The organism is Proteus sp. fly-1089, assembly GCF_040138965.1.
Taxonomy (GTDB): Bacteria; Pseudomonadota; Gammaproteobacteria; order Enterobacterales; family Enterobacteriaceae; genus Proteus; species Proteus vulgaris_B.
On record NZ_JBEETS010000002.1, the window covers coordinates 483,392 to 539,569 of the forward strand.

General features: G+C 39.3%; 58 protein-coding genes (1 of these 58 running past the window's edge). 35 read left to right on the plus strand and 23 right to left on the minus strand.

The features are described from left to right. Both mlaE and mlaF read right to left on the minus strand, forming a co-directional pair. Positions 1 to 336: the 5' portion of a lipid asymmetry maintenance ABC transporter permease subunit MlaE gene (gene mlaE, locus ABN080_RS08610; RefSeq protein ID WP_072069768.1), read on the minus strand. It extends 444 nt beyond the left edge of the window; the window shows 336 of its 780 coding nt (coding positions 1-336); it begins with the start codon at positions 334 to 336; its stop codon lies off the left edge, out of view. A gap of 3 nt (positions 337 to 339) precedes the next feature. After that, entirely contained in the window at positions 340 to 1,152 is an 813-nt protein-coding gene (gene mlaF, locus ABN080_RS08615) for a phospholipid ABC transporter ATP-binding protein MlaF (RefSeq protein ID WP_072069769.1), read from the minus strand. A 242-nt stretch (positions 1,153 to 1,394) separates the two neighbouring features. Here mlaF and ABN080_RS08620 point away from each other — a divergent pair, with 242 nt between their 5' ends. The 12 genes from ABN080_RS08620 to rnk all read left to right on the plus strand — a co-directional run bounded on the left by ABN080_RS08620 (position 1,395) and on the right by rnk (position 10,052). Further along, positions 1,395 to 2,375, plus strand: a complete 981-nt coding sequence (locus ABN080_RS08620) for a calcium/sodium antiporter (protein WP_349440830.1) — start codon at positions 1,395 to 1,397, stop codon at positions 2,373 to 2,375. A gap of 18 nt (positions 2,376 to 2,393) precedes the next feature. Then, positions 2,394 to 3,368 carry an arabinose-5-phosphate isomerase KdsD gene (gene kdsD / locus ABN080_RS08625; RefSeq protein ID WP_109409260.1) on the plus strand — a complete coding sequence of 325 codons (975 nt, stop codon included), beginning with the start codon at positions 2,394 to 2,396 and terminating at the stop codon, positions 3,366 to 3,368. A 27-nt stretch (positions 3,369 to 3,395) separates the two neighbouring features. Next, on the plus strand, positions 3,396 to 3,953 hold the full coding sequence (kdsC, locus tag ABN080_RS08630) for a 3-deoxy-manno-octulosonate-8-phosphatase KdsC (RefSeq protein ID WP_349440831.1): 558 nt from the start codon (positions 3,396 to 3,398) through the stop codon (positions 3,951 to 3,953). Between the two features lie 16 nt (positions 3,954 to 3,969). Continuing rightward, positions 3,970 to 4,548 (plus strand): LPS export ABC transporter periplasmic protein LptC, encoded by a 579-nt coding sequence (gene lptC / locus ABN080_RS08635; protein WP_349440832.1) that lies wholly within the window; start codon positions 3,970 to 3,972, stop codon positions 4,546 to 4,548. Next, positions 4,529 to 5,062 carry a lipopolysaccharide ABC transporter substrate-binding protein LptA gene (gene lptA, locus ABN080_RS08640; RefSeq protein WP_109409258.1) on the plus strand — a complete coding sequence of 178 codons (534 nt, stop codon included), beginning with the start codon at positions 4,529 to 4,531 and terminating at the stop codon, positions 5,060 to 5,062. Before lptC ends, lptA begins: the two co-directional genes overlap by 20 nt. A gap of 6 nt (positions 5,063 to 5,068) precedes the next feature. Beyond that, positions 5,069 to 5,794 (plus strand): LPS export ABC transporter ATP-binding protein, encoded by a 726-nt coding sequence (gene lptB, locus ABN080_RS08645; protein ID WP_072069775.1) that lies wholly within the window; start codon positions 5,069 to 5,071, stop codon positions 5,792 to 5,794. A 59-nt stretch (positions 5,795 to 5,853) separates the two neighbouring features. After that, positions 5,854 to 7,335, plus strand: a complete 1,482-nt coding sequence (gene rpoN / locus ABN080_RS08650) for an RNA polymerase factor sigma-54 (protein ID WP_349440833.1) — start codon at positions 5,854 to 5,856, stop codon at positions 7,333 to 7,335. Positions 7,336 to 7,358: 23 nt separating this feature from the next. After that, positions 7,359 to 7,646, plus strand: coding sequence for a ribosome hibernation promoting factor (gene hpf / locus ABN080_RS08655; RefSeq protein WP_036913954.1), 288 nt, complete (start codon positions 7,359 to 7,361; stop codon positions 7,644 to 7,646). A 149-nt stretch (positions 7,647 to 7,795) separates the two neighbouring features. Then, positions 7,796 to 8,263 carry a PTS IIA-like nitrogen regulatory protein PtsN gene (gene ptsN, locus ABN080_RS08660; RefSeq protein WP_023582879.1) on the plus strand — a complete coding sequence of 156 codons (468 nt, stop codon included), beginning with the start codon at positions 7,796 to 7,798 and terminating at the stop codon, positions 8,261 to 8,263. Between the two features lie 79 nt (positions 8,264 to 8,342). Then, on the plus strand, positions 8,343 to 9,197 hold the full coding sequence (gene rapZ / locus ABN080_RS08665; protein WP_064718868.1) for an RNase adapter RapZ: 855 nt from the start codon (positions 8,343 to 8,345) through the stop codon (positions 9,195 to 9,197). After that, positions 9,194 to 9,466: a PTS phosphocarrier protein NPr gene (gene npr / locus ABN080_RS08670; protein ID WP_072069777.1), complete on the plus strand. Its 273-nt coding sequence runs from the start codon at positions 9,194 to 9,196 to the stop codon at positions 9,464 to 9,466. Before rapZ ends, npr begins: the two co-directional genes overlap by 4 nt. A gap of 175 nt (positions 9,467 to 9,641) precedes the next feature. Then, entirely contained in the window at positions 9,642 to 10,052 is a 411-nt protein-coding gene (rnk, locus tag ABN080_RS08675) for a nucleoside diphosphate kinase regulator (RefSeq protein ID WP_072069778.1), read from the plus strand. A gap of 117 nt (positions 10,053 to 10,169) precedes the next feature. Here the strand turns inward: rnk and pmbA are convergent, their stop codons facing one another. Then, the gene (gene pmbA, locus ABN080_RS08680) at positions 10,170 to 11,498 is read right to left on the minus strand and encodes a metalloprotease PmbA (RefSeq protein WP_349440835.1); all 1,329 of its coding nucleotides are present in this window, start codon (positions 11,496 to 11,498) and stop codon (positions 10,170 to 10,172) included. Positions 11,499 to 11,685: 187 nt separating this feature from the next. On the opposite strand from pmbA, the gene yjgA reads away from it, so the two are divergent. After that, a complete protein-coding gene (gene yjgA, locus ABN080_RS08685) occupies positions 11,686 to 12,246 on the plus strand; it encodes a ribosome biogenesis factor YjgA (protein WP_072069864.1) in 561 nt (186 codons plus the stop codon). A 76-nt stretch (positions 12,247 to 12,322) separates the two neighbouring features. Here the strand turns inward: yjgA and ABN080_RS08690 are convergent, their stop codons facing one another. The 10 genes from ABN080_RS08690 to mreB form a co-directional block, all read right to left on the minus strand. Continuing rightward, positions 12,323 to 12,604 carry a barstar family protein gene (locus tag ABN080_RS08690; protein WP_072069780.1) on the minus strand — a complete coding sequence of 94 codons (282 nt, stop codon included), beginning with the start codon at positions 12,602 to 12,604 and terminating at the stop codon, positions 12,323 to 12,325. Then, positions 12,604 to 13,104 carry a ribonuclease gene (locus ABN080_RS08695; RefSeq protein WP_349440836.1) on the minus strand — a complete coding sequence of 167 codons (501 nt, stop codon included), beginning with the start codon at positions 13,102 to 13,104 and terminating at the stop codon, positions 12,604 to 12,606. Before ABN080_RS08695 ends, ABN080_RS08690 begins: the two co-directional genes overlap by 1 nt. Positions 13,105 to 13,181: 77 nt before the next feature. Continuing rightward, complete coding sequence (gene tldD, locus ABN080_RS08700) at positions 13,182 to 14,627, minus strand: metalloprotease TldD (protein WP_072069782.1); 1,446 nt, start codon at positions 14,625 to 14,627, stop codon at positions 13,182 to 13,184. Next, positions 14,624 to 15,484, minus strand: a complete 861-nt coding sequence (gene nit1, locus ABN080_RS08705) for a deaminated glutathione amidase (protein ID WP_349440837.1) — start codon at positions 15,482 to 15,484, stop codon at positions 14,624 to 14,626. The genes tldD and nit1 overlap by 4 nt, the downstream gene beginning before the upstream one ends. Then, entirely contained in the window at positions 15,481 to 19,281 is a 3,801-nt protein-coding gene (gene yhdP, locus ABN080_RS08710; RefSeq protein WP_349440838.1) for an AsmA2 domain-containing protein YhdP, read from the minus strand. The genes nit1 and yhdP overlap by 4 nt, the downstream gene beginning before the upstream one ends. Positions 19,282 to 19,326: 45 nt before the next feature. After that, entirely contained in the window at positions 19,327 to 20,796 is a 1,470-nt protein-coding gene (rng, locus tag ABN080_RS08715) for a ribonuclease G (RefSeq protein WP_072069784.1), read from the minus strand. Beyond that, positions 20,793 to 21,380: a Maf family protein gene (locus tag ABN080_RS08720; protein WP_340894991.1), complete on the minus strand. Its 588-nt coding sequence runs from the start codon at positions 21,378 to 21,380 to the stop codon at positions 20,793 to 20,795. The genes rng and ABN080_RS08720 overlap by 4 nt, the downstream gene beginning before the upstream one ends. A gap of 53 nt (positions 21,381 to 21,433) precedes the next feature. Further along, positions 21,434 to 21,922, minus strand: a complete 489-nt coding sequence (gene mreD / locus ABN080_RS08725; RefSeq protein WP_109409251.1) for a rod shape-determining protein MreD — start codon at positions 21,920 to 21,922, stop codon at positions 21,434 to 21,436. Positions 21,923 to 21,927: 5 nt separating this feature from the next. Continuing rightward, positions 21,928 to 22,968: a rod shape-determining protein MreC gene (gene mreC, locus ABN080_RS08730; RefSeq protein WP_349440839.1), complete on the minus strand. Its 1,041-nt coding sequence runs from the start codon at positions 22,966 to 22,968 to the stop codon at positions 21,928 to 21,930. 92 nt (positions 22,969 to 23,060) lie between these two features. After that, a complete protein-coding gene (gene mreB / locus ABN080_RS08735; protein ID WP_023582893.1) occupies positions 23,061 to 24,104 on the minus strand; it encodes a rod shape-determining protein MreB in 1,044 nt (347 codons plus the stop codon). Positions 24,105 to 24,791: 687 nt separating this feature from the next. Here mreB and acuI point away from each other — a divergent pair. The 4 genes from acuI (at position 24,792) to accC (ending at position 28,507) form a co-directional block, all read left to right on the plus strand. Continuing rightward, a complete protein-coding gene (gene acuI / locus ABN080_RS08740; RefSeq protein ID WP_349440840.1) occupies positions 24,792 to 25,766 on the plus strand; it encodes an acrylyl-CoA reductase (NADPH) in 975 nt (324 codons plus the stop codon). Positions 25,767 to 26,196: 430 nt separating this feature from the next. Then, positions 26,197 to 26,640, plus strand: coding sequence for a type II 3-dehydroquinate dehydratase (gene aroQ, locus ABN080_RS08745; RefSeq protein WP_072069788.1), 444 nt, complete (start codon positions 26,197 to 26,199; stop codon positions 26,638 to 26,640). 34 nt (positions 26,641 to 26,674) lie between these two features. Then, positions 26,675 to 27,145: an acetyl-CoA carboxylase biotin carboxyl carrier protein gene (accB, locus tag ABN080_RS08750; RefSeq protein WP_072069789.1), complete on the plus strand. Its 471-nt coding sequence runs from the start codon at positions 26,675 to 26,677 to the stop codon at positions 27,143 to 27,145. Between the two features lie 12 nt (positions 27,146 to 27,157). Beyond that, complete coding sequence (gene accC, locus ABN080_RS08755; RefSeq protein WP_072069790.1) at positions 27,158 to 28,507, plus strand: acetyl-CoA carboxylase biotin carboxylase subunit; 1,350 nt, start codon at positions 27,158 to 27,160, stop codon at positions 28,505 to 28,507. A gap of 73 nt (positions 28,508 to 28,580) precedes the next feature. Here the strand turns inward: accC and ABN080_RS08760 are convergent, their stop codons facing one another. Further along, complete coding sequence (locus tag ABN080_RS08760; protein ID WP_072069791.1) at positions 28,581 to 29,039, minus strand: Lrp/AsnC family transcriptional regulator; 459 nt, start codon at positions 29,037 to 29,039, stop codon at positions 28,581 to 28,583. Positions 29,040 to 29,382: 343 nt separating this feature from the next. Here ABN080_RS08760 and ABN080_RS08765 point away from each other — a divergent pair, with 343 nt between their 5' ends. From ABN080_RS08765 to ABN080_RS08805, 9 genes are all read left to right on the plus strand, one after another. Beyond that, the gene (locus ABN080_RS08765) at positions 29,383 to 30,606 is read left to right on the plus strand and encodes an aromatic amino acid transport family protein (protein WP_371032673.1); all 1,224 of its coding nucleotides are present in this window, start codon (positions 29,383 to 29,385) and stop codon (positions 30,604 to 30,606) included. Between the two features lie 22 nt (positions 30,607 to 30,628). Further along, positions 30,629 to 31,831 carry a MalY/PatB family protein gene (locus ABN080_RS08770; protein ID WP_349440841.1) on the plus strand — a complete coding sequence of 401 codons (1,203 nt, stop codon included), beginning with the start codon at positions 30,629 to 30,631 and terminating at the stop codon, positions 31,829 to 31,831. 324 nt (positions 31,832 to 32,155) lie between these two features. Next, positions 32,156 to 32,404 carry a YhdT family protein gene (locus tag ABN080_RS08775; protein WP_115350545.1) on the plus strand — a complete coding sequence of 83 codons (249 nt, stop codon included), beginning with the start codon at positions 32,156 to 32,158 and terminating at the stop codon, positions 32,402 to 32,404. Beyond that, on the plus strand, positions 32,394 to 33,839 hold the full coding sequence (panF, locus tag ABN080_RS08780; RefSeq protein ID WP_196554816.1) for a sodium/pantothenate symporter: 1,446 nt from the start codon (positions 32,394 to 32,396) through the stop codon (positions 33,837 to 33,839). Before ABN080_RS08775 ends, panF begins: the two co-directional genes overlap by 11 nt. Positions 33,840 to 33,862: 23 nt before the next feature. Continuing rightward, positions 33,863 to 34,744, plus strand: a complete 882-nt coding sequence (gene prmA, locus ABN080_RS08785) for a 50S ribosomal protein L11 methyltransferase (protein WP_072069794.1) — start codon at positions 33,863 to 33,865, stop codon at positions 34,742 to 34,744. Between the two features lie 321 nt (positions 34,745 to 35,065). Continuing rightward, on the plus strand, positions 35,066 to 36,037 hold the full coding sequence (gene dusB / locus ABN080_RS08790; RefSeq protein WP_036938696.1) for a tRNA dihydrouridine synthase DusB: 972 nt from the start codon (positions 35,066 to 35,068) through the stop codon (positions 36,035 to 36,037). Between the two features lie 20 nt (positions 36,038 to 36,057). Continuing rightward, positions 36,058 to 36,354, plus strand: coding sequence for a DNA-binding transcriptional regulator Fis (fis, locus tag ABN080_RS08795; RefSeq protein WP_004245342.1), 297 nt, complete (start codon positions 36,058 to 36,060; stop codon positions 36,352 to 36,354). A 238-nt stretch (positions 36,355 to 36,592) separates the two neighbouring features. Beyond that, positions 36,593 to 37,225 (plus strand): hypothetical protein, encoded by a 633-nt coding sequence (locus ABN080_RS08800; RefSeq protein WP_196554798.1) that lies wholly within the window; start codon positions 36,593 to 36,595, stop codon positions 37,223 to 37,225. Position 37,226: 1 nt separating this feature from the next. After that, complete coding sequence (locus ABN080_RS08805) at positions 37,227 to 37,979, plus strand: DUF3307 domain-containing protein (protein ID WP_196554799.1); 753 nt, start codon at positions 37,227 to 37,229, stop codon at positions 37,977 to 37,979. 4 nt (positions 37,980 to 37,983) lie between these two features. Here ABN080_RS08805 and ABN080_RS08810 read toward each other — a convergent pair whose 3' ends face one another. Continuing rightward, positions 37,984 to 38,511 (minus strand): SMI1/KNR4 family protein, encoded by a 528-nt coding sequence (locus ABN080_RS08810; protein WP_231619334.1) that lies wholly within the window; start codon positions 38,509 to 38,511, stop codon positions 37,984 to 37,986. Between the two features lie 140 nt (positions 38,512 to 38,651). On the opposite strand from ABN080_RS08810, the gene ABN080_RS08815 reads away from it, so the two are divergent. Then, on the plus strand, positions 38,652 to 39,398 hold the full coding sequence (locus ABN080_RS08815; RefSeq protein WP_349440842.1) for a hypothetical protein: 747 nt from the start codon (positions 38,652 to 38,654) through the stop codon (positions 39,396 to 39,398). Between the two features lie 119 nt (positions 39,399 to 39,517). Next, complete coding sequence (locus ABN080_RS08820) at positions 39,518 to 40,708, plus strand: cyanate transporter (protein ID WP_349440843.1); 1,191 nt, start codon at positions 39,518 to 39,520, stop codon at positions 40,706 to 40,708. A gap of 95 nt (positions 40,709 to 40,803) precedes the next feature. Here the strand turns inward: ABN080_RS08820 and ABN080_RS08825 are convergent, their stop codons facing one another. Both ABN080_RS08825 and ABN080_RS08830 read right to left on the minus strand, forming a co-directional pair. Beyond that, on the minus strand, positions 40,804 to 41,751 hold the full coding sequence (locus ABN080_RS08825; protein WP_349440844.1) for a carbamate kinase family protein: 948 nt from the start codon (positions 41,749 to 41,751) through the stop codon (positions 40,804 to 40,806). Between the two features lie 323 nt (positions 41,752 to 42,074). Further along, a complete protein-coding gene (locus ABN080_RS08830; protein WP_196554803.1) occupies positions 42,075 to 42,809 on the minus strand; it encodes a glycerophosphoryl diester phosphodiesterase in 735 nt (244 codons plus the stop codon). A gap of 174 nt (positions 42,810 to 42,983) precedes the next feature. On the opposite strand from ABN080_RS08830, the gene ugpB reads away from it, so the two are divergent. From ugpB to loiP, 5 genes are all read left to right on the plus strand, one after another. Then, on the plus strand, positions 42,984 to 44,288 hold the full coding sequence (ugpB, locus tag ABN080_RS08835) for a sn-glycerol-3-phosphate ABC transporter substrate-binding protein UgpB (protein ID WP_349440845.1): 1,305 nt from the start codon (positions 42,984 to 42,986) through the stop codon (positions 44,286 to 44,288). 62 nt (positions 44,289 to 44,350) lie between these two features. Then, a complete protein-coding gene (ugpA, locus tag ABN080_RS08840; RefSeq protein ID WP_349440846.1) occupies positions 44,351 to 45,235 on the plus strand; it encodes a sn-glycerol-3-phosphate ABC transporter permease UgpA in 885 nt (294 codons plus the stop codon). After that, positions 45,235 to 46,083: a sn-glycerol-3-phosphate ABC transporter permease UgpE gene (gene ugpE / locus ABN080_RS08845; protein ID WP_340894969.1), complete on the plus strand. Its 849-nt coding sequence runs from the start codon at positions 45,235 to 45,237 to the stop codon at positions 46,081 to 46,083. Before ugpA ends, ugpE begins: the two co-directional genes overlap by 1 nt. Position 46,084: 1 nt before the next feature. Next, positions 46,085 to 47,185 carry a sn-glycerol-3-phosphate ABC transporter ATP-binding protein UgpC gene (gene ugpC / locus ABN080_RS08850; protein ID WP_349440847.1) on the plus strand — a complete coding sequence of 367 codons (1,101 nt, stop codon included), beginning with the start codon at positions 46,085 to 46,087 and terminating at the stop codon, positions 47,183 to 47,185. A 490-nt stretch (positions 47,186 to 47,675) separates the two neighbouring features. Then, positions 47,676 to 48,428: a metalloprotease LoiP gene (loiP, locus tag ABN080_RS08855; RefSeq protein WP_072069806.1), complete on the plus strand. Its 753-nt coding sequence runs from the start codon at positions 47,676 to 47,678 to the stop codon at positions 48,426 to 48,428. A gap of 53 nt (positions 48,429 to 48,481) precedes the next feature. On the opposite strand, the gene ABN080_RS08860 is transcribed toward loiP, so the two are convergent. Beyond that, positions 48,482 to 48,949 (minus strand): MarR family winged helix-turn-helix transcriptional regulator, encoded by a 468-nt coding sequence (locus tag ABN080_RS08860; protein WP_349440848.1) that lies wholly within the window; start codon positions 48,947 to 48,949, stop codon positions 48,482 to 48,484. Between the two features lie 118 nt (positions 48,950 to 49,067). Between ABN080_RS08860 and ABN080_RS08865 the strand changes: the two genes are divergently transcribed. Next, positions 49,068 to 50,255 (plus strand): MFS transporter, encoded by a 1,188-nt coding sequence (locus ABN080_RS08865; protein WP_349440849.1) that lies wholly within the window; start codon positions 49,068 to 49,070, stop codon positions 50,253 to 50,255. Between the two features lie 11 nt (positions 50,256 to 50,266). Next, complete coding sequence (gene panM / locus ABN080_RS08870) at positions 50,267 to 50,674, plus strand: aspartate 1-decarboxylase autocleavage activator PanM (RefSeq protein ID WP_349440850.1); 408 nt, start codon at positions 50,267 to 50,269, stop codon at positions 50,672 to 50,674. Positions 50,675 to 50,855: 181 nt separating this feature from the next. Here panM and ABN080_RS08875 read toward each other — a convergent pair whose 3' ends face one another. The 5 genes from ABN080_RS08875 to ftsY form a co-directional block, all read right to left on the minus strand. Next, positions 50,856 to 52,013 (minus strand): glycerate kinase, encoded by a 1,158-nt coding sequence (locus tag ABN080_RS08875; RefSeq protein ID WP_349440851.1) that lies wholly within the window; start codon positions 52,011 to 52,013, stop codon positions 50,856 to 50,858. A 94-nt stretch (positions 52,014 to 52,107) separates the two neighbouring features. Then, positions 52,108 to 52,962: an RNA polymerase sigma factor RpoH gene (rpoH, locus tag ABN080_RS08880; RefSeq protein ID WP_072069811.1), complete on the minus strand. Its 855-nt coding sequence runs from the start codon at positions 52,960 to 52,962 to the stop codon at positions 52,108 to 52,110. 362 nt (positions 52,963 to 53,324) lie between these two features. Beyond that, the gene (gene ftsX / locus ABN080_RS08885) at positions 53,325 to 54,302 is read right to left on the minus strand and encodes a permease-like cell division protein FtsX (RefSeq protein ID WP_072069812.1); all 978 of its coding nucleotides are present in this window, start codon (positions 54,300 to 54,302) and stop codon (positions 53,325 to 53,327) included. After that, entirely contained in the window at positions 54,295 to 54,960 is a 666-nt protein-coding gene (gene ftsE, locus ABN080_RS08890) for a cell division ATP-binding protein FtsE (protein ID WP_023583735.1), read from the minus strand. Before ftsE ends, ftsX begins: the two co-directional genes overlap by 8 nt. Positions 54,961 to 54,965: 5 nt before the next feature. Next, on the minus strand, positions 54,966 to 56,178 hold a 1,213-nt coding region (gene ftsY / locus ABN080_RS08895; protein ID WP_349440852.1), incomplete at its 5' end, for a signal recognition particle-docking protein FtsY.

Consider the following 56,178-nt stretch of genomic DNA (forward strand, 5'->3'; position numbering starts at 1 on the left):
ACCTGCTCGGCCTGCAAATAATAATGCGGTTACCACAGGACCCAATTCTCGTAACAATGAGAGAGCCACCATCATGCCAAGACTGGCTTCAGCACTAAATGTTGTCAGTACAAGATAACCTTGTAATCCCAGCACCATGCCAATAAATAGACCAGACACCATGATAATTAATAAGGATTGAACGCCGACGTTATACAGTTGCTTCATTAAAAGAGGCCACTGTTTACGGAATTCTGGTTTACCGACTAATGCACGAAAGAGCATAATGCCAGCTCTACCGAATGTTGCAAAAATCGCTAACGCTCTAGCGCCAATACGAGCTAATAAATTTACCACGTACTAATTTCCTCGTCCTAATAGGTCGTCCTGATAATCTCCCGCAGGAAAACGGAAAGGTACAGGGCCATCAGCAATTCCATCTAAAAACTGTCTGACTTGCCTATCTGGGTTGTCTTGTAATTCTTTTGCACTGCCTTGAGCAATAACTTTTTGCTCCGCTACAATATAAGCATAATCGGCAATGCTCAACACTTCAGGCACATCATGAGAAACCACAACACACGTCACTCCGAGTGCATGATTTAACTCATCAATCAGCTTAACAAGTACGCCCATAGTGATAGGATCTTGCCCAACAAAAGGTTCATCAAACATAATTAATTCAGGATCAAGTGCAATGGCTCTGGCTAATGCGGCTCTTCGAGCCATACCGCCTGATAATTCAGAAGGCATTAAACTTGCAGCACCACGTAAACCCACGGCTTCAAGCTTCATCATCACCGTTGTACGTATAAGCGCTTCAGGTAAATTTGTATGCTCTCTTAGTGGGAAGGCTACATTTTCAAATACATTCATGTCGGTAAAAAGGGCACCAGACTGAAAAAGCATACTCATTTTCTTTCTTGCGTGATACAACGCAGAACGTGATAGCGCCGGAATATTATCGCCATCAAACCAAATTTCACCGCTATCAGGAAGAATTTGTCCTCCCATAAGGCGTAATAAAGTTGTTTTACCAATCCCTGAAGGGCCCATAATTGCAGTCACTTTTCCTCTAGGTACAACAAGGTTAATCTCAGAAAAGATCTTCCTGCTACCACGAGTGAAGTTCATATTGCGCACTTCAATTAGATTGTCAGATTGTGCGTTCATGAATAAAACATCCTCAAGCCTGTCTGCATAAACAAATTTTACGCTATTTTGGCAGGTCATTCGTTATGTTACAAAGAAATCACCACTATTTAGCAAAATAGTGCACGGTTAATTTTACTTTTCGTGCTTGGCTAGTCAAAATATGGTGAATTAGCAAAACCTTTTGACAATATGTTTTTTTATCAGCCCTGTCTTATTGGTTTTTTCTTTCTTTATTTGCTCATTGTCGGAAAACTGATGGCATGTTGATTACTTTGTCTCTTTTAATTTTTGGATTGATGCTACTGGTTTATGCATCAGACCGATTAGTCTATGGTGCGAGCGTTTTTGCGCAATCGTTAAAAATTCCACCCGCCGTTATCGGTATTTTAATTGTAGGCACTGGCACATCATTACCTGAACTTTTTGTTTCTACCGATGCCTCGGTTCATAATTTACCTGACATTGCTATTGGCACTGCAATTGGTTCTACACTCACTAATCTTCTTCTTATTGCGGGTATTGGGGCGATGATTTACCCCATGAACATACAGTCTGCGGTACTGAAAAAAGAGCTTCCATTGATGATTATCGTCATCATGCTTGTGGGGATTATTTTATCTAGTGGGGCCCTAGGGCTTAGAGAAGGTACTTTGCTCTTTTTTATTGGCTTTGCATCTATCTTTCTCATGATAAAAACGATGCATAAAACACTCACACAAGAGCGCCATGTATTACCTTTAGAAACCTTAACCCGTTTTGAATTACAGACAAATCCTCGTAATTCAGTTGCTCTTTTTTGGGTTGTTATTGCCTTACTGATTATTCCAGTTGCGACTCAAATGATATTAGATAATGTCTTTATTCTAATGCAACAGTATCATCTTAGTGGTTTTTTTGTTGGTTTAACCTTGCTATCTATTGGAACAAGTTTACCTGAATTAGCAACAACCATTGTTGCAGCGCTAAGACGTGAAAATGAATTAGCTTTAGGAAATATTATAGGTGCTAATATTTTTAACCTAACATTTGTGTTAGGAATGCCAGCATTACTTTCACCAAGTACATTTAATATCAACACATTTTATTTTAGTTTTGCTGTACTTGGGGTGGCTAGTTTATTGTTTTCTATCTTTTCCTTAGGGCGAAAACGACGCCTAAATCGAGGAAAAGGGATATTCTTATTAGTTTGCTTTATTGTTTATATTACGGTGTTGTGCGTTGCACATTCTCTCTTAACCTAAAATAAATGGTACAAAAAAATGACCGAGTTTGATTTTCAGCAAGCGGGCAAAAAAGTCCTTCATATTGAACGTGATGGGTTAGCTGAACTAGAACAATATATCAACGATGATTTTACGCTTGCCTGTGAAAAAATTTTTCACTGCCAAGGTCGAGTGATTGTGATGGGTATGGGTAAATCTGGCCATATTGGGCATAAAATTGCTGCAACATTTGCCAGTACAGGAACACCTTCTTTTTTTGTTCATCCCGGTGAAGCAAGTCATGGCGATTTAGGTATGGTCACAGAAAAAGATATTGTTCTAGCGATTTCAAATTCTGGTGAAGCCAGTGAGATCCTTGCCCTTATTCCGGTTCTGAAACGCAAACAAATAACACTGATTTGTATGACACGCACTCCTCAAAGTACAATGGGGAAAGCGTCTGATATTCATCTTTGTATCAAAGTTCCTAAAGAAGCCTGTCCTTTAGGGCTTGCTCCCACAACAAGTACAACAGCAACATTAGTGATGGGCGATGCACTGGCTATCGCACTTTTACGTGCTCGAGGCTTTACTGCTGAAGATTTTGCCCTTTCTCATCCAGGTGGTGCGTTAGGTCGTAAATTACTCCTTCATGTGAGTGACTTAATGAATAAAGATGCTGATATCCCTCGTGTTACTAAAGACGCGACGTTACGCGAAGCACTTGTTGAGATTACCCGTAAAAAATTAGGTATGACGGTAATCTGCGATGATAGTATGTTAATTAACGGTATCTTTACTGACGGTGACTTACGACGCATATTTGATTTAGGAATTGATCTTAACAATGCCAAAATCTCTGATGTGATGACAAGAGGAGGCATTCGTATTCGCCCTGATTGTTTAGCCGTTGAAGCGCTAAATTTAATGCAAGCAAAACATATCACCTCGCTGTTAGTAACAGAACAAGATAGTGATATTCTGTTAGGTGTTTTACATATGCATGATTTACTACAAGCCGGTGTTGTATAAGCTAGTCATAACGTTCGAAGGATAAAAATGAATACAATGATAGAAACTTGTTATGGTGAAGTAAGCGAGCAAGTCATCAAAAAAGCAGAAAAAATCCAATTGCTGATTTGTGACGTTGATGGTGTGATGTCGGATGGACTCATTTACATGGGCAATAATGGCGAAGAGCTAAAAGTTTTTAATGTCCGTGATGGGTATGGCATTCGTTGTTTGCTTACATCAGGTATTGAGGTTGCTATCATTACAGGTCGTCAATCTAAACTGTTAGAAGATCGTGCTAAAACCCTTGGCATTACATATCTTTACCAAGGTCAGCATAATAAGCTTTTGGCGTATCAACAACTGTTAGATACACTAAACCTTAAACATGAACAAACGGCCTATATTGGTGATGACCTAATAGATTTACCTGTAATGGAAAAAGTCGGACTTTCCGTCGCGGTTGCCGATGCGCATCCATTACTCACACCTCGGGCGGATTACGTTACTCACATTATGGGTGGACGTGGTGCAGTACGAGAATTATGTGATTTAATCCTTTTAGCTCAAGGTCGGCTTGATGAAGCTAAAGGTCTTTCGATTTAACGTATAACGACACAGAATGAATAAATTAAAATCCTGGTTTACCATAATTCTTGCAATTATCGCCCTTGGGCTAATTGGCTGGAACTATACTAACAACACTGAATTCGGTGATGGTGAAGTTGTTGATGATGGTCAACCAACTTATCAATCTAAATCATCGATATCTTTTGTTTATGAGCCAACAGGTATACTTGGATATAAACTCGTTGCTGATGATGTCAAAAACTATGCTCAGCAAAAGTTTACATGGTTTACTAACCCTGTCTTAACCACTTATTCGCCGGCAGGGGATGCAACATGGACCGTACGCGCTAATAAAGCCAAGCTAACCAACAGTAAAATGCTCTATCTTTATGGCGATGTTCAGATTGATAGCTTAACTGATGATTCTCAATTACAGAGAATAAGCACAGATAATGCTATCGCGAATTTGGATACACAGGATGTTTCCTCTGATGATGAAGTGACTATTATCGGCGTCGGACTGAAATCAGTCGGCTTAAAAATGCGAGGCAATCTGCGCGAGAAACACGCAGAGCTGATTGAAAAGGTAAACACCTATTATGAGATCCCTAATGAATCAAAAAATCCGTAATACACTGATTATCGGTACATTATTAGCAATAAGTGTACCTGCGATGGCGCTTAAAGATGACACGCAACAGCCTATTGTTGTCAATTCAGAAAAACAGTCGCTTGATCTAGAGAAAAATGTCACAACATTCACACAAAATGTTGTGATTAAACAAGGGTCTATCGATATCCGTGCTGATAAAGTCGTTGTTACACGCCCAGGTGGTGACTCTAAAAAAATCGTCATTGAAGCATTCGGTAATCCCGTAACTTTTTATCAGTTACAAGATGATGGCAAACCAATCAAAGGTCGTGGCGACAAAATGACCTATGAAATGGATAAAGAATTAATGACCTTAACGGGTAAAGCCTATCTTGAACAATTAGACAGTAATATCACTGGTGATAAGATCACTTATCTCGTCCCAACTCAGCAAATGGAAGCATTTAGCGGTAAAGGTAAACAAGTTACCACTGTTTTACTGCCTTCCCAGTTGCAAGAGAAAGGTACTGGTGCTAACAACAAAGGTAAGTAACACTTTATGGCGCTGTTAAAAGCTGAAAATTTAGCAAAAGCATACAAAGGACGCACCGTTGTCGGTGATGTTAGCCTGAACGTTAATTCAGGTGAAATTGTAGGCTTACTTGGCCCTAATGGTGCCGGTAAAACAACAACATTCTATATGGTTGTCGGCATTGTCGCTCGTGATGCGGGTAGTATTACTATTGATGATGAAGACATCACTCTGTTACCGTTACATGAACGCGCGCGTAAAGGAATAGGCTATCTACCTCAAGAAGCTTCTATTTTTAGACGGTTAAGCGTTTATGACAACATTATGGGAATTTTAGAAATTCGCCATGATTTAACACCAGAACAACGAAAAGATCGAGCAGAAGAGCTATTAGAAGAGTTCAATGTGAGCCATTTGCGTAACAGCTTAGGGCAATCATTATCGGGGGGTGAACGCCGTCGAGTTGAAATTGCACGCGCATTAGCCGCAAACCCTAAATTCATTTTATTAGATGAACCTTTTGCTGGTGTTGACCCAATCTCAGTATTGGACATTAAAAAGATCATCCAACATCTACGTGATTATGGATTAGGTGTACTGATTACTGACCATAATGTTCGTGAAACATTAGATGTGTGTGAACGAGCCTATATTGTCAGCCAAGGTCATCTTATTGCTCATGGTTCACCAGAAGAAATTCTTGAAAATGAGCAAGTTAAACGTGTTTACTTAGGTGAAGGCTTCCGCCTGTAATCTTAGATTCACTTTTACTCTGTCATGGATGACAACAGCCAAGGACTCATCGCATCATTATGAAACAAAGTCTGCAACTTCGTCTCAGTCAGCAATTGGCAATGACGCCACAGCTACAACAGGCTATTCGTTTGTTGCAACTTTCGACGCTTGAATTACAACAAGAAATTCAGCAAGCGCTTGAATCCAACCCTCTTCTCGAACAAGACGACGATCAACAAGATCCTGTTTCAGATGATGCCTCTCATACAGAAAATCAATCTGACTCTACAACAGAAACAACAACTGAAAACGAAGTTGAAGAGCTCGACACGCTGGATGCTTTAGAACAAAAAGAGATGCCTGACGATCTCCCATTAGATACCCAATGGGAAGAGATCTACACCGCGGGCACACCTTCTGGTACCAGTAATGACTATATGGATGATGAACTCCCACTGTATCAAGGTGAAACAACAGCTTCATTACAAGATTATCTAACATGGCAAGCTGAACTCACTCCGTTTACAGAAACAGACAGAGCCATTGCCATAAGTATTATAGATGCAGTTGATGAAACAGGATATTTAACTGTTACAACAGATGACATCCTGCTTGGAATGGGCGATGATGAGGTAGAGCTTGATGAAGTTGAAGCCGTATTAAAACGTATTCAACGCTTTGATCCTATTGGAGTTGCTGCGCGTGATTTAAAAGAGTGTCTTTTGATTCAGCTTTCTGCTTTTTCAACAGATACCCCTTATCTAAAAGAAACACAGTTGGTCATTAGCCAACATTTAGAATTATTAGGTAATCGCGACTTTCGCCAATTGATGCGTCAAACGAAATTACGTGAAGAGACATTAAAATCGGTTATTGAGATAATTCAATCACTTGACCCTAAACCTGGATTAAGTATTGATACAGGCGAGTCAGAGTATGTTATCCCAGATATACTGGTAAAAAAATCAGGTGAACGCTGGCAAGTTGAGTTAAATACAGATAGCATTCCTCGCCTACGCATAAATGAAACCTATGCTGCATTGGGTCAATCGACTCAAAATGAGAGCGATGGAAAATTTATTCGTGACAATTTACAAGAAGCCAAATGGCTGATAAAAAGTTTAGAAAGCCGTAATGAGACATTATTAAAAGTCGCTCATTGCATTGTTGACACACAGCAGGCATTTTTCGAATTGGGTGAAGAGCATATGAAACCCCTTGTGTTAGCGGATATCGCTGAACAGGTTGAAATGCACGAATCCACCATTTCTCGAGTGACAACGCAAAAATTTTTGCATTGCCCAAGAGGAATTTTCGAATTGAAGTATTTTTTCTCTAGCCATGTGAATACTGATAGCGGAGGCGAGGCCTCTTCAACAGCAATCAGGGCTTTAGTGAAGAAACTAATCGCAGCAGAAAATCCAGCGAAACCACTTAGTGATAGTAAACTGGCTGATATGCTCGCAGAACTTGGTATACAAGTTGCTCGACGCACTGTTGCGAAATATAGAGAGTCATTATCCATCCCGCCTTCAAATCAACGCAAAGAGTTGGTTTGAGCATAATTGAGAAGGAAGACACTATGGAACTTCAAATCACTGGTCATAACATTGAATTAACTGATGCTCTGCGTGATACCGTCAAAGCAAAAAGCGCGAAATTACCTCAGTTCTTTGACAAAATTAATAACGTTCAGGTTATCCTGAAAGTCGAGAAAGTGAATAAAATCGCTGAAGCGACCATTCAAGTTAATGGCGGTGAATTACATGCCTCTGCTGAAGCAGAAGATATGTACGCAGCAATTGATGGATTAATGGATAAACTGGCTCGTCAATTAACCAAACACAAAGATAAACTGAGACAACATTAATTCATTTCCCATTACGAATGGGGATACAATCGGCGAAGTTACTGCGTTGTTTATGACTCGGTTCAAGCCAACGCCTAATCAATATCAGTAACAAAAAAACCAGGTGTCACTTTGTGGCATCTGGTTTGCTGGTCTAAGTGAATAAGACAATGAACAACGATACAAAGATGAATATTAGCGACGTACTTTCTCTGGCATGTACACATAATGATGTACATTGCACGAGTAAAAAGCGCGCGTTAGAAATTATCAGTGAAAATGCGGCAAAAGCACTTAATTTACCCGAAACACTGATATTTGAAGCCTTACTGACGCGTGAAAAAGTCGGTACAACAGGGATTGGGGGTGGTTTAGCTATCCCTCATGGACGTATTGAAAGTGATGAAACAGAAAAAGTAGTTGGTGTGTTTCTTCACCTAAGCGAACCTATTGCCTTCGACGCTATTGATAATCAACCTGTCGATTTGTTGTTCGCATTACTCGTTCCTGCAACACAGTGCAAGGAACATTTACACACACTGTCTTTGATTGCAAAACAGTTGGCAGACAAAAACTTATGCCGCCGACTACGCTCCGCACAAAGTGATGAAGAGCTTTATCAGATTATCACAGAATAACCCCTACGGGTTTGTTGGGACGCGAATAGCATACAGTGGAATGATATTCATCACTGGGAAATTATAGGGGAGCTACCTCATGGTGCTGATGATAGTCAGCGGACGCTCTGGTTCAGGTAAGTCAGTCGCTTTGCGTGCGCTTGAAGACATGGGATTTTATTGTGTTGATAACTTGCCTGTTGATCTTTTACCTGAGCTCGCAAAAACACTGGCTGAACGTGATGCTTCTGCTGCCGCAGTCAGTATTGATGTCCGAAATATGCCAGAGTCGCCGGAGATCTTCGAAAAAGCGCTGGAAAGTTTACCCGCTGAATATTCTCCACAACTCTTATTTTTAGACGCAGATAGAAATACTTTAATTCGTCGTTATAGTGATACACGACGCTTGCACCCACTTTCGACCAAAAACCTTTCATTAGAAGTGGCAATTGATACCGAAAGTGATCTGCTTGAGCCATTACGATCACGCGCAGATCTCATCATTGATACCTCAGAAATGTCAGTTCATGAGCTAGCAGAAATGTTACGTACTCGCTTACTAGGTAAGCGTGAGCGTGAATTGACTATGGTCTTTGAATCCTTTGGATTTAAGCATGGTATCCCTATTGATGCAGATTATGTTTTTGATGTGCGTTTCTTACCAAACCCACATTGGGATCCAAAGTTGCGTCCGATGACAGGCCTCGATCGCCCTGTTGCGGCATTTTTAGATAGGCACACCGAAGTTCATAATTTTATTTATCAAACCAGAAGCTATCTTGAACTCTGGTTACCGATGTTAGAAACCAATAACCGTAGCTACTTGACGGTTGCGATTGGTTGTACGGGTGGTAAACACCGTTCTGTTTATGTTGCAGAACAACTTGCCGACTATTTCCGTTCCAGAGGGAAAAACGTACAATCACGACACAGAACACTAGAAAAACGTAAATGACCCAATACCGACAAGTTGCGATAAAAAATCGACTCGGCATGCATGCAAGGCCGGCGATGAAGTTGTTTGATTTAGTGAAAACATTTCAATCAACAGTAATTTTACGCAATAGCGAAGGGGTTGAAGCGCAAGCTGATAGTGTGATTGCTATGCTGATGTTAGATTCAGAGCAAGGCAGTCAAATTGATATAGAAGTGACAGGTTGTGACGAAAATGAAGCTATTGATGCTATTATTGCATTATTTGAATCTGGGTTTGATGAAGAATAATCGTAATAGAAAACAATAGATTAGCATTTCTTAACTAAATAACCCGAAAGAGACTGTGATCATGGTCTCTTTCTTTTTTATACAGAACCGCCTATTATCACTTATATGAGTTTAACAACACCCCCACCTCCCCCGTGGGGGTGTTGTTTTGCATTGGAATAAATTGGAGTGTGGTATGACAAAGCCAACAATTATCATCAACGAACTTGATGCTGAACGTTTAGATTCATTGCTAGAGCAACCTGCCTTTGCAGATAGCCCTATTGCTGAAGCCTTGAATGAAGAATTAGATCGTGCTGACATTGTTACACCAGCTGATATCCCTGCTAACATTGTCACAATGAACAGCAAAGTCCGCTTTATGGACTTAAAAAACAATGAAGAGCGTACTCGTACTTTAGTGTATCCCGCTTCATTAAAAGACAGCACCACTGAACTTTCAGTCATGGCACCAATGGGTGCTGCGCTACTGGGTTTAGCAATTGGTGACGAGATCAGTTGGAAGCTGCCTAATGGCCTTGAAACTAAGGTTAAAGTATTAGAAATTTTATACCAACCTGAAGCTGCTGGTGAATTACACCGTTAAACAGAGCTGATGGTTCGCGTCTTATTTTTATCTTCTCAAATTGAAAAGCACACAGATAAACGCGGTATCTCAGCCCATTGCGGGCTGAGATTAAAGGTTGTGAGGAGTATCTAAAATTTACTCACCTGCAATACTCATTTCTGGTAATAACAACGATCCACACTGAACATTACTACGCATCTCAATATCATCACCTATAGTAGCAATATTTGCCCACATATCTTTTAAATTGCCGGCAATAGTCACCTCACTAACAGGATATTGAATTTCACCATTCTCAACCCAAAAACCGCTTGCACCACGAGAATAATCACCCGTCACGGTACTGACACCTTGCCCCATCAATTCCGTAACAACTAACCCTGTTCCCATCTCTTTTAACAGTGCATCAAATGATAGACCTTGTCCTGGTATATACCAGTTATGAATACCACCAGCATGGCCATTACTTTTTAAACCTAACTTTCTTGCTGAATAAGTAGTTAATAGCCACTCTTGTAAAATACCATCTTTGATAATGTCGGCATCGGTTGTGCGCACACCTTCGCTATCAAATGGTGTTGATGCCAAACCTCTCATTAAGTGAGGACGCTCTTGAATATTGAGCCATTGAGGGAAAATCTGTTTGCCCAAACTATCTAGTAGGCAAGAAGATTCACGGTAAATCATACTACCGCTAATTGCCGCAACTAAATGACCAAAAATACCTGTCGCAACATCAGCCGCAAAAATAACAGGGGCTTTCATGGTTGGGAGTTTACGAGGGGTGAGACGTGATAAAGTACGACGGGCACATTCCTGCCCTACCCATTCAGGAGATGCTAGATCATCAAAACGACGGCTAATGGTATAAGCGTAATCACGCTCCATATCTTCACCATCACGAGCAATCACACAACTCGACATCGAATAACGCGAAGATGAATAGCTTTTTAATAAGCCAAGACTATTTCCAAATACACGAGTTCCACTGTGGCTATTAAAACTGCCCCCTTCGGTATTAATAATTCGGCTATCACTGTCTAATGCTGCTTTTTCTGCTCTTGAAGCCAGCTCTATTGCCTTATCTGCAGTCACATCAGTTGGATGGTATAGATCAAGGAAAGGTGCATCAAACGCTAATAACTCTTTATCAGCTGGGCCTGCATAAGGATCAACTGAAGTATAGCGCGCAATATCCACCGCAGCTTGTACTGCACGTTTAATCGCATCAGGACTTAAATCGGTAGAAGAAGCACTGCCTTTGCGTTGTTGTTGATAAACAGTAATGCCTAATGCGCCATCACTGTTAAATTCAACATTTTCAACTTCACCATAACGTGTACTAACACTAATACCTGTGGATTTATTAATAGCAACTTCTGCACTGTCACACAGCTTTTCCGCCAGCTCCAATGCAAGCGAGACGGCGTCTTCAAGCTGTTTTACCTGATCTGAATTATTCATTGAGAACCATTTTTCCTAAGGAGAACACCACTTTTTACTTATTTTTAGCAAAGTAAATCAATTGACAGGTGGTCAACAAGCGATTTTCCCAGTTACAATAGAAGATATATGAATGTTATCACCCGTCGGGCTTTTGGTCATTCACCAAATCACACTCCCGGCTTACTCTGCAACAGGAATTTTTATTATGGCAAAGCAGCCTGAAGAGTGGCATTACCTCAATCCTGAATTTGACGATACTTCGTCAGAAGAGGAAGAGGAGGAAGAAATTATCTGGGTCAGCAAAAGCGAAATTAAACGTGATGCTGAAGCGCTCAAAAAACTAGGCACTGAATTAGTGGAATTAAGTGCGCAAGAATTAGAGCGTGTGCCATTAGATGAGAAATTATTAGCCTCTATTCAATTAGCACAAAAAGTACAGCGTGAAGCGCGCCGTCGCCAAATTCAATATATCGGAAAATTACTGCGCAATGTGGATGAAGATCCGATCCGCCAAGCGCTTGATAAACTAAAAAACCGCCACAACCAACAGATCTTAGTGCTCCATAAATTAGAAGATCTGCGAATTCGCCTTGTCGAAGGTGGCAATGAGGTGATTGAAGAAGTCGTCGCTCTTTACCCAATGGCTGATCGCCAGCAATTACGTACACTTATTCGTAATGCTAAAAAAGAGAAAGAAGCAAATAAACCACCAAAATCATTTCGCTTATTATTTCAATATCTAAAAGATTTATCAGAATCAGCATAAAACCTGATCCTCCTGAAAACGCAGCGTAAAACGATATTACGACTGCGATTTTCAGGTATCTGTTTTCTATACTTTGCTATTTTTGATTTTTATGCTCACAACTAAAGCTCAATAATGCTTTACCTAGTTCGTTTTGCGCATCTTGCATTAACTCAACTAAAGGCTGAAAATCACTAGAATGATGAGGTAAATGCTTAAAAATGATTTTTACTGGTAACTCAATTTCCCCCATTAACACATCCCATAATGCATCTAAGTTATTACCAAAATGCTCATCTAACTGAAATTGCAATGCAAAATCCCGATAAAAAGCATCTCTATCTGCCAGCATCTTAAAATCAAAAATAACCTGTTTCATTAAGGAGCCACTTTTGTCATTGTACGATAATGATCCATGGTGACATAAATAAGCCCATCATTCGAATAGAGCAATCTATCACTACCTCGATGACCACATTGATAATTTACATCGGCTTCATACCACTGACGTCCCGCTTCTTCGGGTAACTGTTTTTCACGGTTCATAAAGCGATCGCCACCAATAGCCCTTCCTGGTAATACTTCACACAAATTACCTGCTTTTGCATTCCAGCCCTTTTCTCTTGCTTGTTTTTTAGTGAGATAAAAATCAGGTAGTTGTTGATGTCGTTGTAAATAGTTAGCCACTGCACTAGCTTGCGTTTTTTCATCGATAGACAGTGGAATTTGTGCCGGTTTATTGGTGCTATTGCTAGATGATGGTGGAATAGAAATTGACGATGAAGATACTGATGTTTCGCTTTCAGGAAGCAAACCCTTATAAAGAACACCAAATAAAACAGCAATAACAATAATAACTGGTAATAAACGTTTACCCATAAATTAACACCTTCATGATAAAAAACTCCATCAATTGATGGAGTTTAATAAATACGCCTAAATAACGATAGCAATAATTAAGCCGTACCACCTACCGTGATTTTATCCAGCTTCAAGGTTGGTTGACCAACGCCAACAGGTAGGCTTTGTCCTTCTTTACCACAAACACCGACCCCCTTGTCTAACGCAAGATCATTGCCCACCATTGAGACTTGTTGCATGGCTTCAATACCTGAACCAATCAACGTTGCCCCTTTAATCGGTTTTGTTATCTTTCCGTTTTCAATTAAATAAGCTTCAGATGTTGAGAAAACAAATTTACCCGATGTAATATCAACCTGACCACCACCAAAATTAGGTGCATAAATACCACGATCAACACTCGCAATAATCTCTTCTGGTGACGATTTACCCGCCAGCATGTAAGTATTAGTCATACGAGGCATAGGAAGATGTGCATAAGACTCACGGCGACCATTTCCTGTCGGAGCAACCCCCATTAAACGAGCGTTCATCTTATCTTGCATATAACCTTTTAAGATACCGTTTTCGATTAACACATTGTATTGACCCGGAACACCTTCATCATCAATGGCAACAGAGCCACGACGTCCTTCAATTGTGCCATCATCAACAATAGTACAAAGCTCAGAAGTGACTTTTTCACCAAGGCGGCCTGAAAATACAGAGGTTTCACGACGGTTGAAGTCACCTTCTAAACCATGCCCAACAGCTTCATGTAATAACACGCCTGGCCATCCTGCACCTAGTACTACAGGCATTGTTCCAGCTGGTGCTGCAATTGCAGATAAATTCACTAATGCCATCCGCACCGCTTCACGCGCGTAAGTCACAGCGTGGCTTTCACCGTCAACTTTCATTAAAAAGTAGTCATAACCAAAGCGACCACCACCACCACTTGCACCACGTTCACGTTTGCCATCTTCTTCCACCAGCACGCTGACAGAAAGACGAACTAAAGGACGCACATCGGCTGCTAATGTGCCATCGGTTGCAGCAACAAGCACATGTTCATAAACACCTGTTAATGATGCATTAACCTGTTTAACACGCTTATCTTCAGCACGCGCAACTTTATCTACTTCATGCAATAGTGCAATTTTTTCTTCACGAGAAAGGCTTTGTAACGGATCATTTAAGCTGTACAGCGGAGAATGTTGAATAGCACCTAAAGTATGGATACGACCATTACCCTTAGCCTGAACAATGCTTCGCGCGGCATGCGCACTTTGATTCAGTGCGTTAAGCGTTAATTGGTCAGCATAAGCAAAACCGGTTTTTTCACCATAAATTGCTCTGACACCAACCCCTTGATCAATATTATAAGAGCCATCTTTAATAATCTGATCATCAAGTATCCAAGCTTCGTGGTAACTTGATTGAAAATAAAGATCACCATAATCAATTTGACGCTGTGCAAGCTGCTCTAGTGTTGATGCTAAATCATCTAAACTAAGTTTGTTTGCTTCCAACAGACTTTCGCTGACAACAGCTAAACTCATAATTCTTCTTTGTCCTTAACTTTTTTGATTAAGTGGGTCAGTTTCGGGCGAAAGCGGTTATGTTTCACGACCCGGATCTGTTCACGCATACCGTGTAAACTCTCGACACCAACATTGAGTGTTAGCGCACTGACAGCATCAGGGTTCTTTTTCAAGACTTTACCCCAACCATCAATCGCCATGGTATGACCCCAAGTCCGGCGCGTATCATGTGTACCCACTTGTGCAGGCGCTAAGATAATACACTGATTCTCAATCGCGCGAGCACGTAATAAAGGCTCCCAGTGTGCTTTTCCCGTTAAACGAGTAAAGGCCGCTGGTACAGAAATAATCTCTGCACCTTTCTCTCTTAATGCTTGGAAAATACCTGGGAAACGGAGGTCATAACAGATAGTTAAACCTAATTTTCCGACAGGGGTATCAACTACGGTTAGGCGTTCACCACGTTGATAAATAGAAGACTCATTATATTCGCCCTGTTCATCGTCAATACTCACATCAAACATATGAATTTTATCATAACGAGCACGAATAACGCCTTCATCATCAAAGACCAAACTACTGCTGGTAATTTGATCTGAAGAGTCTCGACTAATCAAAGGCATAGAACCCACTAAAATCCACACTTTGTAACGCTGAGCCATTTTAGCGATTGCATTTTGCAATGGCCCATCACCCTGAATTTCAGCGTGTTTATGATAATCTTTAGAGTTCGAAAAAAGTAACGCATTTTCAGGTGTTAATACCAGCTTCACTGAATCGGGTAATTGCTTAATCTGTTGCTCGATTTGCGCCAGATTATTTTTTGTATTTTTTCCGCTACAAAGTTGCAAAAGTGCGACATTAACTTTTTTCATAACGCCTGATTCTCCTTAAGCTGACGCAGTACTTCGTCAATTTTGGGTTGTTCCATAGTTCCGGTCACATGATAACGGATAACTGAAATCTTACTCCAAAGTGGTCCCAGAACCTTTGATGCCGCAAAAACTGCGGCGCCTGCAATAGGGTTTATTGCGAAAGCCGTAGCAACACCGACTGTAGCTGAAATTTCAGGGGTAACTACAACTTGTAGATCCATTTTACGTTCAAGTAAATCCACTTTCCCACTTATCGCAATATCAGCAATAACACCATCAACACGAACACTTTCTGCATTCATAATACCTTGATTAATCGTAATTTCACTTTTAATCGAATCATATTCAAAATGCTCACTGAAAGTATCTCTAAAATCAAACTGCAATTTACGTAAAAGCGCGTCAAAACTTACTAGTCGTAGTAATTTACCCGCTTGTCCTACATCGACTTTCTCTATGCGTCCTTTGCCTAAAACAGATTTAATATCACCATTTAAGTTCGCAATAGTAAAATTCCACGGTGTATCATGCCATTGTAATGAAAAATCAGCAGAAAGAGGAGATTGTATAACAGGCACGATATACCCAAAGTAAGCGGCCAATTCATCAATTTCATCAGCTTTTAGCTTACCGATTAGTTTTGTCGTGTTCTTTCCGTCCAGGCCTTCTGACCATACTCCATTAACCTGAAGCTCGCCGCTGCTATTTTCTAATTTACCGCCAGTTAAAAACAAAGCGCCTTCATTTTGTTTTAACGAACCTTCAATTTTTCCTAAAAGTAGACCATTAACCCAACACTCCCGACATTCAAAATCAATAGAAGGAATATTTTTCACTGAAAACTTCAATGCATTAGGATCAGGAATATTGGCCATTTTTAATGGTTTTTCTTCTTGAGAAGTGGAAGCACCATTAAAATAGAGATAATTAATATTTACTTGCCAAGGTGCCGATGTTTCAGGAATAAATACATCGCCTCGTAATTCACTTCCCGAAAATGCTAATTTTACACCATCACTAACTCGCATAATTTCAGTTTGTGGGTTATTCCATTTTTGCCCAGCAAAATTTAAATTGGGTAAACTGATATGCACATTATCAGGAAAACTCACTGCATTTTCAGAAGGTGTTAATGATGAAAACGCGATTAATGTCGGTAACCACTTATCTCCTTCTAGTTCCTTAAGAGCAATGGTTAAACGTTGTTGTGAGCTTAACTCAGGTAATTTGAGAGTAGAAGAAACAAGGTTGCCTTGTAATAAACGAAGTTGTTTGCCTAATCCCCATTGGCTATTAAGTTTCCACTGTTTTTCAGCATTAGCATTCACCGTCAAGGTTTCACTATTACCATTTGCTGAAATCACAATAGGGGAAGAGTTTTTTAAGTCTTGAGTTTCAGGTACTGTTAATTTACTTTTTAATGTATTGATATTCCCTGTTAAATCAACTTGATAATCGACATCACCTTTTTCGGGGATCTTAACATTAACGTTGCCACTCCATGGGAATACACCACTAAATTTCTGCTGAATATCGCTAGGTAACCCTTGAATTTTTTGAATATCCCATTGGCCTTTTAAGCCTACATCTACTCGATAAGTATCCGTAGTATTATGGCTTGTAAATGAAAATGCGAGTGGCTGGCCAAACCAATTGGCTGTTAAGGTATCACTTTCAAGTTTGTCATTATGGTAACGAAATTGCCCGCTAACACCCTTTAACGTGGTATCCATAAAATTCAATGTGACATCATTATTTTTTAAATTTATCTCGCCAGATGCAACAACATCATCACCATCAAAAGGAATATCAAGCTTCAATGTGCCATTAATTTTTCCTGCCACTTTAAGCTCTTCAAGCGTATGACCAATGCTCGCCATTTGAGAATCTAAGAAATACTCTTTTAGTTCATCCCCTGTTGCTTGAATATTCGCATTAATTAAGATCTTTTCTTGTCGATAGCTTTCAATCACCGCACTTAAATTTGTCGCTGTTGCGTTACCTACTTTCGCTTCTGACGATGACATCCATAATCCATCATTTTTAAAATCTAGATTAATATCGAGATCGAATAATGCGGGCCATTCACTATCAAATTTAAACGTAGCATGTTTAACAGGGGCATAAACTTGAAACCACCCTTTGTGGTTATCAAAAGGAAAATCTGCCGGATCACCATGGAAGATAAATGTTCCATTGTCGATATTACCCGCAATAATCGCATCTGAAAGATATTGAGTAAGTTCTTTACCAACATACTTTTCTGGCAGATAGCGCCATGTATCGCCAGCATTGGTCACTCTTACGCCTGATAAAATAGAAAGTCGCTGATCTTCACCTTGCTTTTCATAACGAAAATCTCCCGCAACCCATGCTGATGTTGCTTGAATATCGAGTCCTTGGCCCCAAAGTGACAAATTATCCCCAGAATGTTGCCAATAAAGTGTTCCTTTTCCTTTTTCGATATTTAGTGGTGCTTTAAATAATTCGCCAGTATCTATTTCACTGTCCGCTAGGGCAAAGTTAAACTCACCACTTTGCATACTCCCTTTTAATTGCCCGCTGAAATGTTGCACTGATGGGATCTCTTGCCAGCGCTTCCAACCTACATTTTCCCAAGAGAGATTAATCGCACTTTGCTCGAAGTGTTCAGGTGTAAGATCTAAGGCAAAATCATTAACCACACCAGAAAATTGGCGATACTGCCACTGACGTACAAAATCAGGCGTTAAAAACGAAAATAATGGCAACAATGCATACAGCCTATCTAACTCGATATTTTTAGCTCTAATACGCCATGCTTCATCATGTTGTTTTTCTTTCGGTTGATAAAGAACGGCTAAATAGCCATCAGGCCACTCTTCACCATCCATGGTAATTTTTCGAGTATAAGGAATATCAGCAAGCCAACCATTTTCTTGTCTTCTCATGCGTAAAATTAAGTCTTCAACATTTAATACATGTGAAGTGCCTTCACTACGCCAATCCATTTCACCTTGATGAATTTGTAATTGGCTTCCCGTAATACGGCCTTTAGTGATTTCAATCCAATTTGATAAGCTTGCTTTAGCTTCACCTAAACCACTATTATTTTTTACCCACTGGCTAAGCCAAGGAGAAATATCAATATCATCGGCAGTAAGAAATACCTTACCATTATCAATTAAACCTTCATTCGTGGTATAGAGGTCGAGGCGAACTTTTAAACCACCATAGTGATTAACTGGTGTGTCAAGGGTGACTTCACCTTGAGCACGGTGGCGTTGTTTTTGATTTAGCCACATCAACTCAGGAACATATAATGTACTGGTATCACCTGAAGGGGTTAGAAAAATAAAACGGCTTTTGACTAGCTTAAAGCGATCGAACTGTTCAAGAAAAAGCGAAGAAATATCATCAGGTGCAGTTAGCGTAATATCGCCACTTTGCCCAGTAAAAATAGGGCGTTGGTAATTGACATCTAATTGCTCAAAGGTCAGTTCACGAAAATGAGGACGAAAAGTCAATAATGAACGCCACACATCAAAAGAAAAAGTCACTTTTTCTGCGTTAATGTTGACATCTTTATTCTTAATATTAAACCCTTTAATATGAATATCTGGGCCAAAATTCTGCCATTCCCCATTAATTTTCGTTATTGAAACAGGGCTATTAAGTTGTTTTGTTAAATACGTTTCTATTTCAGGGCGATAATTATCTAAACGAGGCAGAAAATAACGAAACCCGCTTAACACCAAGGCAAAAACGATGAGGCAAAAAACTGTTATCACTAACAGGTATTTAGGTAGCCGCTTCATTTTTGTCTCCTTTCTGCCATCATATTCATTAGGAAGGCGACTCCATTACATCATCACCACATCAAATTGCTCCTGACTATAGAGTAGCTCAGTTTGCACTTTTACTTGCTTACCCACGAAAATTTCAACCTCTGCTAATGCATGAGATTCATCACCTTTTAACGCATCAGCAACCGCCGTAGAGGCATAAACTAAGAAGCGATCTGCATCAATCGTTTTATGTACACGCACTATCTCACGTAAAATTTCATAGCAGACTGTTTCAACTGATTTTACCGTACCTCGCCCTTGGCAAGTTGGGCAGTCATCACAAAGCACATGCTCAAGACTTTCTCGTGTTCTTTTACGTGTCATTTCCACTAAGCCGAGTTGAGAAAAACCATTAATGGTCGTTTTCACTCTATCTTTACTTAAAGCTTGTTCAAGTGATGCCAATACTCTACGTTTATGTTCATCATTATTCATATCAATAAAATCAATAATAATGATACCGCCTAAGTTACGTAACCGTAATTGACGAGCAATGGCTTGGCTTGCCTCAATATTAGTATTAAAAATGGTTTCTTCTAAATTTCGATGACCAACGAAAGCCCCCGTATTAATATCAATCGTCGTCATTGCTTCAGTTTGATCAATAATGAGGTAACCACCTGACTTTAATTCAACTTTACGCTCTAAAGCCCGTTGAATTTCATTTTCAACACCATAGAGATCGAAAATAGGTTGATTTCCTTGGTGCAATTCAAGTTTAGCGGTTAACTCAGGAATGTATTCACCAATAAATTCCTGTAGTTGATTATAAGTTAATTTAGAATCAACACGTATGCTATCTAATTCAGAACCTGCAAAGTCACGTAAAATACGCTGTGCTAAAGCTAATTCGCCATAAATTTGAATGCGGGTTTTATTTCTTTTCTTACGCTCAATAATTTTATTCCACAAGCGTTTAAGAAAAGCGGCATCTTGCTTAATTTCATGCTCGCCAACACCTTCGGCAGCGGTACGAATAATAAAGCCACCATTTTCATCGCAATACTCTTCAACGAGTTGCTTTAAACGCTCGCGCTCTTCTTCACTATCAATTCGTTGAGAAACACCCACATGAGACGCACCAGGCATAAACACTAAATAACGGGAAGGCAATGTAATATCCGTAGTCAGGCGAGCACCTTTTGTTCCTAAAGGATCTTTAACCACTTGTACAATTAAATCTTGGCCTTGGTGGACTAATTGCGCAATATCACGAACATTAAACTTTTTCTGCTCTTCACCTGCAATACATTCAGTGTGAGGCATAATATCAGAAGCATGTAGAAAAGCGGCTTTATCTAGCCCGATGTCAATAAATGCAGCTTGCATCCCAGGTAATACGCGACTTACCCGACCTTTGTAGATGTTTCCGACGATACCTCGTTTCGCTTCTCTTTCGACATGAATTTCTTGAAGTATGCCTCCACGAATATAAGCAACCCGAGTTTCAGATGGCGTCACATTCACTAATAACTCTGCTGTCATGAAATCTCCTTCTCATTGGCTAGAGACGAAAATTGAGCTATCAATGCTTCAGTTTCAACAAGAGGTAATCCAACAACAGCATGATAACTCCCCTCAATCCGTTGAACAAAACGGCCTCCTTTTCCTTGAATACCATAAGCGCCAGCTTTATCCATTGGCTCTCCTGACTCAATATACGCGCTAATCTCACTCGCTGTCATCTCTCGAAAAGTGACTTGTGTGACAACTAATTGACTCAATGTACGAGTTTTATTAGAGATAGCAATTGCCGTCATTACTTGATGAGTTGCACCTGAGAGTGAACGTAAAATTTGTGCTGCATGGGCTTTATCACGCGGTTTTTCAAGAATATGACCATCATGAACCACAATGGTATCAGAACCTAAAACAGGATAATCATAGGGTGCTTGTCGCACACCTTCTTGTGACTTTTCTTTTGCTAAACGAAGGACATAATCTTCTGGTGTTTCACCTTGTTGCCAAATTTCATCAATAGCCGGAGTGATAATACTAAACTCAACATCTAATAACGCGAGAAGTTCACGTCTTCTTGGTGAGCTGGATGCAAGATAAAGCGTGGTCACAGATAATGTCCTCATGACGGTAACGCAAAAGAGACCGCCATGAGCCAATTAACTTAGTGAACAGAAAACTGGTGACGGACTTTGCGAAGTAAAAAATAAAGCCATGGCCAAAGAATACCACTGACTGGGCTATTCCAGAATACTTGAGGGTGAAAAGTCACTGGTGAAAGTAAAAATTCTGCCCAAAATACAGTAAGATCGACAACAACCACACTAAACATTATCACTAAGGCTTGTTGCCATAACGCTAAATTACAAAAAAGTTGGTATTTAAAAGCAATAACATAACTCACTAACGTATAAGCAAGAGCATTCACACCTAAGGTTGTTCCTTGGACTAAGTCCATAACCATACCCAATACAAATGCAGTTCCTACACTGACACGATGAGGGATCGCAGTTATCCAATAAATCAGAAACAACATTGGCCAAATAGGTCTATACACTTCCAACTGTTCTGGCCACGGCATAATCTGCAAAACAAGTGCAATAAGAAAAGAGAGCCAAACAATCCAACGCCCACGACTTTGATAAGGATTCATCGAGGTTACCTACTTCTTGTTGTGCTAGGTGTAGCAGGTGTTGTGGTTGGTGGAGTTGTTCCATTATCTGCCTCTGGCGTATTGTCTAATGGCTCTTGAGACATAGAACGAGGAAGTGGAGGCCCTGCTTGCTCATAATTAGGTAAAACTTGTGGCATCAATTGCATTAGACGCTCATTCGCGGCGTGATACACCTCTGAAGGTAACGGAGGCTCCCCTGTTTTATCTGATGCATTCCATAATAAAAGTAAATAACGTAAACGCTGTAATTCAGCAGAAGGACGAACATTAATCACCGAATAAGCTCGTTGATTATCAACCTTAACTGAAGCAACAACACCCACTGGGTAACCCTCAGGAAAACGCCCGCCGAGTCCTGACGTCACTAAAACATCCCCCACACGAATATCAATATTAGCGGGTAAAGCTTCAAGCAATAAATCATCCGCACAACCTGCGCCTGAGGCAATCACACGAATATCATTACGTAAAACTTGTACCGGTAACGCATGAGAAGTATCACAAATTAAGAGTACTCGGCTCGTAAGTTCACTTACGGCAATGACTTGACCTACAACACCTTTATCACTAATGACGGGCTGCCCTTCATAGACGCCATCATTAGTTCCTTTATCAATAACCACTTGATCTCGATAAGGCGTACTATTGCCAGACAGAACTTGTGTGACTGTCATTTGTTCATTTTGGCGAAGAGGTGAACCAAGTAATTCTCGTAAACGGGCATTCTCTTGCTTAAATTGCTCTAATAGTTGGCTTTCTCCACTGCGAACTAACAACTCTTTTCTTAAAGCTTGGTTTTCAAATTGTAAACGCTCACGCGTTGCAAACGTTTCAGAAATTTGATCGAGGAAACGACGTGGACCATTTGCAAGAAAATAGAAGGGACTAACAGCAGTATCAAGATACTGGCGGACTTTAGAAAATGCACCAATACGGTTATCAGCAATCAATAAGGAGATAGCGACGACCACGGCGATTATTAATCTTAGTTGCAGGGAAGGGCCCCGACTAAAAATTGGCTTCATAAACTCTAAGATCACTCACACGGAGAAATTAAAAAAACAGGTGTTAGCATTCTCATCAAGGGGGAATCCATTCTCCCTTGTTAGAATTAATCTCAATCTTCGCTAAACAGATCGCCACCGTGCATATCGATCATTTCTAATGCTTTGCCACCACCACGCGCAACACAGGTCAGTGGATCTTCAGCAACAATTACAGGAATACCCGTTTCTTCCATCAATAAACGATCAAGGTTACGTAATAACGCACCACCGCCTGTTAACACCATACCACGCTCTGAAATATCAGACGCCAATTCTGGTGGACATTGCTCTAACGCGACCATAACGGCACTAACGATACCAGTTAATGGTTCCTGTAATGCTTCAAGGATTTCATTAGAGTTTAATGTAAAGCTACGAGGTACGCCTTCTGCAAGGTTACGACCACGAACTTCGATTTCATTAACTTCATCAGAAGGATAAGCTGATCCGATATCGTGTTTAATACGTTCTGCGGTTGCTTCACCAATTAATGAGCCATAGTTACGACGTACATAATTAATGATAGCCTCATCAAAACGGTCACCACCGATACGGACAGAAGATGAATAAACCACACCGTTTAATGAAATAACGGCGACTTCTGTTGTACCACCACCAATATCCACTACCATTGAGCCAGTTGCTTCAGAAACAGGTAAGCCGGCACCGATTGCCGCAGACATTGGTTCTTCAATTAAGAAGACTTCTCGTGCACCTGCACTTAATGCTGATTCACGAATAGCTCTGCGTTCTACTTGAGTTGCACCAACAGGCACACACACCAAAACACGAGGACTTGGACGCATAAAGCTATTGTTATGAACCTGTTTTATGAAGTGCTGAAGCATTTTTTCGGTTACATAAAAATCAGCAATCACACCGTCTTTCATTGGACGGATAGCAGCGATATTCCCAGGTGTACGCCCTAACATCTGTTTGGCTTCATGCCCTACAGCTGCAACACTTTTTGATGTGCCAGCGCGATCTTGACGAATAGCGACAACGGAGGGTTCATCGAGAACAATACCCTGTCCTTTGACATAAATGAGGGTATTGGCGGTACCCAAGTCAATAGACAAATCGTTGGAAAACATGCCACGAAATTTTTTAAACATACGAAAGGATAATCCTGCAAGCCGGGACGGAAAAATCCGTCTACTCTATCAACCACAATAAGTAGCGACAAGGCGCGATTCACTACTTAGATTAAAGTGGACACGTAAATAATCATAAAGGCACAATATTCTACGTTACTTTTCCCAATTGGAGCAGAAAAAAACTGCATAAAAATGGGCTAATTAGAACGATTAACGCATAATTTCAATCCTACGCTGTTCATATTTAACTTATGTAACAATACAAACAACGCTTCTATCAATAAAGAAAAATCTGACTTCGTTGCCAAACTGTGACTCAAAAGCATCACTGCAAGTTCAAATAAAATTTATTCATTTGAATAAGCACAATTACTCTATTGATATTAAATAGTGTTTCACCGACAAAATTTGACTGAAAAAATAATAAAAACATCCACCTCGAATACTTCATAAACAATGCATTATCTTTATTTCGAACCACTAAGGAAATGCTTATTTTTATCCCATCATCAAACATTAACGGTGTTATCTAATAACCAAGATATAAAACTCAGAATAATCTCTGTACCAATAAACATAGAACCCCCGTTTATACACTAAAAAAGGATTATTTGTCTCATTATTACAATAGATATTGTGCACAATCACGACGAGATCTAAAAAATCACTTATCATGAAACAAATAGAAATCGATAAGGGGTCAAGATGAAAGCATTATTAGTTGAACAGCACGACGATAAACTCAATGCCAACGTGCAAGATATCGATGAAAAAACATTGCCTATTCATGAAGTTATTGTCGACATTCATTACTCTACACTGAATTATAAAGATGGGTTAGCGATCACTGGGAAAGGAAAAATACTACGCCAACTTCCAATGGTTCCAGGAATCGATTTTTCAGGTGTCGTTCATCACAGTGAAGATCCTCGTTTTCATATTGGCCAACATGTTTTATTAACAGGTTGGGGTGTAGGAGAAAATCATTGGGGTGGCCTTGCTCAAAAAGCAGGTGTAAAAGGTGATTGGCTCACTGCCGTACCTGAAGGGCTACCCTTAAAAAATGCCATGATAATTGGTACAGCAGGCTTTACTGCAATGCTTTGTGTTATGGCATTAGAACAAGGGGGTGTAACGCCACAAAGTGGTGATATTTTAGTTACAGGCGCCAGTGGAGGTGTGGGAAGTACAGCCATTAGTCTATTAACCGCCCTTGGCTATCAAGTTACCGCATTAAGTGGCAGAGCCAGTAATCATGACTATTTACGCAAACTTGGTGCCAAAAATATTATCACTCGCGAAGAATTTGAACCTGCGGGCAGAGCTTTAGATAAACAACGCTGGGCGGGTGCAATTGATACTGTAGGTGGACAAATTCTCGCTAATATTTTGTCGCAAACAAACTATAACGGAACAGTCGCAGCTTGTGGATTGGCGGGTGGTTTTTCTTTACCAACGACCGTAATGCCTTTTATTTTACGAAATGTTCGCTTACAAGGTGTCGATTCTGTTTATTTTCCAGCGGAAAAACGCGCCCAAGTTTGGCAACGTTTACTAAAATTACTGCCAGAAACATTCTATCAACAAGCAATGACAGAAATTACGCTTGATGAAGTTCCACGTTATGCTCAAATGATTATGGATAACCAAGTGACTGGTAGAACGTTAGTAAAACTCTAATTTGTAGGTTTTACCTGCTTATTTCTGGCATTAATTCACTTCTTTTAGTGCCAGAATAAGCGTCTTTCTATATAAACCAGTGAAATAATTGTGATGCGGATCACACTTTAAACATATATTAACGATTCATCTCAAAAAAGTTCAGATTTCCAGTGACATCAATAAATAACGTGATGTTATGATTATTTTTTCATCACCTGTTTATTTTGCTTTCTTACGTTTACAATCTTGTAAAAATATTTAACTTTTCATCAAAATAACCCCTTCCTTCCCTGATTAGACCAGTATTTTGCTGTTATCTTCTGTGAAATGTCTATAATGTCGGACTTTGTGATATGTATCGTAACATTGAATACAATAAAAGATGACAAAACGAAAAGCACAGGTTATTTTGTCATTTCGTTGACGAATTGACGGAGATAGAAGCATAATGTCGGAAAATTTTCATATTTTGCTCCTGAATGGTCCGAATCTAAACCTGCTTGGAACAAGAGAGCCGGAAACCTACGGACACTTAACTCTGGATGATATCGTTCAAAGTTTGTCAGCAGATGCTCAGGCATTAAATGTGAAACTTAGCCATTTTCAGTCTAATGCTGAATTTGAGCTGATAAATAAAATTCATGCAGCGCGGGGAAATACCGATTACATATTAATCAACCCTGCGGCTTTCACGCATACCAGTGTTGCACTGCGTGATGCATTATTAGGGGTGAATATTCCATTTATTGAAATTCACCTATCCAATGTCTACAGTCGGGAGCCTTTCCGTCACCACTCATATCTCTCTGATATCGCAACAGGCGTAATCTGTGGATTAGGTGCAGAAGGTTATCGATTTGCTTTACAGGCAGCGGTCAGCCGTTTGTCTTAATAAAAAACATCAAAAAAGAGTACGGAATCAACTCATGGATATTCGTAAAATTAAAAAACTGATCGAGCTAGTCGAAGAGTCTGGCATTTCTGAACTAGAAATTTCTGAAGGTGAAGAGTCAGTACGCATCAGTCGTAATACTGGTCTTCAGGGTCAAATGGCTCCTCAGCAATATTTTGCGGCACCAGCGGCTCCTCAACCTGCGTTAGCAAATGCTGTTGCGCCAGTAGCACCAGAAACTCCAGCAGCAACTCCAACGCAAGAAATCAGTGGTCACGTTGTTCGTTCACCAATGGTCGGAACGTTCTATCGCTCACCAAGCCCTGAAGCTAAGAAATTTGTTGAAGTCGGTCAGCAAGTCAATGTCGGCGATACTCTGTGCATCGTTGAAGCAATGAAAATGATGAATCAGATTGAATCTGATAAAGCGGGTGTTGTTAAAACTATCCTTTGCCAAGACGGCGACAATGTTGAGTTTGACGCTCCACTCTTTGTTATCGAATAACGAGGCAGGTCCATGCTAGAAAAAATCCTCATTGCCAACCGTGGTGAGATAGCACTGCGTATCTTAAGAGCATGTAAAGAGCTTGGGATCAAAGCAGTTGCCGTTCACTCCACAGCAGACCGTGATTTAAAACACGTTCTGCTGGCAGACGAGACTATCTGTATTGGTCCCGCTGCTTCAGCAAAAAGTTACCTAAATATCCCTGCAATCATTGCAGCGGCTGAGATCAGTGGCGCACAAGCCATTCATCCAGGATACGGTTTCCTATCTGAAAATGCTGATTTTGCAGAGCAAGTTGAACGCTCTGGCTTTATTTTTATCGGCCCAAAAGCTGAAACCATCCGCCTAATGGGTGACAAGGTTTCAGCCATTGAAGCGATGAAAAAAGCAGGTGTTCCGTGTGTACCAGGATCAGACGGTCCTTTAGGTAACGACACTGCAAAAAATATTGAAATTGCTAAACGTATTGGCTACCCAGTTATCATCAAAGCTTCTGGCGGCGGTGGTGGACGCGGTATGCGAGTTGTTCGTTCTGAAAAAGATCTAGAACAATCGATTACAATGACGCGTGCGGAAGCAAAAGCGGCATTTAGCAACGACATGGTATACATGGAAAAATACCTTGAAAACCCACGCCACATTGAAATTCAAGTCATGGCTGATGGTCAAGGTAATGCTATCTATTTGGCTGAACGTGATTGTTCAATGCAACGTCGTCACCAAAAAGTAGTTGAAGAAGCACCAGCACCGGGTATTACCCCTGAAATCCGTAAAAATATCGGCGAACGCTGCGCGAACGCATGTATTGAAATCGGTTATCGTGGTGCGGGTACCTTCGAATTCCTGTATGAGAATGGTGAATTCTACTTTATTGAGATGAACACCCGTATTCAGGTGGAACATCCAGTAACAGAAATGATCACTGGCATCGACTTAATTAAAGAGCAGTTACGCATTGCATCTGGCTTACCTTTATCAGTAACGCAAGATCAAGTTAATGTTCATGGTCATGCAATTGAATGCCGTATTAACGCAGAAGATCCAAAAACGTTCATGCCAAGCCCGGGGACTATTACTCGTTTCCACTCACCAGGTGGATTTGGCGTACGTTGGGAATCGCATATTTACGCAGGTTATACTGTTCCACCTCACTATGATTCAATGATTGGTAAATTGATCACTTACGGTGAAACACGCGAAATCGCGATCTCTCGCATGAAAAATGCATTGGCAGAACTTATCATTGACGGTATTAAAACCAATATTGAACTGCATCAGTTCATTATGAATGATGGGCAATTCCAAAAAGGTGGTACTAATATTCACTACCTTGAAAAACGTTTAGGTTTAGCTGAGAAATAATCTTTTTCACTTAACAAGAAAAGGCATAGTTTAATCACTGTGCCTTTTTTATTACTAATTTTCTGATAAGCATCTATTTAATAGGAAACCCTTTAAAAGGTTTTATTTCTCGAATGCTAAAACTGGTGTTCATTTCTTTGATATTACCAATTGCTCGTACTTTCATCATGGAAACGTTATGAAAATCTTCCATATCTTTAACGACCAATTGCAACATATAGTCATATCGCCCTGAAATATTATGGCAAGAAATCACATTATCAATCTTCATTATCTCTTGTTCAAAGTGCGCCATATTATCTTCAGAATGCAAATCTAACGTAATATTCATAAAGGCATAAAAATTAAACCCTAAGTGCTTAGGATCAATGATGGCGCGATAATTCTTGATCACTCCTTTTTCTAATGCCTTTAATCGTTTCCAACAAGCGGGCGGAGACAAAAACACACGTTTAGCTATTTCAGCATTATTCAGTCGTCCTTCCTCTTGTAACAGCTTCAGGATCCCCATATCCGTTTTGTCAAGATCCATTCTATTCACACCTCTGTGACATTAATCAAAATAACGTTTTTATCAAAGATAATTAATTCATAACTCAATTTTAGCGAATTTTATTAATAAATAAGTCCGTCTAGCTTCCAATATGGAGAAATAATTAATCACACTAATTGCTAAAATTATTCTCGAAGTATCGTTATTCAGCTAATACAAAATGATTAAAAATCATGTTCCATAAATAAACTTAACAAAACAAATACTATAAATTTTACTTTCACATGGGATCACATGTATGACCTTATTAGAACAAAAAGTTGATAGGGCCTCTCTCTCAAAAGAAGAATGGAAAAAACTAACACGATTCGATAATACTGATATGGGATGGATTATTATCAGTATCGGCATGGCAATTGGCGCAGGTATTGTGTTCTTACCTGTGCAAGTTGGCTTAATTGGATTATGGGTGTTTTTACTCTCTTCTATTATTGGCTACCCTGCCATGTACCTCTTTCAACGCTTATTTATTAATACTCTTGCCGATTCTAAAGAATGTAAAGACTACCCAAGTGTTATCGAAGGTTATCTTGGTAAAAACTGGGGAATGTTTTTAGGGTTACTTTACTTTTTAATGTTAGTGATTTGGATTTTTGCTTATCCAACAGCGCTGACTAATGATACAGCATCTTACCTACACACCTTTGGCGTAACTGAAGGATTACTATCAGAAAACCCTTTTTATGGATTAATTCTTATCTCGTTTCTCGTCTTAATTGCATCACGAAGTGAAGAGTTATTATTTAAAATCTCAAGCTTTATGGTGTTATCTAAATTACTCGTTGTATTTGCGCTAGGTGTCATGATGATAAGCATGTGGGATCTATCGAAAAATATCGATGCCTTCCCGCCTTTTAGCTTATTAATTAAGAATGCCATTATTACGCTACCTTTTACACTGACTTCTATTCTCTTTATTCAATCTCTTAGTCCGATGGTTATCTCTTATCGAGCTAAAAACAAATCGATTGAAGTCGCTCGTTATAAAGCCTTAAGAGCCATGAATATTTCTTTCGGTACACTATTTTGTGTTGTCTTCTTTTATGCCGTTTCTTTTACCTTTGCTATCGGCCATGATGAAGCGGTTAAGGCCTATGAGCAGAATATTTCGGCCTTAGCCATCGCAGCGCAATTTATTGAAGGCGATGCGGCTAAATATGTCACGCCTGTCGGCGTCGCACTCAATATTTTTGCTTTAATGACAGCATTCTTTGGCGTTTATCTAGGCTTTAAAGAAGCAGTACAAGGCTTAGTCATGAATGCTCTTACTCGTATTATTCCCGCAGAAAAAATTAATCAGAAAATCCTCACATTATGTATTGTAATTTTTACTGTAGTTATTGCATGGGGTGCAATTGTTCTTAATTTGCCAGTATTAATGTTCACTTCAATCTGTAGTCCTATTTTCGGGATTGTAGGTTGTCTTATTCCTGCTTATTTAGTTTACAAAGTACCTTCATTGCATCGTTATAAAGGTGGATCACTGTATTTGATTATCTTTACGGGCATTCTGCTTTGTATTTCCCCTTTCTTGAAATTTATTTAATTAGACGTATTAAAGGCTTACCATGAAATATAACTTTGATGAAATTATAGATAGAAAAGATACCGATGCTTTAAATTATGATGGTTGGCGCCAGTATATTTTTAAAGCAGATAAAGACGCACAGTTCGCCTTTACTGATAATGAATTTATTAGAATGTGGGTTGCGGATATGGACTTTTCTACTCCGCCTGAAGTTCTTGAAGCCATTAAAACACGCCTAGATAGAAAAATATTAGGTTATACCAAAGTGTATGATGAAGAGTATTACCAAATATTTAAAGATTGGTGCCAAAGACATTACGATTGGGAAATCGATCCACGTGAAATTGTATTATCACCGGGCATTATTCCTGCATTAAACCGCTTAGTCCCTTTATTAATAAAAGAAGATGAAAGCATCCTTATTCAAACACCTTCTTATACACCATTTAAACAAGCGGGAGACTATAATTCTCGCCAAGTGATCTACTCTGATTTATTAGAAAAAGATGGTGAGTACTCTATTGATTTTGTAGATATGGAACGCAAAATTAAAGATAAATCACTTAATATTAAGCTCTTTATTTTATGTAATCCTCAAAATCCAACGGGTAAAGTGTGGACGGAAGAAGAACTAATTAAGATGGGAAAACTCTGTGTTGAAAATGATATTTGGATGATATCAGATGAAATACATTGTGATTTATTGCGTAACGGTGTGTCACACACACCTATTGCTAAACTTTTCCCTTATTATGAGAAAATTGTTACCTGTATGGCACCAAGCAAGACATTTAATCTTGCAGGTAATCTAATGTCTCATATTTTTATTAAGAATGAAGAAGTAAAAAAAGATTGGCTTCGCCTTTATGATGACTTTATTTCACCATTAAGTTTAGTTGCAACAAAAGCTGCTTATTCTCGATGTGATGAATGGTTAAAAGCACTAAGAAACTATCTCGATGATAACTTTAAATTAGTACAAGAATTTGCTCAGACTCATTTCCCAAAAGCAAACTTTAAAATACCTGATTCAACCTATTTAGCATGGATTAATTTGACTGAATATTTACCTGAAGATGTCGATAACCAACAACTTTCACTCTATTTTGCCAATAAAACAGGCATTTTATTAGAAGGTGGAAATATGTTTGTAAGTAATGGTGATAACTATATTCGTATAAATCTTGCTTGCCCTCGTTCCATTATCAAAGAAGGCTTAGAAAGAATAAAAAATGCCCTTTAATTTTTGAGATGAGTAAAACAAAGAAGAGCACCACATTTGATCAATCTATTTCAGTGTCTGCTCTTCTTTTTTCCTATTTCAATTATCTTAAACGCTCTATTTACGGTGATTATTTCAACACTTAATTTCTCAATTAATATAAAAGCCCATCTCTATTTTATTACCTCATTAAATAGAAACTTAATAACAATCCTTTTAAAACAGCAACATAGTCAATTTTTAATATTACCTCGTGAGTTTATGATTAATTTTCACTGAATCAACACTCACTTTCCCGTACAATCCTTCCATTCATTTTTAACCCTATTAAGATTGGGAGAACAGATGGACAAACGTTTTGTTCAGGCCCACAAAGAAGCCCTTTGGGCCCTAATTTTAACTTTTATTTATTTGTTGGGTTGGTTAATTACCGCCTATTTACCTGATAACACACTAGGCATTACTGGTTTACCTGTTTGGTTTGAGCTTTCATGCTTATTCTTACCTGTTTTGTTTTTTTTGTTGTGCTATCTGATGGTGCGCTACTTTTTCAAAGATATGCCGTTAGGAGATGAGCATGACGATGCAAACTGAGGTCATAGTGCCACTGATTGGCTACCTTCTGTTGGTCTTTCTGCTATCGGCTTATGCTTATCGTAAGCGCGAAAAAGGTGAGTTTCTTAACGAATATTTTCTGGGTAATCGTTCCATGGGGGGCTTCGTGTTAGCGATGACAATCACTGCCACTTATGTTAGCGCAAGTTCCTTTATCGGTGGGCCAGGTGCCGCCTATAAATATGGTATTGGTTGGGTATTGCTTTCGATGATCCAACTACCCGCAATTTGGCTATCCCTTGGGGTATTAGGAAAAAAATTCGCCATTTTAGCGCGTCGTTATAATGCCGTTACTTTAAACGACATGCTATATGCGCGTTACAAAAGTCGTTTTCTCGTTTGGTTTGCCAGTTTAAGTCTATTAGTCGCCTTTGTCGGTGCCATGACAGTGCAATTTATTGGTGGCGCACGTTTATTAGAAACCGCGGCCGGCATCCCTTATGAGTTTGGCTTGCTTATTTTTGGGGTCTCGATTGCGCTGTACACTGCAATTGGTGGATTTAGAGCTAGCGTATTAAACGATGCATTACAAGGTCTTGTGATGCTACTCGGTACCTTTATCCTACTGGTTGCTATTATCTATAAAGCGGGTGGTTTAGATATTGCGATACAAAAACTCAATGCTATCGATCCCGCATTAACCTCACCTCAAGGTGCGGATGGCATTCTAACGGGGCCTTTTATGGCTTCATTCTGGGTACTGGTCTGCTTTGGTGTAATAGGCTTGCCACATACTGCGGTACGTTGCATCTCTTATAAAGACAGCAAAGCCATGCATAAAGGGATCATTATTGGCACTATTGTGATGTCATTATTAATGTTTGGTATGCATTTTGCTGGTGCATTAGGCCGGGCGATCATTCCTGACCTGACAGTTCCCGATCAGGTTATCCCAACATTAATGGTTGAAGTCTTACCGCCTATTGCAGCAGGTATTTTCCTTGCGGCGCCTATGGCTGCCATTATGTCTACGATAAATGCGCAACTGTTACAATCTTCAGCAACGTTAGTCAAAGATCTTTATCTCAATATCGCCCCTCATGCTATTACTAATGAGAAACGTATATCTCGTTTATCGAGCCTTTCAACCTTGATTTTAGGTGTACTACTGCTGTTTGCTGCATGGAACCCACCATCAATGATTATTTGGCTTAATTTACTCGCTTTTGGTGGCCTGCAAGCTGTTTTCTTATGGCCTTTAGTTCTTGGCCTTTATTGGGAAAAAGCGAATCGTTATGGCGCTATTGCAGGTATGATCACAGGTGCCGCTCTCTATGCCACTCTTGCGACATTTAATATCCAAATAGCTGGATTCCACCCTATTGTTCCCTCACTGTTATTAAGCTTAGTAGCATTTCTTGTTGCTAATCGATTTGGAGAGCATACTCTGCCACAATCAGCATCATTACAGTGAATTCGTTTTTAAAGAGATTAATTATGCCTTGGATACAATTAAGACTTAATGCAACTGCTGCCAATGCCGAAGCTATTGGTGATGAGCTAGTTGAAAGCGGTGCCGTTTCAGTGACTTTCCAAGATAGTCACGATACCCCTATCTTTGAACCTTTACCGGGTGAAACTCGCCTGTGGGGTGATACTGACGTTATCGGTTTATATGATGCAGAAACTGACATGAAAATTATTGTAGCGATGTTAGAAAACACGCCACTACTAGGTCAAGGCTTCCTGCACAAAATTGAACAACTCGAAGATAAAGATTGGGAACGTGAATGGATGGATAACTTCCACCCAATGCGCTTTGGTGAGCGTTTATGGATTTGCCCAAGTTGGCGTGAAGTACCTGATCCTAATGCCGTCAACGTCATGCTAGACCCAGGTCTTGCATTTGGTACAGGTACCCACCCTACTACCTCATTATGCCTTCAGTGGCTTGATGGTTTAGATTTAGAAGGTAAAACGGTTATCGACTTCGGTTGTGGTTCTGGGATTTTAGCAATTGCGGCTTTAAAATTAGGTGCAGCTAAAGCAATTGGTATTGATATCGACCCGCAAGCCATCCAAGCAAGCCGTGATAATGCACAACGTAATGGTGTATCTGACGCACTCACACTGTATCTTGCAAAAGACCAGCCTGATAACCTCAGTGCTGATGTTGTCGTGGCAAATATTTTAGCTGGCCCATTACGTGAACTTGCACCCGTTATTAGTACACTGCCTCGTCAGGGTGGATATCTAGGTCTTTCTGGCGTATTAGCGACACAAGCAGAAGGTGTGGCAGCTGCCTATGAAGGATTATTTAACTTAGATCCCGTTGCTGAGAAAGAAGAGTGGTGTCGTATTACCGGTGTGAAAAAATAACACAGAACAAATATTAACCAAAGTGAGATAATCTCATTACGTTAAAATTTCACTTAATTATTGTTTATCAGGCATTAATCACATTTTTGCCTGATAAACTCTACTTAGTTCCACTTGTTTATCAATTCTATACCATCAAATTTTAATTTTTTAAAAACACATAACATTATGTTTTTATTGATTAAATAATCAATTCATAAAAAATCAAGTGTAAAAAAGTAACTTTTTTTCGCAATTTGGTTAAACTTTGTCCTTTCATATCTGGCAAAAAATGCGTAATATACGCGCCCTTGCAGTCACAGTTTGGCCCTCTTTTCATCTATGCGAATCGGACAGTATCAGTTAAAAAATTGCCTTATCGCGGCTCCCATGGCTGGCGTTACAGACCGACCTTTTCGGTCGCTTTGCTATGATATGGGTGCGGGTATGACAGTTTCTGAGATGCTCTCTTCCAATCCTCAGGTTTGGCAGACAGACAAGTCTCGGTTACGAATGGTACATAGTGATGAATTGGGGATCCGCTCCGTACAAATTGCAGGAAGTGATCCCGTTGATATGGCGGCTGCTGCGAAGATAAACGCAGATAGTGGTGCTCAAATTATCGACATTAACATGGGTTGCCCTGCAAAAAAGGTGAATAAAAAGCTAGCAGGTTCAGCGCTACTTCGTCATCCCGACCTTGTCGCAGAGATCCTCTCTGCTGTGGTTAACGCGGTAGATGTACCTGTTACTCTCAAGATCCGTACTGGCTGGTCACCTGATGAACGTAACTGTGTAGAGATTGCCAAATTGGCTGAACGTTGTGGTATTCAGGCTCTCACTATTCATGGGCGTACACGCGAGTGTTTGTTCAAAGGGGAAGCCGAATACGACAGCATTCGGACAGTTAAGCAGAATGTTTCTATTCCCATTATTGCGAATGGAGACATAACAGACCCGCTAAAAGCCAGAGCAGTATTAGACTACACTGGAGCCGATGCTTTGATGATCGGTCGCGCTGCTCAGGGAAGACCCTGGATCTTTCGGGAAATCCAGCACTATCTGGACACAGGTGAACTGTTGCCCCCTCTACCGATTGTAGAGGTACAACAAATAATGCAAAAGCATGTGCGTGAGTTGCACGACTTTTACGGTCAAGGCAAAGGAACTCGCATTGCACGCAAGCATGTCTCTTGGTATCTCAAGGAACATGCCCCTGATGACCAGTTTCGGCGCTCCTTCAACGCCATAGAGGATGCCAGCGAACAGCTGGAGGCGTTGGAAGCATATTTCGAAAATTTTTTGCGTAAATAAATAAAAGAGCTGACAGAACTATGTTCGAACAACGCGTAAATTCAGACGTACTAACAGTTGCCACCGTAAATTCACAAGATCAGGTGACCCAAAAACCTTTACGTGACTCAGTTAAACAAGCACTGAAGAACTATTTTGCTCAATTAAATGGTCAAGATGTTAATGACTTATATGAGCTAGTATTGGCTGAAGTTGAACAGCCATTGTTGGACATGGTAATGCAGTACACCCGTGGCAACCAAACGCGTGCAGCGCAAATGATGGGCATTAACCGCGGCACACTGCGTAAGAAACTGAAAAAATACGGCATGAACTGATCCTAGTCAGTTAGGTCTATTTTTATAAAAAGCCTTTTCTGGGTTTCCAGAAAAGGCTTTTTTGTTGCTTCTTTATCGGACTTACTCTATAACATCCATGGTATAGGTTACCAAATTTGGTAACATTATTATATGTTACCAAATTTGGTAACCTTCATCGTCATGGTTACGTCCAATAACCGAATATAGCGCGTTTATATTGATTGCCATTCTCTCATAAAGTTATAGGTACAAATTAATGAATAACAACATCATTAGTGTGATCACCGGTGACATCATAGGCTCTAGAGATATTACACCTGAAAACTATGATGTTATGCTTTACACCTTAGAGCAAACCGTTCAACTGCTCTCAGAGCAACTTCCGCTTAAATATGACCGATATCGTGGCGACTCCTTCCAACTTGTTTGTTCAAAAGCTAATGATGCCATTAAAGTCGCCATTGTCATCCAGCTCGCACTCAAAACATCAAGTCTTGAAATCAGCGCTCGACAAAGCATTGGTGTTGGAAAAGTAGATTCATTACGCAATGATGTTAGGACGTCTATAGGTGAGGCTTTTATTTTATCAGGTGAAGGGCTGGATAAAATGAAAGGTGAAATATTGGCAATATCAACTTCTGATACCGACTTCCAACACAATATTACTTTAGTGACTAAGTATTTAGATTTACAACTCAAAGAAATTACTCGAGCACAAGCACAAGTTTTACTTAAATACATGGTCAATAAAGATAAATCTCACTACGCTATTGCCAATGAGTTAAATAAATCGAGAAGTAATATTACTCGATTACTAAATGCTAGCCACTATCAACTCATAGATGAATATATTCAATACTTTAATTATTTGATTAACAAGGTTTATTGATATGTATAACTTCACGCTTCTTATATCCCTCTATGTTGCACATATTATTTTTGATTTTTATTTGCAACCGAGAACATGGATAGAAGCGCGAAACGCTCTACATTACAAATCTAAAGCACTTTATTTACACTCACTACTACAAGGTGGGATAAGTTTTATTATTCTTGTAGTAATGTCCGAGATAAGCCTTATTTCTATTTTAGCTTATAGCTTAGTAATATTAATTAGTCATTTTATTTTTGATCTTGCTAAATCCTATACGGATAACTCGTTAAAATGGTTTATCACTGATCAAGCTCTTCATTTATTCGTGATTACCTTTTTATGGATAGTGCTTGTTGATCAAAATACTCAAATATTCCATGATCTTAGTTTTAAAAATATTAACTACAAATATCTTATTGTTGTTCTTGCCTACATCATTATTTTAAAGCCTATTTCGAGCCTTATTTATATGTTACTAAAGAAATGGACACCTGTTGCAGTAGAAGGCTCAACACTCGTTTCTGCGGGTCAATCTATTGGTTATTTAGAAAGAACACTAATCTTAACTTTTATTCTTTTAAATCAATTTGCAGCAATTGGCTTCTTATTAGCAGCTAAATCAATATTTAGATTTGGTGAATTACAAGATGATCAAGATAAAAAGCTAACAGAATATGTTATGTTAGGTACACTGATTAGCTTTAGCATTTCTATCTTTATTGGACTTGCTACTTCCTATTTTGTGACTCAACTCCCCATAGGAAAATAACTCATCAAACTTCTGGGCTAAATATCATTTTTTCTGATGGAAATCCCTCAGGGAATGATTGGCAACGTATTCGTTTTGATAAAACTCCCTCTAAAAACCCTGTCAGACTCTCTGCAATAAATTCTACCTCTGATCCTCTAGATGGAATAATTGCTATTGTCCAAAGCTCACTATTTTCTGATAAAACAACCCAAAAAAGCGTATCTCCATTATCCGTGACACCAATGGGTAAAAGCCCATTACATTTTGGATATAGAACAAAACGATAGTAATTAGGATCATCATTGATTAATGAGCTGAAATCTTCAAGGATCTGCTCTTTTTGCTGGAAAAAATTAATGTACTCATTTTGGCTAAAGGGATTAAATAACGTTATAAAATCAGCTACCTGACCTGAACCATATTGGGTGATAAACGCAATATAATCTTTGGGAAAGGCATATTTGTTATCAATTAATGGCCATCTCTCTTCTTTTCCATTTTCATGTATTGCAGAAGGAATAGGTAGTTGCTGATTTAATGCCGTTAACATCACTATCTCACTTATTTGAGTTCTATTACACCGTGTAATGTATGATATTTTAGAGTGAGCATCACTTTTATCATAATCATGCTGATAGTTATCACTCTATTACCCTAGTAAACAATCCTATATTTAAAAGAAAACAGACCATGACCACACCAGTACGCACCATTACATTTATTGATAGCGCTTATCCTAAGCCCCATAAAATTAAAGAATTTGTCTGGTCTGGGCGATTAGATAAAAATGGACAACTTTGGTTTGATCTTCATCTTAGAAGTGCCGATTACTATTTAAGTGAAGGGGAGGATTATCTGGATGATATCGACGAAGATGAATCAGATGACGAAGAAGAATATACCAGCCTAGCTCACTGGCAAGCTCCCATTGTTTGGGATAATTATCACTGTTGTACACTCTCCTCAACTTATTGGTCTGACGACCAAGGTATTTTGCTCAGCACAGGAAATACGCCGTTCGATTTTGATAACTTTATTACTCATCAATTTAATGTTGATATTGCCCCTCAAATCGATAGTGATACAGATGAATATGAAGAAAGAGCAGAAGTCCTTGCTTTCAGTATTTACTTATTAGGTCATGATGCATGTAAAAATCATCAAATTCACTTCCAGCGCCAACAAGATAATACTTATCACATTAATTGGTCTGGAAAAATCGCACTCTTTTATGCTGGGTTTGATGAATTTATTCATCAATTTAGTGCACAACTTGAAAACATCCCTTTTGATGGCTTTTATTTCCCTAAATCGTGGGATTTAGATAAAGCAGCACTGGAATTTAAAAAGGTACTTTCTCATTTTGAACATTATGAGTTTGTATTAATTAATCCCAAGAGTCAGATTAAACAGTGGAAATTAAAATATATCGCTTAAATAGCGTGATGATTAGTTAAAATACCTAATGATATTTATGTTGATATAAAACCCCTCATCTGTTTATATCAATATTGTCCATAAAGTAGATAATATTTATTGTTTATCAGGGAATTATAATGACTGCCTTACCACGAAAAAAAACATGGCAGATTGTCCTCACTATTATTTTAGTTGGGATAAATTTACGCCCTTTCTTAACTGGCCCAGGCCCTGTTATTGACAATATTATTGCCTCAACAGGAATGAGTTATAGCCAAGTCTCATTACTCACGCTATTACCTATGCTGTTAATGGGAATAGGCGCATTAATCGTTCCCTTTTTACAGTCTTATATTCAAGTGCGTAAAGGGCTGTTAGTGGCGATGTTGATGCTACTTATAGGCTCATTTTCTCGTGCTTATGTTTCTGATGGTCATCAACTATTACTGACAGCACTCTTTTGTGGTTTAAGTGTCGCCTATATTCAAGCGGTATTTCCCGGCATTATTAAAGGATGGTTTGGAAATAGAACACCTATCATGATGGGATTATATTCCGCCATGTTAATGGGGGGAGGCGCACTAGGTGCTCAACTTTCCCCTATTCTCACCGCCTCCAATGGTCATTGGCAAAGTGCTTTGGCATGGTTTGCGCTTCCTGCTGGCTTTGCATTTGTTGCTATTCTTTTCTCGATTAAAAATAGCGCCACCTCTGCCAACAAAATATCACTCAATACCTTGATCTGGCGTCCTAGAACAGGGTTACTTATCTTAGGATTTGGTTGTGTTAATGCAGGATATGCTTCTGTGGTAACATGGCTAGCTCCTTTCTATCAATCGTTAGGAATGCCAAGCGCTCAAAGTGGCTCGCTAGTCGCTATCCTTTCCCTTTTTCAAGCATCAGCAGCATTGATCATTCCATTTTTGGCGGCTAAAAATCACGATCGGCGTTTTTGGCTGATGTTAACATTAATAAGCCAATTTATCGGATTTGGCGCAATAATGACGATCCCCATGAGTGCGCCTTATCTTTGGAGTATTTTCTTAGGTTGTGGCTTAGGGGGATGTTTTTCCATGATGATGATCGTCGCACTTGATCACATTCCTGACCCCGCGCAAGCTGGCGCACTATCAGCACTAATGCAAGGTGGTGGTTTTATTATTGCTGCATTTGGACCATTGGTTGCTGTCCTATTACGCCAACCTGATGGAAGCTTTACTTATGCATGGGCATTTCATGCCATTTTAGTGATTATTACGATAGGATTATTTTCACGATTAAACCCACGTCATTACGCAAAAGCCTATCCCGCCAATCACTCTATTTAATCATCTATAAAAAATACATGGATAAAATAAGCGCCTTACTTTTTACAGATAAGGCGCTTGTTAAAGATATAATTGAATATTACTTATGGCGATAATTAAGCAACAATATGTGTTCCTGTTTCACCTTTTAAAGCAGAAGCCAATTTTTCCGGTGTTGTGATAATCACACGTTTTCCGCCTGCGGCTAAAAATGACAAACTCGCTTCGATTTTAGGAAGCATACTACCCGGAGGAAAATGCCCCTCATGCATATATTGAGTCATTTCTGCCACAGAGGTTTCACCTAACGCTTTTTGTTCTGGTTTACCGAAATGAATACAGACTTTTTCAACACCGGTTGTAATAATCAGAATATCTGCATGCAATTCTTTTGCCAGTAGCGTTGAGGATAGATCCTTGTCAATCACGGCATCAACACTTTGGTAATTTCCTTGCTCATTTTTAATAACTGGAATACCCCCCCCCCCTACAGCAATCACAACATAGCCACATTCTGACAATGATTTAATTGCATTGGATTCAATTACATGTTGTGGAATAGGAGAGGCAACAACACGGCGATAACCACGACCAGAGTCTTCAATAAAATGCCATTGAGGGTTTTCTTGTTGTAATTGCATCATCTCTTGTTCAGAGAAAAATGCACCAATAGGTTTTGTTGGAGAAACAAAATTAGGATCGTTTTTATCTACTTCAACTTGAGTGATAAGGGTGATCGCTTGTTTATTTTGTTGAACATGAAGCTTATTGGTTAACGCTTGTTGTATTAAATAACCAATCCCCCCTTGTGTGTCTGCAACACAATTGGCTAATGGCGTTAATGGTAAACCTTCTTGTACATGTGCAACTTCCGCACGGCGTAAATCAAGCCCTACTTGTGGTCCATTACCATGAGTAAGAACAATATTATACCCTTCAGCCACCATATCACTAATATGGGCTGCAACCTCTTGTACTGCTTGTTCTTGATGAGCGATAGACTGGCTAGCATTGTCTTTAATAATACTGTTGCCTCCAATGGCAACAACAACGAGTTCTTTCATGTTTCACTCTCAATTATATTATTGGCAATTAAAGTAGAAATAACTCACCTCTACTCTCAGAGGTTGGGTTAATAGGGTCGCCATATCGCTAACCACTTACCCCATTTTTATCTTTTAATGAGATAAACATTATCGTATTGAACAATATCTATTCATTAATTGCGCAGGATAATAACAGAGAATGTAAATAAAACATCTATTACTCAACATTTCTCTTATTTAATTTCAGTAAATAGAATGAGAAAGAGAGGAAACAAGAGGCGTCATCAAATAGATTGATAACGCCTTATTTAATACAAATAAATGGGATAGTTAGGGCTTTTTCATTTTGCTATTTGAACAATATCAGATTGATAAACATCAGGCATATCGGTAATTAGCATATCAACTCCCCATTGTTCAAAATCTTTCACTTCATCAGGATCATTAGGGGTATAACAATAAATTTCATAGCCTGCTTGTTTGAACAATTGCGCTTGTTCTTGTGTAAGATATTTGTAATTACAATGCACACTAAAACCATCAATAACTTTTAATGTTTCTAATGCATTATCGGGGATCTCATCCCACAATTGTCCTCTTCGAATAAAAGGAGAATATCGCTTCATCACAATTAAAGCTTGTGTATCAAAAGAAGAAAATAAAATTTGCTCATTCGGAATATCTGCACTTTTTATCATATCAGAGACAGCTAAGCATAAGCGTTCAATATCATCATCGGGCCATGTTTTCAGCTCAATATTGAGTTTTGTGCCTGAACGTTTAATTAACTGTAGTCCTTGTCTTAAAGAGGGAATTTTTTCACCTTGATAAAGTGAACTAAACCAACTTCCTGCATCAAGACGATGTAAATCATCTAAAGTATGAAAACGCACAGCACCTTGCCCATTCGTGCAGCGGTTAACCGTTTTATCATGAATAAGCACAGGAACATGATCTGCCGTTAATTGCACATCCGTCTCAATCCATTCACACCCAAAATCAATCGCCATTTTAAATGCAGCTAACGTATTTTCAGGGGCTTTTCCAGAAAAACCTCGGTGAGCAGCTATCTTCATTTCTCTCTCCTTTTCATTTGTGCCGACATCATGACAATCATTTATGACAGCAATTTGACAGTCACACCATCAATAACTCTTCATTTAATTGTCACCCCTTTGTCATAAATGACATTTAGGGTAATTAGCAAACTAGATTGCACCTTTAACTCTCGATTTAAAAGGAAATACTGCATGTCGATAAAATCAATAACGGGCCTTGCCGTTGCGATGACACTCTTTGCTTCACCTACACACGCAAAAACACAAATTGAATGGTGGCATGCAATGGGAGGTGCCCTTGGTCAGAAAGTTAATCAAATCGCGTCTGATTTTAATGCAAGCCAATCTGAATATGAGATCAAGCCTGTTTATAAAGGCACTTATGCTGAAACGATGACCAGTGCAGTAGCTTCGTTTCGTGCTAAAAATCAACCTGCTATTGTGCAAGTCTTTGAAGTCGGTACAGCCAGCATGATGGGAGCTAAAAAGGCCGTTTTTCCGGTTTATCAATTAATGGAAAAAACTAACGAGCCTTTTGATCCAAATAGTTATCTATCTACAGTTACCGGCTATTACACCACCAGCGATGGCCAAATGATGTCACTGCCCTTTAATAGCTCAACACCCGTGCTTTATTACAACAAGGTTCTGTTTAAAAAAGCAGGTATAGACCAACCGCCTAAAACATGGAAAGAGATGGAAGTTGTGTCTCAAAAATTTCTCGACTCCGGAGTAAAATGTGGCTTTACCACCACATGGCAATCATGGACACAAATAGAAAACTTTGGGGCACGTAATAATTTGCCTATTGCAACAAAAAATAATGGTTTTGATGGCTTAGATACGACGTTTCTATTTAATAAGGCCCCTTTCGTTGCTCATATTCAACAAATGGCAGATTGGTCTAAATCAGGTATTTTCAAATATGGTGGGCGTCAATCCGACTCAATGCCTCTATTTTATACCCAAGAGTGCGCCATGGTGATGGAATCATCAGCAGGTTTTGCTGGTATTAAAGAGAATATGAAAGGAATTGATATTGGTGTTAGTCAATTACCTTATGACGATACGCTTGTACAAAAACCTGCTAACACCATTATTGGTGGTGCATCGTTATGGGTTATGTCAGGGCGTCCCGATGCAGAATATAACGGTGTAGCAAAATTCTTCACCTATCTTTCAAGCCCTGAAGTACAAGCTGATTGGCACCAAGCTACAGGCTATCTTCCTGTTACTAAAGCCGCTTATGCATTGACACAACAACAAGGCTTTTATCAGCAAAATCCAGGGGCTGACACTGCAATATTACAAATGACAACCTCCGAACCGACTGCAAATTCCAAAGGATTACGCTTTGGTAATTTCTTGCAAACACGCGAAATTGTTGATGAAGAATTAGAAAAAGTATGGTCAGGAAAACAGAGCGCTCAGGCCGCATTGGATAATGCTGTCACGCGTGGAAATGAGCAATTACGCCGTTTTGAGCGTACTCAATAATCACATTTATCAGGCGAGCTTAACGGCTCGCCTTCTGTTTTTATCGATTTACTGGATACTGTATGGCTTCTCAATCCATTTATTTTAAACAAAAATGGTTACCCCTAGCGCTGATTTTTCCTCAACTGGCTATCACTCTTATCTTTTTTATTTGGCCTGCTGGGCAAGCTTTCTTTCAGTCATTTCAATTAGAAGATGCATTTGGCCTGAGTAGTGAGTTTGTGGGTCTCGAAAACTTTCAGCGTTTATTTAGCAATAGTTACTATTTTGACAGTTTAATCACGACATTGATTTTTAGCACCAGTGTTGTCTTTCTCTCTATGATATCTGCGATTATTTTGGCAGGCATTGCCGAGCAAGTTTTACGAGGCAAACTGTTTTATCGCACGATCTTAATTTCACCCTATGCCATTGCGCCAGTTATCGCGGGTTTTCTTTGGTTATTTATGCTTGATCCCACGATTGGCGTATTAAGCCAATTATTAAAACAGATAGGCATTAATTGGGATCCCGTACTGAATACACATCACGCGATGTGGATGGTGATTTTAACTGCGACATGGAAACAAGTGAGTTATAACTTTTTGTTTTTCCTAGCCGCCTTACAATCTGTGCCTAAATCACTATTAGAAGCGGCGGCTATTGATGGCAGTGGGCCTATTAAACGCTTTATAACAATAAGTTTTCCACTCATTTCACCGACCACATTTTTCTTACTGGTCGTGAATTTTGCCTACGCCTTTTTTGATACTTTCGCCATTATTCATGCCATGACACAAGGTGGCCCGGGAAGTAGCACATCAACATTAGTGTATAAAGTCTATAACGATGGTTTTGTAGGATTAGATTTAGGCTCTTCAGCCGCACAATCCGTTATCTTAATGTTTATTGTCGCAATATTAACCGTGATCCAGTTTCGTTATGTTGAGAAGAAGGTGGCTTACTGATGGTTGAACGCAGACCTTTATTTCATGCTTTTTGCCACTTTATTCTCATTGTTGGCATTCTTTCTGTCGCATTTCCTGTATGGATAGCGTTTGTTGCTACAACACATCAAAATACTGCATTTGCCACAGGTTCACCGCTTTGGTTCGGTACTGAAGGTTTCGGTATTTTTAAAACGCTATTGTCACAAGCGGGCACAACACAAAATAGTGCGATTTCAATTAATAGCATGTTGTTGAATTCACTAATCATGGCGTTAGTGATCACTATCGGAAAGTTAACAATTTCGATTTTATCAGCCTATGCTGTTGTATTTTTTCGCTTTCCGGGTCGTATGCTAGCCTTTTGGACTATCTTTTTTACATTAATGTTGCCTGTTGAAGTTCGTATTATGCCGACATTTGAGGTTGTTACTAACCTTAATATGCTGAACTCTTATGCAGGATTAACAGTTCCATTAATTGCCAGCGCTACCGCTACTTTTTTATTTCGACAATTCTTTCTTACTATCACCCCAGAGCTTATTGAAGCAGCCAAAATTGATGGCGCGGGCCCAATACGATTCTTTTTCACCATCTTACTTCCTCTTTCACGTACCAATATAGCCGCCTTGTTTGTTATCACATTTATTTATGGCTGGAACCAATATCTTTGGCCAATGCTGATCACAACAGATACCCACTATTACACTATTGTGATGGGTATCAAACAGATGGTTGCGGTTTCCGATGGTGTTATTGAATGGAATAAAATTATGGCAACCACATTAATTGCGATGTTGCCTCCTGTCTTTATCGTCATTCTGATGCAAAGAGCCTTTGTAAAAGGCTTTATTGATACGGAGAAATAACATGACAACCGTCACTCTCAGCGATTTAGAAAAGCGTTACCCAAATGGTCATCAAGCCATTTCAAAATTAAACCTTTCTATTGAGCAAGGCGAAATGGTGGTATTAGTTGGCCCTAGCGGCTGTGGTAAATCGACATTACTACGCATGATTGCGGGATTAGAAACCATTACACAAGGTGATTTACTCATTGATAATTTACGTGTTAATGAACACGAACCCAGTGAGCGTGATATCGCCATGGTTTTTCAAAACTATGCCCTTTATCCTCATATGTCAGTTTATAACAACATGGCATATGGCTTGCGTAATCGAAAAACACCAAAAGCAAAGATTGAAGAACTTGTCACAAATGCAGCTCAAATGCTGGAAATCAGCCATTTACTTGATAGAAAACCTAAAGAGCTATCAGGTGGGCAACGACAACGTGTGGCAATGGGCAGAGCCATTGTCCGTAAACCTAAAGTCTTTTTATTTGATGAGCCACTCTCTAACCTTGATGCAAAATTACGTGTACAAATGCGCCTTGAGATAAAAAAGCTACAACGAAAACTCTCAACGACTTCGATCTACGTTACTCACGATCAAGTTGAAGCCATGACATTAGCCGATAAGTTGGTGGTACTAAATCAAGGAAATATAGAGCAAGTGGGTACACCGCTAGATATTTATGAAAGCCCGGCTTCTGTGTTTGTTGCTACTTTTATGGGTTCTCCTGCAATGAATATTTTAGATACTCCCATTAATCATGGTGTGATTGAAGTCGCTGATGGGCACATTGCTGTTTCATCTCAGCACCTTCCTTATCAAGTGATTAAATTAGGTTTACGCCCTGAACATTTACTTATTAACCACCAGCATCCTATGTTTCATGTGGATGTTGAGTTTATTGAAGCATTAGGTGCTGATGTTTTAATTTACGCCACAACCTGTGATAAACAAAAACAAGCTATTGTTATTCGCGCCCCGAACGATCATGGTGTTAATATTGGTCACAAAATAGGTCTTACTATTCATCCTGAAAACCTACATTTCTTTGATGAGCAAACAGGAAAACGTATTAATCGCCCTTTTATGATCATCAGTGAATTAATGGTTTCATAAAATATTGATATTATTTCTTCATTTTCAGTTTAATCTGAATAGCGATGTGTTGAGCATCGCTATTTATTTATAACAAAGCAATAAATATCAAAAATATAAAAATTATCAGAATTAAACAAATAAAAAACCGTAATAGATACAGTGTTATTTTGATATTATTCTAAATAAATAAAAAAACATCACTTACACTTAAAGTAAATTCAATTAAATGTTTTATATAATATTTATCCAACAAAGCTTATCTTTTAAAACTTAACTTATCTATTAATTATCTTATTTTTAAGTAAGTTAAAATTATTAATCAGTTTTTTTCTCATGTTAAGGAAAGAAATAATAATACTTTTTTGCTGAGAAAAGAAAAAACATATATTGAGATAATATTTTTTCATAAACCCCTATATTGCGCTAATAGATAAGCACTGTTATTCTTCTGCTCGAATTTGATCTGCACTTATATAAACTGCCAAGCAGAAAAGGACTTAATTAAAAAATGAAAATTAAATTACTTGCTACAGTGATGGTATCAGCAGCACTACTCTCTGGTTGTCAAAACCTCAATACCGATATGCTGACTAAATCAGGAACCCAACTTTTCCAAGCAGCAACATTAAGCGATGATGATATCAAAGCACTAACAAATGATGCATGTAAAGAGATGGATGCTCAAAATAAAGTCGCACCAGCCAATAGCACTTACACCAAACGCTTAAATAACATCGCTAAAGCGTTAGGTAGTGAAGTTAACGGCACTCCAGTAAATTACAAAGTTTACATGACTAAAGATGTGAACGCATGGGCTATGGCTAACGGTTGTGTTCGTGTTTACAGTGGTTTAATGGACATGATGACTGATAATGAAGTTGAAGGCGTTTTAGGTCATGAAATGGGTCACGTTGCTTTAGGTCATACCCGTAAAGCAATTCAAGTTGCTCACGCAACAGTTGCAGCACGTACCGCAGCAGCATCAGCAGGTGGCGTTGCAGCACAATTAAGTAGCTCACAATTAGCTGAAATGGGTCAGAAATTAATTAATGCTCAATTCTCACAACATCAAGAAACTGAAGCTGATAATTTCTCTTATGATCTGCTAACAAAACGTGGCGTTAATACAGCAGGGTTGGTGACAGGCTTTGAGAAGCTCGCTAAATTAGGGGGTGGTGATTCAAGTATGTTTGATTCTCACCCACCATCAAAAGAGCGTGCTGATAATATCCGTAATCGCATTGCTGCAGATAAGAAATAATGATCTTTCCCCTATATCTCATGGTATGGGGGTTTTCTTTTCAGGTTTATCAGTTACGAATGACGAAAACGATCCGTAACATCGGTAAAAAAACGTTTAATTGCTTGCCTTTCATGCTGATCATATTGTTCAAATAACGCTGACCATTTTGCTTGAGATTGTTGATGTAATACTCCATGCGCATGAAAAAGTAGCTCTCCTTGAGCGGTTAAAATAAAAAAGATCTCTTTTTGATTGTCTGCCAATTTTATTTTTTCAATCGCACCTTTTTTTTGTAATCGGCTACAAATTTTTGAAACAGCTCCTCGAGTCATTGCCATATATTCACTAATGGTCGTAAGATTTCTCATGCTCTCCTCACCAATACAATGAATAACATGCAACTCTGTCAGTGAATAATTCTCTAACCCCTTCTCTTCTAATACTTTTTTATGCTCCTCATTGACATATTCATCTTTAAGATGCAAAAAATCACTTAACCCTTTTAACAAGTCTTGTGTTGTTACATTCTCTTTTGTCATTTTGTTTCCTTGGAAAAAATTTTAAAAAAATAGTACCAAAAGTATTTACAACAATCAAAATATCGCTATTATCTATTTTGTTTCCACGGAAACAAAATAGATAATAAGAGGCAATAAAATGAAATTATCAATCCGCAGTTTGTTTTATCTCATTTGCTTTAGCGCATTATTAGGCTCTTTAGCGCAAAATATTTATACCCCTGTACTTCCCTTGATCCAACAGCAATTTAATACCACGTTATCACTGGTTAATCTGACGGTATCTGCATTTACTTTTGCTATGGCTGTTATGCAACTATTTTATGGTTCATTGATTGATAAATGGGGAAGAAAACCAATTTTACTCAGTGGATTAGCAATTTCTATTGTGGGCGCATTGGGTTGTGTTTGGTCTGACTCTATTAGCTTATTGATTTTTTGGCGTGTGATCCAAGCTATCGGTATTGCTGCCATTCCCGTGGTTGCGGCAACTATTCTTGGCGATCTTTATCAAGGAAACGATCGCGCAAAAGCAATGGGATCCTATCAAATGCTATTGGCACTAGCGCCTGCTTGTGGCCCTTTATTAGGTGGATATTTAGCGCAACATTATCAATATCAAGGCATTTTTATTTTCTTGGCTGTTATCGGTATCCTATTACTGATCACACATCTCTTTTATTTACCTGAAACACGTCCGGAACAGAAAGAAACCTTTAAAAGCTTATCAGCAATGCAGCAAGTACTTATAGCGCCTGAGGGTAAATCTGTATTTGTCATGAGTTTTATGGTGTTTTATAACTATTTTTGTCTACTGGTTTTTTTACCCTTAATTGCCTTTCATCTCTATCAACTTAACAGTACTGAAATAGGTGGATTATATATGCCTATGTCGATTGCACTTGTCTTAGGTAGCTATCTTTACCGTAGAATTTGCCATCTATTTAGTGCTGAATATGGTGTGATTATTACCTCTTGTATCAATCTGATTATGTTGACGTTATTTGCACTCTTTTGGCAAATATCACTACCTGTCATGCTTGGCTTAACTGTGTTATATGGGCTTTCTTTGGGCTTAACCATGCCAACGCACACTACATTATTAACAAGTCATTTTAGCTCGATGAGGGCAACTGCAATGGGGATTTATAACTTTATTCGTTATTGTGGAATGGCTACTGGTCCTATGATTTCGGTCTATTTTGTAACTGACAATAACTATGAATATGTCTTTTATTCTTGTGTGATCTTTACGAGTTTGGCATTGTGTTTCACCATTAAGACCTTAATGTCTTCATTAAAAGAAAAAAAACAAACTGCAAACTAACAGGATATTTAATGAAATTAACCATTGAAAAACTGACACAACTCTCTGAACAAGACCGTATTGATTTAGGTAAAATTTGGCAAGATACACGTTATCAATCAGCTCTAGCAAATGAGATCAGCAACGAGAATGTACTCTTTGTGGCGAGATTTAATGAGCGATTATTAGCTGCTTGCTGGGTTAAATTATCGGGTAAAGAAGCGATTATTACTGATTTTATGGTCAGAGAAGTAACTCGTCGTCGCGGTGTTGGGCATTATTTATTGACACAATGTTTATCTGCATACCCTGATATTTTTCATTGGCAAGCAATAAGTTTATCCGCAGAAGAAAATGGATATGATGTTGCACATGCTTTTTTAGTACAACATCAATTTAGTCCATCACCACAATCTGATCTTTATATTCTAAATAATTGACAATGTTATTACTCTAACTAATTGATAATGCTCTTACTCTAAATAATTCATAATGCTTTTTACTCTAAATAATTCAAGGTGTAGCTAGGCGACAAGTGAATGAGTCGCTAGGAGCATACATAAGTATGTGACTTGCGTGAATGAATGAAGTCAACAACGCTACAACTTGAAGTATGACGAGTTAAACGCTACAACTTGAAGTATGATGAGAACGAATAGCATAAAGTCTAGCCACATTATAAGCCGTCTCACTAAGATTCTTTTGTGCATTATCTAATGCATCTGAAAGTGTGGAAACGCCGGGGACAATAGAAAAAACAGCATCAATCCCGTGTTGGTAAACGACTTCATAATCAGATAAATACCCGCCCACCAATGCAACGACTGGAAGGTGATATTCTTTGGCTAATTTACCCACTCCGGTAGGTGTTTTACCCTGTACGGATTGGCTATCCATGCGACCTTCACCGGTTATCACTAAGTCTGCATCTTTCAAATATTTTTCTAATTCAACAGCCTTAGCAACAAGCTCTACACCTTGTGACAAGGTAGCTTGAGTAAAGGCAAGCAATGGCAAGGCAAGTCCACCAGCAGCACCACTTCCTGCAATATTAATAAGGTTGCGTTGCGTCATTTTCTCAAGATAAGTACCAAAATGACGTAAGGCTTTATCAAGTTGCACAATATCGTCTTTGGTCGCTCCTTTTTGAGGACCAAAAATAGCTGATGCTCCTTTTTCTCCACACAACGGGTTTGTTACATCACAAGCAATTTCGATCTCGACTTGCTTAAGTTTAGGGTTAAGAGTTGTGATATCAATAGAATGGAGCCGTGTTAATGCTAGTCCACCAAAAGGCAAAGAGGAGCCTAATTTATCTTTAAGACCAAGACCAAGTGCTTGCATCATGCCTGCACCTGCATCATTTGTAGCACTTCCACCTAATCCCAAAATGATTTTTTTAACCCCCATATCAAGAGCTGCATTAATTAATTCGCCCGTACCATAACTGGTCGTTAAATTGGGATCACGTTGAGAGGATGGAATAAGATGAAGGCCCGACGCTTGTGCCATTTCAATCACGGCAGTAGTGTTATCGCCTAAAATACCCCACGTTGCTATCACTTGTTTACCTAAAGGTGAGCAAACTGGCGTAGTAATTAATCGCCCTTGAGTGGCATCAACCAATGATGTGACTGTACCTTCTCCCCCATCAGCCATAGGAATGCAATAATATTGCGCATCGGGTAAATAGCGTGAAAACCCCTGTTTTATTGCTGTTGCAACTTCTTTCGCACTTAAGCTTTCTTTAAATGAATCAGGGGCAATAACTATTTTCACGTTATATTCTCCAGGCAATAAAAAAGCGATATTTTCATATCGCTTTTATAACATACTCTACTTTATGAGAGCGTGTACATGGTCTGAAATGTGATTAATCTTCAATCGCTAAACGCAATTTCTTCATCGCATTTTTTTCTAATTGGCGAACACGTTCAGCAGATACACCATATTTTGTCGCCAAATCTTGCAATGTCGATTTGTTATCATCATCTAGCCAACGGGCACGAATAATATCTTGGCTACGCTCATCAAGAGTTTCAATTGCTGACGTCAGTTTATCCGTTGCATGATTATCCCAGTTATCTTCCTCAATGCCGTCGGCAAAGTCTGAAGACTTATCTTCTAAGAAGAGTACTGGAGCAATTGGATGTGAATCATCACTATCATCAGCAGTCATATCAAATGCCATATCTTGCGCTGACATTCGTGATTCCATTTCTCGGACATCACTTTCTGACACACCCAATTCTCTTGCGACTAATTCCACTTCATCTTGATTAAACCAACCTAAGCGTTTTTTATTTTTTCGCAGATTAAAAAACAGTTTACGTTGAGATTTAGTAGTCGCAACTTTCACGATACGCCAGTTACGTAGCACATATTCATGAATTTCTGCTTTGATCCAATGTACGGCAAAAGAGACCAGTCGGACACCCACTTCTGGGTTAAAACGGCGTACCGCCTTCATCAGACCAATATTGCCTTCTTGGATAAGGTCGGCTTGGGGTAAACCATAGCCAGAATAGCTGCGAGCAACATGAATAACGAAGCGCAGATGTGACAGGATAAGCGTTCTTGCCGCATCCAAATCACCCTCGTAATGCAGCCGTTCAGCGAGTTCCTTTTCTTCCTCTGCGGTTAACATCGGATAGGAATTGGCTGCACGTATATACGCTTCGATGCTGCCTTGCGGAACCAATGCTAAGGATTGCATTTCTTTTGTCATTCAAATCCTCATGAAAATCAAATAAATAATTAAGATTATTACTGTAAGGGAAAACGGATGAGCCTTATAAATATAGCTTAAATAGGAAGTCAGTTAAGTTTTTTACGATGTGTTTTTATCATAACGACTATTTGACCAGCATAAAGATTAAAGGTTCATCTCGCATCTATGTTTACATATCTTTGTACTTTCCCATGCAGAAGCAAACATGATCGTTGGCTTGCCTTAGAAAAGATTGCGAGCATTATTATGCCAGAGACGGGGCGTTGATAAAATGGCTGGGTGACGATATTAACGTAACCCAGCCTGATAAAAAATATCTCTCATTATTTAGAAGAGCAGTATAAAAGAGCTCTAATTCGTTATTCTGGTGTAAATTGACGCAAATGTTGCATTGTCGTCAACCATGCAGCAAGCCAACCGATAGTCATCGCTACGAGTATAAGAATAATTGACTCATCAAACCCTAATCCTGAAATGGAAAAAGAAGTCCCAAATACCGTTGCGGCTTGAGTCACCACATCAGAAAGTTTCCACACTAATAGAGCAGAAAAAATTAGGGCAAACACAGCGCCAATAAATCCAAGGATTAATCCCCAATTCAGAAAAGGGCGCATAATAAAACCATCGGTTGCACCAATAAGTTTCATAACATTAATGGTATCGCGACGACTGAAAATATTGAGGCGTACACTGTTACCAATCACCAATAGCAGGGCGACAACCATCAATGAACCAATCACCAAAGCAATTTGCCCTACTAATGAAGTCAACGTTGAGAGCCGAGCAAACCAACTGTCATCCATTCTAACTTCATCAACACCGGGTATTTTCGTCACGGTATCACGCAAATTCACCATCAATTGTTGATCACTTGGATCCATAACAGGAGTCACAATTGCTACCGCAGGCAATGGATTCTCTTCTAACATATCTAATGCACTGCTAAAGCCAGACCAAGAACGGAATTCCACCAGCGAGTCTTGCCGTGAAAGATAATTCACCTCACCCACTTTCTCTAAAGCTTCTATTTTTTTGATCGTGGCTTCAGCTAATGAATCATCAAGAGATTTATCAAGATAAACGGTTAATTGTGGAGTGGGATACCATTGCTCTGCCGCAGTTGAAACATTTTTCCACACAATATAAAAGATGCTAGGTAATGTTAATGAAATGGCGACTACCATTACCGTTAGAAAGGAAGAAAGCGGTTGGCGTAAAAAGTCAGCCATGGTATTACGCCATGCATAACGCCATTGTTCACGTCTTCCCCCTTTTAGCGCCTTGGTTTTTGCGCCTGGCGTTGGCATTGATTTACGGGAACTTTTTGCTTTAGCCATTTTGTCCTCCCACCATTCTGCCTTGCCCTAATGTAAGAATGCGATAATTTCTACGCTCAATCAAAGACATATCATGTGTTGCCATTAACACAGTGACACCTACACGATTAAACTCTTCAAAAAGACGCATTATGCCTTCTGAAAGTTCACCATCAAGGTTGCCCGTTGGTTCATCCGCAAGCAAAACCGTTGGCTTATTCACAACAGCGCGAGCAATACCTACACGCTGTTGTTCACCACCAGAAAGTTGGATCGGATAATTTTTAGCTTTATCCAAAAGCCCCACTTTATCTAAAGCTGCGGAAACTCTGCGTCGAATATCCTCTTCACTTGCGCCAGCAATAATCAGTGGAAGAGAGACATTGTCATAAACCGTTCTATCCATCAATAAATGGTGATCTTGGAAGATCATCCCAATTTGACGACGCAGAAAAGGGATCTCACTATTTTTCAATCTGCTAATATCATGCCCAGCAAACCAAATAGCGCCATCACTAGGACGTTCTATTCCACAAATTAACTTAAGCAATGTACTTTTACCGGCACCAGAGTGACCCGTTAAAAAAGCCATTTCTCCAGGGCGAAGATGGAAATCAACTCCCTGTAATGCTTGTCTTCCACCTAAATAAGCCTTGCTGACGTGTTCGAAGCGGATCATTACAACTACTCCTCGCGGGCAAACAGAGCCTCAATAAAATCGTCGGCCTTAAACGGACGTAGATCTTCAATACCTTCACCTACCCCGATATAACGGATAGGAATACTAAACTGATCAGCAATAGAGAAAATAACCCCCCCCTTTGCTGTACCATCGAGTTTAGTCAATGTTAATCCAGTTAGCCCAACAGTTTCATTAAAGAGTTTAGCCTGACTGACTGCATTTTGCCCGGTACTTGCATCTAACGTCAGCATCACTTCATGTGGTGCTTCTTCGTCTAATTTCTTCATAACACGAACGATTTTTTTCAGCTCTTCCATTAAATGGGATTTATTCTGCAATCGTCCTGCGGTATCTGCAATAAGAACATCGACACCTTTTGCCTGTGCTGATTGGATCGCATCAAAAATTACTGATGCAGGATCTGCACCGGTATGTTGTGCAACAACCGGAATATTATTGCGCTCACCCCAAACTTGTAACTGTTCAACCGCCGCAGCACGGAAGGTATCACCAGCCGCTAACATGACAGATTTACCTTCAGCTTGATATTGTCGCGCTAATTTCCCGATTGTGGTTGTCTTACCCACACCATTAACTCCGACCATTAAAATAACAAAAGGTTTTTTACCTTCAATATTTAATGGCTTATCAACTTTCGTTAAGATCTCGCCCATCTCTTCACGTAATTTGCCGTAAAGGGCTTCAGCATCTTTAAGATCTTTATGTGTTGCGTGTTTGGTCAGGCTGGTGATGATTTTAGTCGTGGTTTCCATTCCCACATCAGCGATTAAGAGTTGCTCTTCTAACTCCTCAAAAAGCTCATCATCAATTTTCTTACCACGAAATAGACCAAGGAATCCTGAACCTAAGTTCTGGCGAGTTTTCAGTAAGCCTTTTTTCAGTCGGCTAAAGAAACCTTCTCTTTTAGGTTTTTCTTGTTCAAGAACTTTATCTGCCAGCACTTCTTCGCGTAAAGATTCAATATCTTCAGCTTCTGCTTGCGCAATAGCGAGACGTTCGTTTTCTTCTTCTTGAGCTAGACGCTCTTGTTCGATACGTTGTGCTTCTAAACGCTCTTGCTCTGCTTTCAGCTCCGCTTGGCGCTGGGCTTCTTCTTGCGCTAAACGTTGAGTTTCGGCTTCTTGAGCTAGACGCTCTTGTTCGATACGTTGTGCTTCTAAACGCTCTTGCTCTGCTTTCAGCTCCGCTTGGCGC

Excerpts from the sequence above, each read along its gene's own strand:
- mlaF (WP_072069769.1), bottom strand. The coding sequence starts at position 1,152 with ATGAACGCACAATCTGACAATCTAATTGAAGTGCGCAATATGAACTTC.
- ABN080_RS08620 (WP_349440830.1), top strand. The coding sequence starts at position 1,395 with ATGTTGATTACTTTGTCTCTTTTAATTTTTGGATTGATGCTACTGGTT.
- kdsD (WP_109409260.1), top strand. The coding sequence starts at position 2,394 with ATGACCGAGTTTGATTTTCAGCAAGCGGGCAAAAAAGTCCTTCATATT.
- kdsC (WP_349440831.1), top strand. The coding sequence starts at position 3,396 with ATGAATACAATGATAGAAACTTGTTATGGTGAAGTAAGCGAGCAAGTC.
- lptC (WP_349440832.1), top strand. The coding sequence starts at position 3,970 with ATGAATAAATTAAAATCCTGGTTTACCATAATTCTTGCAATTATCGCC.
- lptA (WP_109409258.1), top strand. The coding sequence starts at position 4,529 with ATGAATCAAAAAATCCGTAATACACTGATTATCGGTACATTATTAGCA.
- lptB (WP_072069775.1), top strand. The coding sequence starts at position 5,069 with ATGGCGCTGTTAAAAGCTGAAAATTTAGCAAAAGCATACAAAGGACGC.
- rpoN (WP_349440833.1), top strand. The coding sequence starts at position 5,854 with ATGAAACAAAGTCTGCAACTTCGTCTCAGTCAGCAATTGGCAATGACG.
- hpf (WP_036913954.1), top strand. The coding sequence starts at position 7,359 with ATGGAACTTCAAATCACTGGTCATAACATTGAATTAACTGATGCTCTG.
- ptsN (WP_023582879.1), top strand. The coding sequence starts at position 7,796 with ATGAACAACGATACAAAGATGAATATTAGCGACGTACTTTCTCTGGCA.
- rapZ (WP_064718868.1), top strand. The coding sequence starts at position 8,343 with ATGGTGCTGATGATAGTCAGCGGACGCTCTGGTTCAGGTAAGTCAGTC.
- npr (WP_072069777.1), top strand. The coding sequence starts at position 9,194 with ATGACCCAATACCGACAAGTTGCGATAAAAAATCGACTCGGCATGCAT.
- rnk (WP_072069778.1), top strand. The coding sequence starts at position 9,642 with ATGACAAAGCCAACAATTATCATCAACGAACTTGATGCTGAACGTTTA.
- pmbA (WP_349440835.1), bottom strand. The coding sequence starts at position 11,498 with ATGAATAATTCAGATCAGGTAAAACAGCTTGAAGACGCCGTCTCGCTT.
- yjgA (WP_072069864.1), top strand. The coding sequence starts at position 11,686 with ATGGCAAAGCAGCCTGAAGAGTGGCATTACCTCAATCCTGAATTTGAC.
- ABN080_RS08690 (WP_072069780.1), bottom strand. The coding sequence starts at position 12,604 with ATGAAACAGGTTATTTTTGATTTTAAGATGCTGGCAGATAGAGATGCT.
- ABN080_RS08695 (WP_349440836.1), bottom strand. The coding sequence starts at position 13,104 with ATGGGTAAACGTTTATTACCAGTTATTATTGTTATTGCTGTTTTATTT.
- tldD (WP_072069782.1), bottom strand. The coding sequence starts at position 14,627 with ATGAGTTTAGCTGTTGTCAGCGAAAGTCTGTTGGAAGCAAACAAACTT.
- nit1 (WP_349440837.1), bottom strand. The coding sequence starts at position 15,484 with ATGAAAAAAGTTAATGTCGCACTTTTGCAACTTTGTAGCGGAAAAAAT.
- yhdP (WP_349440838.1), bottom strand. The coding sequence starts at position 19,281 with ATGAAGCGGCTACCTAAATACCTGTTAGTGATAACAGTTTTTTGCCTC.
- rng (WP_072069784.1), bottom strand. The coding sequence starts at position 20,796 with ATGACAGCAGAGTTATTAGTGAATGTGACGCCATCTGAAACTCGGGTT.
- mreD (WP_109409251.1), bottom strand. The coding sequence starts at position 21,922 with ATGAATCCTTATCAAAGTCGTGGGCGTTGGATTGTTTGGCTCTCTTTT.
- mreC (WP_349440839.1), bottom strand. The coding sequence starts at position 22,968 with ATGAAGCCAATTTTTAGTCGGGGCCCTTCCCTGCAACTAAGATTAATA.
- mreB (WP_023582893.1), bottom strand. The coding sequence starts at position 24,104 with ATGTTTAAAAAATTTCGTGGCATGTTTTCCAACGATTTGTCTATTGAC.
- acuI (WP_349440840.1), top strand. The coding sequence starts at position 24,792 with ATGAAAGCATTATTAGTTGAACAGCACGACGATAAACTCAATGCCAAC.
- aroQ (WP_072069788.1), top strand. The coding sequence starts at position 26,197 with ATGTCGGAAAATTTTCATATTTTGCTCCTGAATGGTCCGAATCTAAAC.
- accB (WP_072069789.1), top strand. The coding sequence starts at position 26,675 with ATGGATATTCGTAAAATTAAAAAACTGATCGAGCTAGTCGAAGAGTCT.
- accC (WP_072069790.1), top strand. The coding sequence starts at position 27,158 with ATGCTAGAAAAAATCCTCATTGCCAACCGTGGTGAGATAGCACTGCGT.
- ABN080_RS08760 (WP_072069791.1), bottom strand. The coding sequence starts at position 29,039 with ATGGATCTTGACAAAACGGATATGGGGATCCTGAAGCTGTTACAAGAG.
- ABN080_RS08765 (WP_371032673.1), top strand. The coding sequence starts at position 29,383 with ATGGGATGGATTATTATCAGTATCGGCATGGCAATTGGCGCAGGTATT.
- ABN080_RS08770 (WP_349440841.1), top strand. The coding sequence starts at position 30,629 with ATGAAATATAACTTTGATGAAATTATAGATAGAAAAGATACCGATGCT.
- ABN080_RS08775 (WP_115350545.1), top strand. The coding sequence starts at position 32,156 with ATGGACAAACGTTTTGTTCAGGCCCACAAAGAAGCCCTTTGGGCCCTA.
- panF (WP_196554816.1), top strand. The coding sequence starts at position 32,394 with ATGCAAACTGAGGTCATAGTGCCACTGATTGGCTACCTTCTGTTGGTC.
- prmA (WP_072069794.1), top strand. The coding sequence starts at position 33,863 with ATGCCTTGGATACAATTAAGACTTAATGCAACTGCTGCCAATGCCGAA.
- dusB (WP_036938696.1), top strand. The coding sequence starts at position 35,066 with ATGCGAATCGGACAGTATCAGTTAAAAAATTGCCTTATCGCGGCTCCC.
- fis (WP_004245342.1), top strand. The coding sequence starts at position 36,058 with ATGTTCGAACAACGCGTAAATTCAGACGTACTAACAGTTGCCACCGTA.
- ABN080_RS08800 (WP_196554798.1), top strand. The coding sequence starts at position 36,593 with ATGAATAACAACATCATTAGTGTGATCACCGGTGACATCATAGGCTCT.
- ABN080_RS08805 (WP_196554799.1), top strand. The coding sequence starts at position 37,227 with ATGTATAACTTCACGCTTCTTATATCCCTCTATGTTGCACATATTATT.
- ABN080_RS08810 (WP_231619334.1), bottom strand. The coding sequence starts at position 38,511 with ATGTTAACGGCATTAAATCAGCAACTACCTATTCCTTCTGCAATACAT.
- ABN080_RS08815 (WP_349440842.1), top strand. The coding sequence starts at position 38,652 with ATGACCACACCAGTACGCACCATTACATTTATTGATAGCGCTTATCCT.
- ABN080_RS08820 (WP_349440843.1), top strand. The coding sequence starts at position 39,518 with ATGACTGCCTTACCACGAAAAAAAACATGGCAGATTGTCCTCACTATT.
- ABN080_RS08825 (WP_349440844.1), bottom strand. The coding sequence starts at position 41,751 with ATGAAAGAACTCGTTGTTGTTGCCATTGGAGGCAACAGTATTATTAAA.
- ABN080_RS08830 (WP_196554803.1), bottom strand. The coding sequence starts at position 42,809 with ATGAAGATAGCTGCTCACCGAGGTTTTTCTGGAAAAGCCCCTGAAAAT.
- ugpB (WP_349440845.1), top strand. The coding sequence starts at position 42,984 with ATGTCGATAAAATCAATAACGGGCCTTGCCGTTGCGATGACACTCTTT.
- ugpA (WP_349440846.1), top strand. The coding sequence starts at position 44,351 with ATGGCTTCTCAATCCATTTATTTTAAACAAAAATGGTTACCCCTAGCG.
- ugpE (WP_340894969.1), top strand. The coding sequence starts at position 45,235 with ATGGTTGAACGCAGACCTTTATTTCATGCTTTTTGCCACTTTATTCTC.
- ugpC (WP_349440847.1), top strand. The coding sequence starts at position 46,085 with ATGACAACCGTCACTCTCAGCGATTTAGAAAAGCGTTACCCAAATGGT.
- loiP (WP_072069806.1), top strand. The coding sequence starts at position 47,676 with ATGAAAATTAAATTACTTGCTACAGTGATGGTATCAGCAGCACTACTC.
- ABN080_RS08860 (WP_349440848.1), bottom strand. The coding sequence starts at position 48,949 with ATGACAAAAGAGAATGTAACAACACAAGACTTGTTAAAAGGGTTAAGT.
- ABN080_RS08865 (WP_349440849.1), top strand. The coding sequence starts at position 49,068 with ATGAAATTATCAATCCGCAGTTTGTTTTATCTCATTTGCTTTAGCGCA.
- panM (WP_349440850.1), top strand. The coding sequence starts at position 50,267 with ATGAAATTAACCATTGAAAAACTGACACAACTCTCTGAACAAGACCGT.
- rpoH (WP_072069811.1), bottom strand. The coding sequence starts at position 52,962 with ATGACAAAAGAAATGCAATCCTTAGCATTGGTTCCGCAAGGCAGCATC.
- ftsX (WP_072069812.1), bottom strand. The coding sequence starts at position 54,302 with ATGGCTAAAGCAAAAAGTTCCCGTAAATCAATGCCAACGCCAGGCGCA.
- ftsE (WP_023583735.1), bottom strand. The coding sequence starts at position 54,960 with ATGATCCGCTTCGAACACGTCAGCAAGGCTTATTTAGGTGGAAGACAA.